The organism is Brevundimonas sp. (assembly GCF_046295595.1).
Taxonomy (GTDB): domain Bacteria; phylum Pseudomonadota; class Alphaproteobacteria; order Caulobacterales; family Caulobacteraceae; genus Brevundimonas.
The window spans coordinates 1-57,671 of sequence record NZ_JBKBMX010000008.1 but is presented as its reverse complement, the minus strand read 5'-3'; the positions used below and the strand labels follow the sequence as shown (position 1 = coordinate 57,671).

The 57,671-nt window shown below is 69.6% G+C and carries 42 protein-coding genes and 1 tRNA gene (1 of these 43 running past the window's edge); 21 read left to right on the top strand and 22 right to left on the bottom strand.

The window, feature by feature from the left end; genetic code table 11:
- The 9 genes from lpxD to ACK4JY_RS07430 form a co-directional block, all read left to right on the top strand.
- Positions 1–506, top strand: the 3' portion of a protein-coding gene (gene lpxD / locus ACK4JY_RS07470) for a UDP-3-O-(3-hydroxymyristoyl)glucosamine N-acyltransferase (protein ID WP_409604300.1). 523 nt of this gene lie to the left of the window's left edge; 506 of the gene's 1,029 nt are visible here — the last part of the coding sequence; its start codon lies beyond the left edge, outside the window; the stop codon is at positions 504–506.
- Positions 499–978 (top strand): 3-hydroxyacyl-ACP dehydratase FabZ, encoded by a 480-nt coding sequence (gene fabZ, locus ACK4JY_RS07465; RefSeq protein ID WP_409604299.1) that lies wholly within the window; start codon positions 499–501, stop codon positions 976–978. The genes lpxD and fabZ overlap by 8 nt, the downstream gene beginning before the upstream one ends.
- Positions 975–1,760 carry an acyl-ACP--UDP-N-acetylglucosamine O-acyltransferase gene (lpxA, locus tag ACK4JY_RS07460; protein WP_409604297.1) on the top strand — a complete coding sequence of 262 codons (786 nt, stop codon included), beginning with the start codon at positions 975–977 and terminating at the stop codon, positions 1,758–1,760. Before fabZ ends, lpxA begins: the two co-directional genes overlap by 4 nt.
- Before the next feature lie 13 nt (positions 1,761–1,773).
- Positions 1,774–2,604 (top strand): UDP-2,3-diacylglucosamine diphosphatase, encoded by an 831-nt coding sequence (gene lpxI / locus ACK4JY_RS07455; RefSeq protein ID WP_409604295.1) that lies wholly within the window; start codon positions 1,774–1,776, stop codon positions 2,602–2,604.
- Positions 2,601–3,779, top strand: a complete 1,179-nt coding sequence (lpxB, locus tag ACK4JY_RS07450) for a lipid-A-disaccharide synthase (RefSeq protein ID WP_409604293.1) — start codon at positions 2,601–2,603, stop codon at positions 3,777–3,779. Before lpxI ends, lpxB begins: the two co-directional genes overlap by 4 nt.
- A gap of 113 nt (positions 3,780–3,892) precedes the next feature.
- Positions 3,893–4,294 (top strand): helix-turn-helix domain-containing protein, encoded by a 402-nt coding sequence (locus ACK4JY_RS07445; protein ID WP_409604291.1) that lies wholly within the window; start codon positions 3,893–3,895, stop codon positions 4,292–4,294.
- A 49-nt stretch (positions 4,295–4,343) separates the two neighbouring features.
- Positions 4,344–4,694: a hypothetical protein gene (locus tag ACK4JY_RS07440; RefSeq protein WP_409604289.1), complete on the top strand. Its 351-nt coding sequence runs from the start codon at positions 4,344–4,346 to the stop codon at positions 4,692–4,694.
- Between the two features lie 31 nt (positions 4,695–4,725).
- Positions 4,726–5,187 (top strand): hypothetical protein, encoded by a 462-nt coding sequence (locus tag ACK4JY_RS07435; protein ID WP_409604287.1) that lies wholly within the window; start codon positions 4,726–4,728, stop codon positions 5,185–5,187.
- Positions 5,188–5,249: 62 nt separating this feature from the next.
- A complete protein-coding gene (locus ACK4JY_RS07430) occupies positions 5,250–5,537 on the top strand; it encodes a hypothetical protein (RefSeq protein WP_409604285.1) in 288 nt (95 codons plus the stop codon).
- A gap of 15 nt (positions 5,538–5,552) precedes the next feature.
- Here ACK4JY_RS07430 and gltA read toward each other — a convergent pair whose 3' ends face one another.
- Positions 5,553–6,854 carry a citrate synthase gene (gene gltA, locus ACK4JY_RS07425; RefSeq protein ID WP_409604283.1) on the bottom strand — a complete coding sequence of 434 codons (1,302 nt, stop codon included), beginning with the start codon at positions 6,852–6,854 and terminating at the stop codon, positions 5,553–5,555.
- A gap of 66 nt (positions 6,855–6,920) precedes the next feature.
- Positions 6,921–8,345: a glutamate--tRNA ligase gene (gene gltX / locus ACK4JY_RS07420; RefSeq protein WP_409604281.1), complete on the bottom strand. Its 1,425-nt coding sequence runs from the start codon at positions 8,343–8,345 to the stop codon at positions 6,921–6,923.
- 28 nt (positions 8,346–8,373) lie between these two features.
- Here gltX and ACK4JY_RS07415 point away from each other — a divergent pair, with 28 nt between their 5' ends.
- Positions 8,374–10,512: a ComEC/Rec2 family competence protein gene (locus tag ACK4JY_RS07415; RefSeq protein ID WP_409604279.1), complete on the top strand. Its 2,139-nt coding sequence runs from the start codon at positions 8,374–8,376 to the stop codon at positions 10,510–10,512.
- On the opposite strand, the gene lexA is transcribed toward ACK4JY_RS07415, so the two are convergent.
- The 4 genes from lexA to ACK4JY_RS07395 form a co-directional block, all read right to left on the bottom strand.
- The gene (gene lexA, locus ACK4JY_RS07410) at positions 10,493–11,185 is read right to left on the bottom strand and encodes a transcriptional repressor LexA (protein ID WP_409604277.1); all 693 of its coding nucleotides are present in this window, start codon (positions 11,183–11,185) and stop codon (positions 10,493–10,495) included. The genes ACK4JY_RS07415 and lexA overlap by 20 nt on opposite strands.
- A 94-nt stretch (positions 11,186–11,279) precedes the next feature.
- Positions 11,280–12,071, bottom strand: coding sequence for an indole-3-glycerol phosphate synthase TrpC (gene trpC / locus ACK4JY_RS07405; RefSeq protein ID WP_409604275.1), 792 nt, complete (start codon positions 12,069–12,071; stop codon positions 11,280–11,282).
- Entirely contained in the window at positions 12,068–13,102 is a 1,035-nt protein-coding gene (gene trpD / locus ACK4JY_RS07400; protein WP_409604273.1) for an anthranilate phosphoribosyltransferase, read from the bottom strand. The genes trpC and trpD overlap by 4 nt, the downstream gene beginning before the upstream one ends.
- 1 nt (position 13,103) lies before the next feature.
- On the bottom strand, positions 13,104–13,694 hold the full coding sequence (locus ACK4JY_RS07395) for an anthranilate synthase component II (protein ID WP_409604272.1): 591 nt from the start codon (positions 13,692–13,694) through the stop codon (positions 13,104–13,106).
- Between the two features lie 104 nt (positions 13,695–13,798).
- Between ACK4JY_RS07395 and ACK4JY_RS07390 the strand changes: the two genes are divergently transcribed.
- Complete coding sequence (locus tag ACK4JY_RS07390) at positions 13,799–13,993, top strand: peptidoglycan-binding protein (protein ID WP_409604270.1); 195 nt, start codon at positions 13,799–13,801, stop codon at positions 13,991–13,993.
- On the opposite strand, the gene trpE is transcribed toward ACK4JY_RS07390, so the two are convergent.
- Positions 13,969–15,486: an anthranilate synthase component I gene (gene trpE / locus ACK4JY_RS07385; protein ID WP_409604268.1), complete on the bottom strand. Its 1,518-nt coding sequence runs from the start codon at positions 15,484–15,486 to the stop codon at positions 13,969–13,971. The genes ACK4JY_RS07390 and trpE overlap by 25 nt on opposite strands.
- Positions 15,483–17,405, bottom strand: a complete 1,923-nt coding sequence (locus tag ACK4JY_RS07380; RefSeq protein ID WP_409604266.1) for a peptidyl-prolyl cis-trans isomerase — start codon at positions 17,403–17,405, stop codon at positions 15,483–15,485. Before ACK4JY_RS07380 ends, trpE begins: the two co-directional genes overlap by 4 nt.
- 141 nt (positions 17,406–17,546) lie before the next feature.
- On the opposite strand from ACK4JY_RS07380, the gene tpiA reads away from it, so the two are divergent.
- From tpiA to ACK4JY_RS07365, 3 genes are all read left to right on the top strand, one after another.
- Positions 17,547–18,299, top strand: coding sequence for a triose-phosphate isomerase (gene tpiA, locus ACK4JY_RS07375; protein WP_409604264.1), 753 nt, complete (start codon positions 17,547–17,549; stop codon positions 18,297–18,299).
- A gap of 104 nt (positions 18,300–18,403) precedes the next feature.
- Entirely contained in the window at positions 18,404–18,817 is a 414-nt protein-coding gene (gene secG / locus ACK4JY_RS07370; RefSeq protein ID WP_409604262.1) for a preprotein translocase subunit SecG, read from the top strand.
- 89 nt (positions 18,818–18,906) lie between these two features.
- Positions 18,907–20,559 (top strand): CTP synthase, encoded by a 1,653-nt coding sequence (locus ACK4JY_RS07365; RefSeq protein ID WP_409604260.1) that lies wholly within the window; start codon positions 18,907–18,909, stop codon positions 20,557–20,559.
- 259 nt (positions 20,560–20,818) lie between these two features.
- Here ACK4JY_RS07365 and ACK4JY_RS07360 read toward each other — a convergent pair whose 3' ends face one another.
- On the bottom strand, positions 20,819–21,718 hold the full coding sequence (locus ACK4JY_RS07360) for an ROK family protein (protein ID WP_409604258.1): 900 nt from the start codon (positions 21,716–21,718) through the stop codon (positions 20,819–20,821).
- A gap of 186 nt (positions 21,719–21,904) precedes the next feature.
- Between ACK4JY_RS07360 and ACK4JY_RS07355 the strand changes: the two genes are divergently transcribed.
- Positions 21,905–24,199, top strand: a complete 2,295-nt coding sequence (locus tag ACK4JY_RS07355) for a GH92 family glycosyl hydrolase (protein WP_409604256.1) — start codon at positions 21,905–21,907, stop codon at positions 24,197–24,199.
- Between the two features lie 41 nt (positions 24,200–24,240).
- On the opposite strand, the gene ACK4JY_RS07350 is transcribed toward ACK4JY_RS07355, so the two are convergent.
- The 4 genes from ACK4JY_RS07350 to ACK4JY_RS07335 are packed head-to-tail and all read right to left on the bottom strand — an operon-like array spanning position 24,241 to position 28,599.
- Positions 24,241–25,629: a glycoside hydrolase family 47 protein gene (locus ACK4JY_RS07350; RefSeq protein ID WP_409604254.1), complete on the bottom strand. Its 1,389-nt coding sequence runs from the start codon at positions 25,627–25,629 to the stop codon at positions 24,241–24,243.
- 50 nt (positions 25,630–25,679) lie between these two features.
- Positions 25,680–26,825 carry an N-acetylglucosamine-6-phosphate deacetylase gene (nagA, locus tag ACK4JY_RS07345; RefSeq protein ID WP_409604252.1) on the bottom strand — a complete coding sequence of 382 codons (1,146 nt, stop codon included), beginning with the start codon at positions 26,823–26,825 and terminating at the stop codon, positions 25,680–25,682.
- Complete coding sequence (locus ACK4JY_RS07340) at positions 26,825–27,856, bottom strand: SIS domain-containing protein (RefSeq protein WP_409604250.1); 1,032 nt, start codon at positions 27,854–27,856, stop codon at positions 26,825–26,827. The genes nagA and ACK4JY_RS07340 overlap by 1 nt, the downstream gene beginning before the upstream one ends.
- A complete protein-coding gene (locus ACK4JY_RS07335; protein WP_409604248.1) occupies positions 27,856–28,599 on the bottom strand; it encodes a GntR family transcriptional regulator in 744 nt (247 codons plus the stop codon). Before ACK4JY_RS07335 ends, ACK4JY_RS07340 begins: the two co-directional genes overlap by 1 nt.
- Before the next feature lie 264 nt (positions 28,600–28,863).
- Between ACK4JY_RS07335 and ACK4JY_RS07330 the strand changes: the two genes are divergently transcribed.
- The 5 genes from ACK4JY_RS07330 to ACK4JY_RS07310 all read left to right on the top strand — a co-directional run bounded on the left by ACK4JY_RS07330 (position 28,864) and on the right by ACK4JY_RS07310 (position 39,551).
- Positions 28,864–31,620, top strand: a complete 2,757-nt coding sequence (locus tag ACK4JY_RS07330; RefSeq protein ID WP_409604246.1) for a TonB-dependent receptor — start codon at positions 28,864–28,866, stop codon at positions 31,618–31,620.
- A 182-nt stretch (positions 31,621–31,802) separates the two neighbouring features.
- On the top strand, positions 31,803–33,923 hold the full coding sequence (locus tag ACK4JY_RS07325) for a family 20 glycosylhydrolase (RefSeq protein ID WP_409604244.1): 2,121 nt from the start codon (positions 31,803–31,805) through the stop codon (positions 33,921–33,923).
- Positions 33,920–36,448, top strand: coding sequence for a phosphoenolpyruvate--protein phosphotransferase (gene ptsP, locus ACK4JY_RS07320; protein ID WP_409604242.1), 2,529 nt, complete (start codon positions 33,920–33,922; stop codon positions 36,446–36,448). The genes ACK4JY_RS07325 and ptsP overlap by 4 nt, the downstream gene beginning before the upstream one ends.
- Entirely contained in the window at positions 36,445–38,130 is a 1,686-nt protein-coding gene (nagE, locus tag ACK4JY_RS07315) for an N-acetylglucosamine-specific PTS transporter subunit IIBC (protein ID WP_409604240.1), read from the top strand. Before ptsP ends, nagE begins: the two co-directional genes overlap by 4 nt.
- 53 nt (positions 38,131–38,183) lie before the next feature.
- Entirely contained in the window at positions 38,184–39,551 is a 1,368-nt protein-coding gene (locus tag ACK4JY_RS07310; RefSeq protein WP_409604238.1) for a DUF6880 family protein, read from the top strand.
- 21 nt (positions 39,552–39,572) lie between these two features.
- Here the strand turns inward: ACK4JY_RS07310 and glgX are convergent, their stop codons facing one another.
- The 9 genes from glgX to ACK4JY_RS07265 form a co-directional block, all read right to left on the bottom strand.
- The gene (gene glgX, locus ACK4JY_RS07305; RefSeq protein WP_409604236.1) at positions 39,573–41,693 is read right to left on the bottom strand and encodes a glycogen debranching protein GlgX; all 2,121 of its coding nucleotides are present in this window, start codon (positions 41,691–41,693) and stop codon (positions 39,573–39,575) included.
- 80 nt (positions 41,694–41,773) lie between these two features.
- The gene (locus ACK4JY_RS07300) at positions 41,774–42,046 is read right to left on the bottom strand and encodes a hypothetical protein (protein WP_409604234.1); all 273 of its coding nucleotides are present in this window, start codon (positions 42,044–42,046) and stop codon (positions 41,774–41,776) included.
- Positions 42,047–42,076: 30 nt separating this feature from the next.
- Complete coding sequence (gene treY / locus ACK4JY_RS07295; protein ID WP_409604232.1) at positions 42,077–44,632, bottom strand: malto-oligosyltrehalose synthase; 2,556 nt, start codon at positions 44,630–44,632, stop codon at positions 42,077–42,079.
- Entirely contained in the window at positions 44,629–46,602 is a 1,974-nt protein-coding gene (gene malQ, locus ACK4JY_RS07290) for a 4-alpha-glucanotransferase (protein WP_409604230.1), read from the bottom strand. The genes treY and malQ overlap by 4 nt, the downstream gene beginning before the upstream one ends.
- The gene (gene treZ / locus ACK4JY_RS07285) at positions 46,599–48,344 is read right to left on the bottom strand and encodes a malto-oligosyltrehalose trehalohydrolase (RefSeq protein WP_409604228.1); all 1,746 of its coding nucleotides are present in this window, start codon (positions 48,342–48,344) and stop codon (positions 46,599–46,601) included. Before treZ ends, malQ begins: the two co-directional genes overlap by 4 nt.
- 2 nt (positions 48,345–48,346) lie before the next feature.
- Positions 48,347–50,590 (bottom strand): 1,4-alpha-glucan branching protein GlgB, encoded by a 2,244-nt coding sequence (gene glgB / locus ACK4JY_RS07280; protein ID WP_409604226.1) that lies wholly within the window; start codon positions 50,588–50,590, stop codon positions 48,347–48,349.
- Entirely contained in the window at positions 50,590–53,853 is a 3,264-nt protein-coding gene (gene treS, locus ACK4JY_RS07275) for a maltose alpha-D-glucosyltransferase (RefSeq protein ID WP_409604224.1), read from the bottom strand. The genes glgB and treS overlap by 1 nt, the downstream gene beginning before the upstream one ends.
- An 11-nt stretch (positions 53,854–53,864) precedes the next feature.
- The gene (locus tag ACK4JY_RS07270; RefSeq protein ID WP_409604222.1) at positions 53,865–56,771 is read right to left on the bottom strand and encodes an alpha-1,4-glucan--maltose-1-phosphate maltosyltransferase; all 2,907 of its coding nucleotides are present in this window, start codon (positions 56,769–56,771) and stop codon (positions 53,865–53,867) included.
- Between the two features lie 103 nt (positions 56,772–56,874).
- A tRNA-Ser gene (locus ACK4JY_RS07265) sits at positions 56,875–56,964 on the bottom strand.
- A gap of 97 nt (positions 56,965–57,061) precedes the next feature.
- Here ACK4JY_RS07265 and ACK4JY_RS07260 point away from each other — a divergent pair.
- The coding region (locus ACK4JY_RS07260) for a septal ring lytic transglycosylase RlpA family protein (protein ID WP_409604220.1) at positions 57,062–57,671 on the top strand (610 nt) is incomplete at its 3' end.

The window sequence follows — 57,671 nt, the reverse complement described above, 5'->3', positions numbered from 1 at the left end:
GCGACCGGGTCCGGCTGCTGGCGGGCGCGCGCATCGGCGAGCCCGGTTTCGGAGCGGCGGGGTCGCGTACGGGTCCCATTGACGTGCCCCAGCTGGGACGGGTCATCCTGCAGGACGGCGTCAGTGTCGGAGCCAACTCCTGTATTGACCGCGGGGCCTATGCCGACACGGTGATCGGCGAGAACACCAAGATCGATAATCTGGTCATGATCGGCCACAATTGCGTGATCGGTCGCAACTGTCTGATGGCGGCCAACACCGGCATTTCCGGTTCGGTGACCGTGGGCGACAACGTCATCTTCGGCGGCAAGGCCGGGGTCGGCGATCACCTGAAGATCGGCGAGGGCGCGCGTGTCGCCGCCGGCGCCGGGGTACTGCAGGACATTCCGGGCGGCGAAACCTGGTCGGGCTATCCGGCCAAACCTCTGCGACAGTTCTTGCGTGAAACGATCTGGCTCGCCAAACAGGCTTCCGGAAAGGCGCGCAGGGAAAGCCGGAATGACTGACGAGACGGACGCCGGGGTCAAGATTGACTATGCGGAGATCATGCGACGCCTGCCGCACCGCTATCCGTTCCTGCTGATCGACAAGGCTGAGGATTTCGTCTCCGGGGTCTCGATCACCGGCATCAAGAACGTGACCCACAACGAGCCTTTTTTTCCGGGCCATTTCCCGATCGACCCGGTCATGCCCGGCGTGATGATCGTCGAGGCCATGGCCCAGACCGGGGCTCTGATGATGTCCAAGACCCTCGACGTCTCGGTCGAGGGCAAGATCATCATGTTCATGTCGATCGACGGCGTCCGCTTTCGCAAGCCGGCTCGCCCGGGCGACCAGTTGCGCATGAAGGTCGTGATCACGCGCCAGCGCGGCGACATCTTCAAATTCCGCGGTGAAACCTTCATCGACGGCAAGCTGGCGGCCGAGGCCGACTTCGCCGCCATGATGGTCACCGTCGACCCGCCGGTCGCGCCGTGAGCATCCACCCCACGGCTCTTGTCGACGCCGGCGCGCGCGTCGCGGACGGGGTGCGGATCGGACCATGGTGCATTGTCGGGCCGGGTGTTGTCCTGCATCAGGACGTCCAGTTGCTGAGCCATGTGGTGATCCAGCAGGACACGACGGTCGGCGCCCGCACCGTCATCCACCCGTTCGCCGTCATCGGCGGCGATCCCCAGCACACCGGCTATCGAGGTGAGACCGTCACGCTCGAGATCGGCGACGACAACCTGATACGCGAGCATTCGACCTTCAACCGGGGCACGCCGCAAGGCGCTGGGGTCACCCGGGTCGGCTCGAACGGCCTGTTCATGACGGGCGCCCACGTCGGGCACGACGCCATCGTTGGCGACCATGTCGTCATGGCCAACAACGCCACCCTCGGCGGCCATGCCCGGATCGGCTCGAAGGTGTTCCTTGGCGGACTGGCCGCCGTGCACCAGAACGGACGGGTCGGGCAGGGCGCGATCGTCGGCGGTCTGGCGGCGGTGACGCGCGACGTCATCCCCTATGGGTCGGCCTGGGGCAATCACGCTCAACTGCATGGCCTCAATCTGATCGGGCTGAAGCGGAAGGGTTATGGCAAGGACGCCATCCGTCGGCTGCTGGCCGCCTTCCGCGACCTGTTCGAGGGGCAGGGGAACTTCGCCGAGCGTGTGGACCGGGTCGCGACCGACTACGCCGACCTGCCCGAGATCATGGAAATGGTCGCCTTCATCCGTGAGGACGGCAAACGCCCGCTTTGCCTGCCGGGCGCGTGAGAGGGCCCGGCGAATGAGCAGGCTGGGCCTCATCGCCGGTGGCGGGGCGCTGCCGCTGTCTGTCGCGGCGCGCTGCGAGGCCGAGGGGCGGCCCGTGTTCGTGGTGCGGCTGGCCGGCTTCGCCGATCCGCATCTGTCCCGCTACCCGGGCATCGACGCCGGCCTTGCCGAGATCGGTCGGGTTCTGTCCGCTCTCAAGAAGGCGGGATGTGGCGCGGTCTGCTTCGCCGGCACGGTCAGCCGCCCCGACTTCAAAAGCCTGAAGCCCGACTTCAAGGGGATGACCCTGCTGCCCGGCATCATCGCCGAGGCCGCCAAGGGCGACGACGCCCTGCTGCGGAAGATCCTCTCGATCTTCGAAGCCGAGGGGTACGCCATCGAGGGGGCCGACGACATCCTCGGCGGCGAGACCCTCCCGGCCGGGGCCTTGGGCGTAATCACACCGACAGCTGACCAGCTGTCTGACCTGAAGAAGGCGATCCATGTCGCTGAAAAGGCCGGTGAACTCGATATCGGTCAGGGGGCGGTTGTCTGTGACGGACTCGTGCTGGCCGTTGAGGCGCAGGAGGGTACGGACGCCATGCTGGCGCGTGTCGCCGGCCTCCCAGCCGATCTTCGCGGCTCGCCGGCCGGGCGCAAGGGCGCGCTGGGCAAGGCGCCCAAGCCGATCCAGGATCTTCGGGTCGATATGCCGGTGATGGGCCCGCGGACTGTCGAACTGGCCGCCGCGGCCGGTCTGGCGGGGGTTGGCGGTGTCGCCGGCAAGCTGATCCTGATCGACCATCCGGCCATCGTCGAGGCCGCCGACCGGCTGGGTCTGTTCGTCTGGGGAGAGGCCGGGTGAGTCGACCGCTGAAGATCATGCTGGTCGCCGCCGAGGCTTCGGGGGACGCTCTCGGGGCGGCGCTGGCCGAGGCCCTCAAGGCCCGGCTGGGTGACGATGTCGTCTTCGTCGGGGTCGGCGGGGCGCGGATGGCGGAGGCCGGCGTCGCCAGTCCGTTCGACATCGGCGACCTGTCGGTGCTCGGATGGCTCGAGGGGTTGAAGGCGTATGGCGTGGTCAAGCGCCGGGTCGCGGACACCGCTGCCTTGGCGGCGGCCGAACGCCCGGACGCCGTCGTCCTGATCGATAGCTGGGGCTTCACCATCCGGGTGGCCAAGGCGATCCGGGCCGCCCTGCCGGACACGCCCCTGATCAAATACGTGGGGCCGCAGGTCTGGGCCTCGCGCCCCGGCCGGGCGAAAACCCTGGCGGCCTCGGTCGACCACCTGCTGGCCCTCTATGCCTTCGATGCGCCCTGGTTTGAGCGGGAGGGGCTGCCGACCACAGTTGTCGGCTCCCAGGCCCTGCACGTGGACATGAGCGCGGCTGATCCGGCGGCGTTCCGGGCCTCACGCGGTATTGCCGCCGACGCGCCCCTTTTGCTGGTTCTGCCCGGCAGCCGCCGGTCCGAGATCAGCTTGATGACCCCGGTCTATGAGGCCGCGGTCGCTCGCCTCAAGCAGGCCGACCCAGGGCTCGAGGTCGCCGTCATCGCGGCGGGGCCTGTGGCGGATCTCGTCACCGCCGAAGTCGCCACCTGGCCGTTCCGCGCCCACCTCGTGCCGGAGGGCGACAAATACCCCGCCATGAAGGCCGCGACGGTGGCGCTGGCGACCAGCGGCACGGTCTCGACGGAACTGGCGCTGGCCGGCGCGCCGATGGTCATCAGCTACCGCTTCCAGCCGCTCAGCTATGCGATCATGAGGCCGTTCTTCACCGGCAAGTACGCAACCCTGTTCAATCATGCGGCGGATGAGGAGATCGCGAAGGAGCTGATCCAGGCCGACGCCACGGCGGAGAACCTGGCCGCCGAGGTCGGACGACTGTTGGCCGATCCGGAGGCCCGGGCCAGTCAGGCGGCGCGGCAGACCGCCGCCCTGGATCTGATGGGGCGGGAGGGCCGCGACCCCTCCGAAATTGCAGCGGAGGCGGTGCTCAGGGTCATCGCCGCGAAGTCGGGCGGCCAGGTCGGGTAAGTGGCTGCGCGGCGCCGGCTCGGGCCCGCTTGCGCGAGATTTCACGGCAAGACGGTTAACCCTCTGGACCTTAACCCCAATCCGGTGAAAGTTTCGGTCGTTGGGGGTGCGACATGACTGACCGGCTTACGGTGCGCGAGGTGAGTTGTCTGCGATTGCTGGAGGGCGGTCGCAAGAACAAGGAGATCGCATCCCGGCTGGGCATCGCCGAACGGACCGTGAGCAACACCCTTCAGTCGGCCTACCGCAAGCTCGGCGTCACCCGCCGCCAGGACGCTCTGGCCGAGTTCAGGCGAAATTGGTCAGAAACCGGTCATCGTTTGAGCATGTCGCCGGCGGGGGAAACCAGCTCTTCTGGCGGTGTTTCCGGACCTGGCCCGCAGCCGCCTTCGTTCTACCGCCCCACTCCGCCCGGGCTCGTCAATACGAGCGTCATCGTAGCGGTGTTCGCGGTGATCGGCGTCCTCGCCGTGCTGGCGCTGGTGACCTCCCGGGCCTTCCACGGCCTGGGCTGAACGACCGCAACCATCCGAGTGGCCCGCCCTGGCGGAGGAGCGCACACCCATGTCTGACCGCAACGAGCTGGGCCGCCAGATGGCCGAAAAGCTTTACGCCGCTGAACGAGCCCTGGACGCCGCCCTGGCGGAGATCGGCGACCTGTCGGCGCTGATGACGCGGGGTCGTATGGATCACGGCATTGCCGTCGTCGTCGGCCAGGAGGCGCTTGAGCATGTCGCTGAATGCGGCGGCGCTCTGACCAGGGCCCGCCGCGCCCTTGTCGAGGGCCACAAGCAGCTGGCCCGCGACGCCCGGCTCATGCGGATCGCCTGGACCGGCCTTGGAGGCCCGCTGGAAGCCAAGCCCGAGGACGGTCCGCGCCTGGTTCCGGCCGGACGTCTGCGCCAGGCCGCTTGAACCTCAATCCCAAACCCTTGATCGTCGGGAGATGGATATTGCTGGACTTCTCGCCCTCATCGGCTCCCCCGTGCAGCAGGTCTTCCTGCTGGCGACGCTCGCGGTCATGGCGATCGGACTGGTCTTTGGCGACCGGTCGGTCCGAATCGGCATCGGCCTCGTCCTCGCCAATTTCGTCCTCACCGCCTTTGTCGATCACTGGGTCTGGCTCACCATTCGGGCGGCGGTCGCCGTGCTGGACGGGGGGCTGTTCGGACTGCTCGTCATTCTGGCCTGGCGAAGCCGGCGCTGGTGGGCGCACGCGGCGGCGGCCTTCGCCCTGCTTGGTTTCTTCGCCCATTTCATCGCCCTGTTTGACCAGAGCATATGGTGGCGGGCCTATGTCGGACTCCGCTGGATCTTCAGCGCCGCCGTGGTCCTCGCCCTTCTCGCCGGGGTCGCCGAGACGCCCTTCGCGCGGAGCTATGAGCGCTGGGCCGCGCGTCAGGGCTGAGCTGCGGGCTCGGGTCCGTTACGCCGCCGCATCCATCCATCTGACCACCAAGGGAGGCTTCCATGGCGCACGCCTGGACCTATGACACCGCCGCGTCCTTCTGGACCCGCAGCCGGCAGAATCCGGAGGGGGTGTGGGACGCGTGGGTTTCCGCTGAAGTCTATCTGCTGGACCACCGGCCGCGCACACCCGCCGAAGCGGCCCAAATTCTTGCGGTCCTGATCGACCAGGGCGGCGATCGCCGCAGTGACGGCCGCGACGTCGAGGCGCTCGCGCGGGTGCGACGCTATCTCAGCCAGCTGGCCCGGCATGAGACCGATCAGGCGACGCCCACGCGGGCGGTCGCCTGATCAATCGGGCCTGTCTCAGCCGCGGTTCTGGATCGGCACGAAGTCGCGCTCGGTCGGGCCGGTGTAGAGCTGACGCGGACGGCCGATCTTCTGGGTCGGGTCCCCGATCATTTCCTGCCACTGGGCGATCCAGCCGACGGTGCGGGCCAGCGAGAACAGCACGGTGAACATCGACGTCGGGAAGCCCATGGCCGACAAGGTGATGCCCGAATAGAAGTCGACGTTCGGGAACAGCTTGCGCTCGATGAAATACTCGTCGTTCAACGCCACGCGCTCCAGCTCGCGGGCCACCTGCAGCAGGGGATCGTTGGGGTCGCCGACCGCTTCAAGCACCTCGTGGGCGCTTTCCTGCATCACCCTGGCGCGCGGGTCGTAGTTTTTGTACACCCGGTGGCCGAAGCCCATCAGCTTGTATTTTTTCGCCTTCACGCCCTCGATGAACTCGGGAATCTTGTCGGGGGTGCCGATCTCCTTGAGCATGTTCAGCGCCTCTTCATTGGCGCCGCCGTGCGACGGGCCCCACAGGCAGGCGATGCCGGCGGCGATACAGGCGAACGGATTGGCGCCCGAAGAACCGGCCAGGCGGACGGTCGAGGTCGAGGCGTTCTGCTCGTGGTCTGCGTGCAGGATGAAGATGCGGTCCATGGCCTTGGCCAGCACCGGATTGACCTCATAGTCCTCGGCCGGAACGGCGAAGCACATGCGCAGGAAATTCTCGGAATAGCTCAGGTCGTTGCGCGGCGACACGAACGGCTGGCCGATATGATATTTGTACGCCCGCGCCGCGATGGTCGGCATCTTGGCGATCAGGCGGATGGCCGAGATGTTGCGCTGGACCGGATCATGGATGTCTAGGCTGTCGTGATAGAAGGCCGACAGGGCCCCGACCGTACCGACCATGATGGCCATCGGGTGGGCGTCGCGGCGGAAGCCCTCGAAGAAGCGGTCGAACTGCGAATGCAGCATGGTGTGCATGGTGATGCTGCGCTCGAAGGCCTCGTACTGGGAGGCCGTCGGCAGCTCGCCGTGCAGCAGCAGGTGGCAAACCTCGACGAAGTTCGACTGCGAGGCCAGCTGGTCGATCGGGTAGCCGCGGTGCAGCAGGGTTCCCTTGTCGCCGTCGATGAAGGTCAGCGCGCTTTCGCAGGACGCCGTCGAGGTGAAGCCCGGATCGTAGGTGAAGGCGTCGGTGGCGCCGTACAGCTTGCGGATATCGATCACGTCAGGACCGGTCGACCCCGCCAGCACCGGCAATTCCACGGACTTGTCGCCATAGGTGAGGGTGGCGGTTCCGGCGGGTTTGGCGAGTTCGGTCATGAAAGCCCCTTGGTCAGACGGCGGCCTCACGCGACGGAGGCGGCGGATCGAGTTTCGGTGTGGACGTCAGATAGTCTGTTGCAGCGCATCATTCAAACGCCCGAGGCTTTCTTCCCGCCCCAGAGCCGCCAAAGTCTTCGCAATATCCGGTGAGGCCGAGCCTCCGGTCAGGGCCGCCCGCGCCGGCGGGCCGATCTTGCCGAAGCCGACGGCCTCTTCCTCGGCGAAGGCCTTGAGCTCCGCCTCCAGCGCGAAGACGTCCCAGCTTTCGAACAGGGCGAGGCGGTCGCGCAGCCGGCCGATACGCTCGCCCGCCTCGCCGGCCAGCAGATCGCGGCCCTTGGGCTCGATCCCGATCGGTCGGGTCTTGAGGACGAAGGCGGTCTGGTCGGCCAGTTCGAGCGTGGTTTTCGCCCGGTCCTTCACGAACGGCATGGCTTGGGTCAGCCGGGCCTCGTCATCCGGCCCGAGGACGTGTCCGCAGCCGAGGTGGACGTCCAGCGTCAGTTTCGCCAGCCGGTCGTCATCGGCCAGCCGCATCCAGTGGGCGTTGACGTGGGCCAGCTTGTCGAAGTCGAGCCGCGCCGGGGCCTTGCCCACCCCCGACAGGTCGAACCAGGCCATGGCCTGGGCGTCGGAGAATAGTTCCTCGTCGCCATGGGCCCAGCCCAGCCGGGTCAGATAGTTGCGCATGGCCTCGGGCAGATAGCCCATTTCGGCGTACTCATGCACCGCCTGCGCCCCGTGCCGCTTGGACAGCTTGGCCCCGTCGGGACCGTGGATCAGCGGGATGTGGGCGAAGGTCGGCCGTGGCCAGCCAAGCGCGTCATAGATCAGGCTCTGTCGCGCCGCGTTGTTGAGATGGTCGTCGCCGCGGATGACGTGCGTCACCCCCATGTCGTGGTCGTCGACCACCACGGCGAGATTGTAGGTCGGCGCGCCATCCGAGCGCAGGATCACCAGATCGTCGAGCAAGGCCGACTCCCAGCGCACCGGGCCCTGGACCGCGTCCTCGACCAGCACGGCGCTGTCGGCGGGGCGGCGGAAGCGCACCGTATGCGGCTTGGCCAGATCGTCCACCGTCGGCGCGCGGTCGCGCCACGGCGACTCGAAGGTGCGGCCCTCGGCCTTGGCGGCGTCGCGCAGGGCACCGGTCTCCTCGGCGCTGAGGAAGTCGCGATAGGCGTGGCCGGTCTCCAGCAGGATGTCAGCCACCTCGCGGTGCCGGTCAGCGCGGGCGTGCTGGAACACCGGCTCGCCGTCGGGGAACAGGCCGAGCCAGCTCAGACCGTCGAAAATCGCCTCGACCGCCGCGTCGGTCGAGCGCTCCCGGTCGGTGTCCTCGACCCGCACGAGGAACCTGCCGTTGTGCCGCTTCGCATACAAATAGTTGAAAAGCGCCGTGCGGGCGCCCCCTATGTGCAGAAAGCCGGTGGGCGAGGGGGCGAAGCGGGTGACGACTTCGGGGGCGGAGGTGGACGGGGAGGTCATGGCGGGGGTTATACCGCCCGCTCCGGCAATGCCCAGCCTCACCGCGCGTGTCGCCGGATTTCTGCGCACCCAGGTTATCCGCCAGTCGTTGCGCTGGCGGCTGTGGGCGCCGGTGGCCCTGGGCGGCGGCTGCGCGGTCTATTTCTCGCTCAAGTCAGAGCCCGCGGCGTGGCCGTTGCTGCTGGCGGCGGCCCTGAGTGGCGGTGCCTGGCTGGCGGGGAGGCGGGCAAGGCTGTCGCGCCTTCGGACCTTGCCGTTGATGCTGCTGGCCTGTTTCGCCCTCGGCATGACGCTCGCCAAACTACGAACCGACGCCGTCGCCGCCCCGATCGCTCGGGCCCTGGCCGAACCCACCGTGGTCGAGGGGTGGGTCATGGATGTCGACAGCCCCGGCGCCGCCGGGCCGCGCGTGGTCATCGCCCCGGTGCGAATCCGCGGCGTCGCGCCGGAGGATACCCCGGTACGGTTGCGCGCCACGGTGCGGGGCGCCGCGCCGGAGCCGGGCGAGGCGGTGCGGCTGTTCGCCCTTCTCAACCCGCCGCCGGCGCCGGCCAGTCCGGGGGCTTATGACTTCGGCCGCAATGCGTATTTCCAGTCGATGGGCGGCGTCGCCTTCGGGCTCGGCGAGGCCAGGCCGACGACGCTGCCAGAGCCGCCGTGGCGTGTGCGCGCGGCGATGGCGGTCAACGGCCTGCGTTATGATCTGGCCAAACGGATCGTGGCGCGGCAGGGCGAGCGAGCCGGCGGCATCGCCGCGGCCATGACGACGGGGCACGAGGCCTGGCTCGACCCGGCCGATGTCGAGGTGATGCGCGACTCGGGCCTGGCCCACATCCTGTCGATCTCGGGCCTGCATATGGCGGTCGTCGGCGGGTTCGCCTTCTTTCTCGTGCGCCTCCTGGTCGCCGCCTGGCCGTGGCTGGCGCTGCGCGTGTCCGGCAAGAAGGTGGCGGCCTGGGGCGGCCTGCTGGCGGTCGGGACCTATCTGGTCATTTCCGGCGCGCCGCCGCCGGCCGAGCGGGCGGCGATCACCGCCTCGATCGCCTTCCTCGCCATCCTGCTGGACCGCCAGGCGATCACCATGCACGCCCTCTCCGTCGCCGCCTTCGTCGTCCTGCTGCTGCAGCCCGAGGCCATCGTCACGCCGGGCTTCCAGATGTCATTCGCGGCCACGGCGGCGCTGGTCGCCCTGGTCGAGGCCTGGCCGGTGCGACCGCGCGAGATATCGGCCCCCCTGCCGATCCTACTGGTCCAGCGCGCCGGGGCCTGGATCGGGGCGGCCGTCCTCGCCAGCCTCGTGGCCGGGGCGGCCACGGGGCCGTTCGCGATGCAACATTTCAACCGCACCGCCGTCTATGGGCTCGCCGCCAATCTGGCGACCGCGCCGGTGTCGGACTTCCTCATCATGCCGGCGCTGGCGCTGGGCGCCTTGCTGGAGCCGCTGGGGCTCGGGGCGCCCTTCCTGTGGCTGGCGGCGCGCGGCATCGAGCTGATGCTGGCCATCGGAACCTGGACCGCGAGCCTGCCCGGCGCGGTGCGGACGGTGGCCAGCGCGCCGGACTATGTGCTGCCGATCGCCTTTCTCGGCGTGCTGTTCTGCTGCCTGTGGCGAGGGCCGTTGCGCTGGCTGGGCCTGCCGTTCGCGGCGGCGGTCATGCTGTGGCCGCGCGCGCCGACACCGGACCTGTGGATCGGTGACGGCGGGACCCAGGCCGTTTGGGTCGAGGCGGGGGAGGCGGTCGTGGCCCGGCCCGGCGTGCGCCAGTTCGCGGTCGATGTCTGGTCGCGGCGTCGCGGCGTCAGCCCGGTGGAGCCGCCGACCGGGTCGTGGACCTGCACCCGCGTGTCCTGCGCGCCGGCGACGGCCGGCGCCGGTCCCCTGGCCCTGTGGTGGGGTCGGCGGGCGCCGTCGGTCGAGCAGATCGACGCCCTGTGCCGCGCCGCGCCCGTCGTCAGCCTGAGGGCGATGGCGCCTGTCCTGCCGGCGTCATGCGAAGGCCGGCTGGTGCTGGACGGCCTCGACCATGCCGGCGGCGGCGCGGTCGAACTGTGGCGCGAGGGTCCGCCGGCGGCGAACCGCTGGCGCGCCGTCTGGTCGGCGCAGGTTCGCGGCGACCGGCCGTGGAGCCGCTTCGCAGAGCCCAATCTCAGTGATAGCGGCGGATGAGCCCGACCAGCTTGCCCTGCACCTCGACCTGGTCCGGTCCGAAGATGCGGGTCTCATAGTTGCGGTTGGCGGGCTCCAGGGCGATCGAGCCGCCCTTTTTCCGCAACCGCTTGAGGGTCGCTTCCTCACCCTCCACCAGAGCCACGACGATCTCGCCGGAATTAGCGGTGTCGACCGATTTGATGATCACCATGTCGCCGTTGAGAATGCCGGCCTCGATCATCGAGTCGCCCTCGATCTCGAGCAGATAGTGTTCGCCCGCGCCCAGCATGGCTTCCGGCACCGGATAGCGGGCGGTCTCGTGTTCGATGGCGGCGATCGGCGTGCCAGCGGCGATCTTGCCCATCAGCGACAGCTCGCGCGTGTCATTGGCCGGTTCGGCGGCCATCGGCCGTCCGCCGCCCTCGATCACGCCGGGGGTGAAGCCGGCGCGGCCGCGTGGCGCGCCCGCCGTGGCCTGGTCCGGCAGCTTGACCACCTCCAGCGCCCGCGCCCGGTGCGCCAGCCGGCGGATGAAGCCGCGCTCCTCCAGCGCAGTGATCAGCCGGTGGATGCCCGATTTGGACGCCAGATCCAGCGCCTCCTTCATCTCGTCGAACGAGGGAGACACGCCGGTCTCCTTGATCCGTTCGTGGATGAACATCAGCAGTTCGTGCTGTTTGCGCGTGAGCATGGCGACCTCGAGGCGAATCCCGTTCCGGGAACGCTAGCGGAACAAACCGCAAACGTCCACAAGGTGTTCCTGTGCTGTTCCGGTTAAGGTCCGGTTACCGGAGCAGCGCCCGCGTCGCCGCCTCCACGTCCGCCTGCCGCATCAGGCTCTCGCCGACCAGCACCGCCTGGGCATGCGCCGCCGACACCCGCGCCACGTCTTCCGGGGTGAAGATGCCGCTCTCCGCCACCAGCAGGGCCCGCACCGGGCTGAGCATGGCCAGCCGCTCGGTGATCTCCAGATCGACCTCGAAGGTCCGCAGCGAACGGTTGTTGATGCCCACCAGATCGCCGCCCAGCTTGCAGGCGCGGGCCATCTCGGCCTCGTCATGGGTCTCGATCAGGGCGTCCATGCCGTACCGCCGCGCCTCCGCCAGCAGGTCGGCGGCGAGGGCGTCGTCGATCATGGCGAGGATGATCAGGATGCAGTCGGCGCCGAGGGCCCGGCTTTCGGCCACCTGCCACGGATCGACGACGAAATCCTTGCGCAGACAGGGCAGGGCGGTCGCCGCGCGCGCCTGCCCCAGGAAGGCGTCGTCTCCCTGGAAGCTGGGTCCGTCGGTCAGCACCGACAGACAGGAGGCGCCGCCGCGCTCATAGGCCTTTGCCAGCGCCGGCGGATCGAAATCCGCGCGAATCAGCCCCTTGGACGGGCTGGCCTTCTTGATCTCGGCGATCAGCGCCGGACGGCCGGTCTCCTCGACGTGGCGTTCCAGCGCGGCGCGGAAACCGCGCGGGGCCGAGGCCTGTCGCGCCCGCGCCTCGATCGCGTCCTGCGACAGCCCGGCCTTGCGCGCCGCGACCTCGTCGCGCTTGTAGGCGGCGATCCGGGTCAGAACATCGGTCACGCGGGTTCTTCCTCGATCGCTGTGTTGGTGGCCTCGACCAGATCGGCCAGCGCCTGGGCCGCCCGGCCGTCGTCGACGACCGCCGCCGCCAGCGCCGCGCCCTCGGCCAGGTCCGCCGCCTTGTCGCCGACGACCAGCGCCGCCGCCGCATTCAGCAGCACGATGTCGCGATAGGCCCCCGGCGCCCCGTCCAGCAGGGCCCGCAAGGCCGCGGCGTTCCCTTCGGCGTCGCCGCCGCGCAGGTCGGCGAGGTCGGCGCGCGGCAAGCCGGCGTCCTCGGGCGTGACGGTGAAGCGGCGCACCGCCCCGTCCTTCCACTCCGCCACCTCGGTCGCGCCCGTGGTGGTCAGCTCGTCCAGCCCCTGCCCATGGACGGTCCAGGCGCGCTCGGCGCCGAGCCGGCCCAGCACCTCCGCCAGCGGCTCCAGCAGGCGCGGATCATAGACCCCCATCACCTGCCGCTTCGCCTTCGCCGGGTTCGAAAGCGGTCCCAGAAGATTGAAAACCGTACGGAAACCGATCTCGGCGCGGACCGGCCCGACGTGGCGCATGGCTCCGTGGTAGGTGGGGGCGAACAGGAAGGCGATGCCGGCCTGATCCAGAGATCGCCGCTGCTGCGCCGGCGTCGCCGCGAGATTGACGCCCAGCACGGACAAGACGTCCGACGACCCCGACTTCGAGCTCAGCGCGCGATTGCCGTGCTTGGCCACCTTGAGCCCCGCCCCGGCGAGGACCAGCGCCGCCGCCGTCGAGATGTTGAAGGTGTGCTGGCCGTCGCCGCCGGTGCCGCAGGTGTCGATGACCTCGTACGGGTGCTCCAGCGTCATCGCCGCGTCGCGCATGGCCGTGGCGAAGGCGGCGATCTCGCCCACCGTCTCGCCGCGGATGCGCAGGGCGGTGACGGCGGCGGCGACCTGGGCCGGGGTCGGCTCGCCCCTCAGACAGGCGGCGAAGAAGGCGTGCGCCTCCGCGTCCGACAGCACCTGGCCGTCGACCAGCCGGGCCAGCAGGGGCTTGAACCCGTCGGCCACCTCAGACCATCGCCGTGCGCTTGATGTTCGCCAGGTCGAGGAAATTGGCCAGCAGATCGTGGCCATGCTCGGTGGCGATCGACTCCGGGTGGAACTGCACGCCGTGGATCGGCCGCGTCCGGTGCGCCAGCCCCATGATCTCGCCGTCGGCGGTCCAGGCGGTGACCTCCAGCACGTCCGGCAGGGTCTCCCGCTTCACCGCCAGCGAATGGTAGCGCGTCGCCGTGAACGGGGCCGGCAGGCCGGCGAAGACGCTCTTGCCGGCATGTTCGATCGGCGAGGTCTTGCCGTGCATCAGCGTCTTGGCCCGGATGACGTCGCCGCCGAACGCCTGACCCATGGCCTGATGGCCGAGGCAGACGCCGAAGATCGGCATCTCGAGCGGGGCGGTGTCGATCAAGGCCAGGCAGATGCCGGCTTCGTTGGGCGTGCAGGGGCCCGGCGACAGGAGCAGGGCCTCAGGCTTCAGGGCGAAGGCTTCGGCCGCCGTCAGGTCGTCGTTGCGGACCACGCGCGTCTCCGCGCCCAGTTCCGCGAGGTAGTGGACGAGGTTCCAGGTAAAGCTGTCGTAGTTGTCGACGACGAGGATCATGCTTCGGCTTCTAGGCGGTGCGGGAGGCCGCGCCAAGCAGGCGCGCGGGTAAGTCTTCGTTAACCACGATCGGGCGAACTGGGCGCTTGAGCGGAGGGGCGCGCATGGCCGACACCAGTATCGACAGGGCCCGCGGCCTGCTGACCGCGCCGGTCCGTCGGGCGAGCCCATGGGCGACCTTCGGCGCGGCCGCCCTCGCGGCGACGGCGGCGGTGATGATGGCCGGCGTCATGGTGCTGGGCCCCGGCGTCCGCTTCGAGGAACCGCCCTTGGCTCAGCCCCTGTTGCCGAACGGATAGCGCCAGGCGTCTTCGGCCGCGCCGATCGGAGCCCGCGCCTTGGCCCGGGTCTCGGCGTATTCGGCGGCCGGATCGCTGTCGGCGACCACGCCCGCCCCGGCCTGGACATGGATCTTGCCGTCGGCGAACAGGGCGGTCCTGAGCACGATGCAGATATCGGCCTCGCCGCCGGCCGAGATATAGCCGACGCCGCCGCCGTAGCCGACGCCGCGCTTCTCGCCCTCCAGCTCGTCGATGATCTCCATGGCCCGCACCTTGGGCGCCCCGGACAGGGTCCCGGCGGGCAGGGCGGCCAGTAGCGTATCCACGGCGTCGAGACGCGGATCGGCCTGCCCCTGCACTTCGGAAACAATATGCATGACAGAGCTGTAGCGCTCCACCTTGAAGCTCTCCATCACCTCGACCGTACCCGGGGCGGCGACCCGGCCGACGTCGTTGCGGCCCAGATCCAGCAGCATCAGATGCTCGGCCCGCTCCTTCGGATCGGCCAGCAGTTCGACCTCCAGCGCTCGGTCTTGCTCGGGCGTCTCGCCGCGGGCGCGCGTTCCGGCCAGCGGGCGGATGGTGACCCGGCCGTCCTTCAGACGCACCAGAATCTCCGGGCTGGAGCCGGCCAGCTGGAAGTCGCCGAAGTCGAGGAAGAACAGATAGGGCGACGGATTGCGCCGCCGCAGCGAGCGGTAGAAGGCGAACGGATCGCCGGCCCACGGCGCGGCGAAGCGGTGGCTCAGCACCACCTGGAAGATGTCGCCGGCGGCGATGTAGTCCTTGGCCCGGGCCACCATGGCGCCGAACGCGGGCTCGTCGACCGGCGAGCGGAACGGAGGGGCGTCCGCCCGAACCGGCGCGGGCAGGGCGGGCAGGGGCGCGCGCAGCTCCGCCTCGAACACGTCCAGCCGCGTCACGGCGGCGTCGAACGCCGCGTCGGCCGACAGGCCGCTGTCGGGATAGGCGGCCGAGACCAGCACGATCTCGTGCTTCACCGAATCGAAGATGGCGACCAGCGCCGGCCGGGTGAGGACGGCGTCGGGCAGGTCCAGCGGATCGGGATTGGGCGCGCCCAGCGGCTCCAGCAGCCGCACCATGTCATAGCCGAAAACCCCGAACAGGCCGGCGGCCATCGGCGGCAGGTCCGCCGGCAGGTCGAAGCGGGACGCGGCGATCAGGCGGCGAAGCGAGGTCAACGGGTCGTCCGCTTCCGCCTCCCAGGTTCCGGCATCCACGCCGGCGCCCCGCGCCAGTTCGGCCCGGCCGTCGCGACAGCGCCAGACCACGTCCGGCTCGCGGGTGATGATCGAATAGCGGCCGTTGACAGCGCCGCCCTCGACCGACTCCAGCAGGAAGGCGTGGGCGCGGCCGTGCCCGACCTTCAGAAAGGCCGAGACCGGAGTCTCGAGGTCGTCCACGAGGCGGCGGACGACGACCTGCGGACGGCCGTCGGACCAACCGCGCCCGAAGGCGGCGCGGGAGGGCGCGCCGTCCGCTGCGCTCATCGCCCTGCCGGCGTCGCCGGGGTCGCCGGGGCCGCGGTCGCCGGAAGGCCGAGCGCCAGCCGGGCCGTCTCCTCGTTGTAGGTCGCCTTGGTGCGCTCGGCGGCGGCCGTCACGGCGGCGGCGAACAGCGGGTCGCCCGTGGCCTCGCCGAGACGCGTCCGCCACTCCTGGGCCTCTTCCGCGGCCAGAGCCGGCGTTGGCGGGGTGATCCGGTCGACGCGCCCGATGGCGATGCCGGTTTCGGACTGGGGTTGCGAGAACGGCTTGCCGAGCTCGCTGTTGAACAGGCCGCTCATCACACCCTGACCGAGTTCGGCAGCCGAGGCTTCGTCCTGACGGACGCCGGTCCGGCGCACAACGGTCGCGCCGGTCGAGGCGGCCACGGCGGCGAAGTCCTCGCCGGCGCGCAGACGGGCCATCAGCGCGTCCGAACGGGCCGACAACAGACGCACGTTCTCGCGCGCCGTCCAGGCCCGGGTCACCGTCTCGCGCACCGAGTCCAGCGACGGCATGGCGGCGGGCGTGATGTCATCGACGCGAACCACGAAATACTGGCCTTCGCCGAGGCCGGTGGGCTCGCTGGCGCGTCCCTCGGTCAGCTTCCACAGGCCTTCCAGCACCGGGGCCGGAACATTGAGCTGCTGGCCCTCCCGATTGCGGCCTTCCTTGGTGACGGCGGGGATCTGGACGATCCGGGCGCCGACCTCGCGGACGGCGTCGTCGACGCTCTTGCCCTCCCGGCGCGCGGCTTCGAAGGCCTCGACGCGGCGGGCGATGGCGCCGCGGGCTTCCTGGCCGCGCAGTTCCTCGACGATCTGTTCGCGCACATCGGCGAGGGTGACTTCACGCCCCGGGGTCACGCCGGTCACCTTGGCGACGACGAAGCCGACCCGGGCCTGCACCGGGGCGGAGACCTGATCGACGCCGAGGCCGAACACGGCGGCGGCGACGGCCGGATCGCCGATCGCGCTGCGCGGCGTGTCGGCGTATTCGGCCGGCTGCAGGTCATTGGCCTGGCCGACGGCGGCCGGAGACTGGCCGGCGCGCAGGGCGGCGGCGATGCGGTCGGCGGCGGCCTGGGTCGGCGCCGTCAGGGTGGCGAAGGTGCGGCGCTCGGGCAGGGACAGGGCGTCCTTGCGGAATTCGAAGCGGCGCTGGATCGCCTCGTCGTCGATGGCGATGGTCTGGTCGGCCGGGCTGCTGAAGATGACCAGCGAGCCGGACCGCAGCTCGGGGGTGCGCAGGCTGGCGGCGTTCTGGCTGATGAAGGAATTCAGCTGGGCGTCGGTCGGCGCCGGGGCTGTCCCGGCCATCTCCTGGGTCAGGATGAACCAGCTGCCGTCGCGGGTCTGCTGGTTCAGGTTGGCGTACATGGCGCCATAGATGCGCGGCAGGCGCAGGCCGGTGACGAGGGCTGAGCCATAGTGGGCCCGGCTGTACTGGTCGCGGGCTTCCCGCTCCAGCAGTTCGGGCGTCATGTTCGCCTCGGCGAGGCGGGTCTTGTAAAGATTCTCGTCGAACTGGTTGGTCACCGGATCGAAGAAGGCCGGAATGGCCCGGATCTGGCGCAGGATCAGCTCGTTCCCCGGACGGATGCCCGCCTTCCAGGCCCAGGCGAAGAAGCCCAGCTGGTCCGCCTGGCTCTTCAGCAGGGCGGTCAGATCGGCCTGGGCGAGCAGTTCCTCATAGGTGACGGCGCGGCCCTGCTGCTGCTGGATCTGCTCCAGCTGGCGGTCCATCTGCGCCCGGAACTCCGTCGGGCTGACGCTGCGTTCGCCGGCCGAGATGACCTTGGGCGCCTGCAGGCTGCCCAGCAGGTCGGTCTGGGTGCCGCCGGTGATCAACAGCCCCAGGGCGGTGAGCACCAGCAGGCCGATCGCCCACTTCGACTTCGCGAAATTGCGGAACATGGAGATCATGGAAGCGGTCCTGGGCGGATGGCGGCGACGACAGTCGCTCCGGCCTATAGGGGGTGACGGGCCAGCACGGCAAGACAATGGCGACGGACAGACCCCGACCGACGGCTTGGCTTGGCGAGATCCTCCGCCTAGACAGGCGCGATGAAACAATCCGTGAAGTTGATCGCCGGCAACTGGAAAATGAACGGCCTCGCCGCCGATCTCGACGCCGTCATCGGTGAGCTGACGCTCGCCCTCCAGGCCGAACCGCCGTCCTGCCGGGTCGCCGTCTGCCCGCCCTCGACCCTGATCAGCCGCCTCGCCGGCGCGGTCCGGGGCTGCCCGATCGAGGTCGGCGGCCAGGATTGCCGGGCCGAGGCCCACGGCGCCTATACGGGGGGCGTCTCGGCCGAAATGCTGAAGGACGCCGGCGCGGGCCTGGTCATCGTCGGCCATTCCGAACGCCGACAGGAGTTCGGCGAAACCGATCTGCTGGTGTCCGCCAAGGCCGAGGCTGCGATCCGCGCCGGACTGGCCCCCATCGTCTGCGTCGGCGAGACGGTTGAACAGCGCGAGGCGGGCCGGGCGGTCGAAGTGGTCCGCGACCAGGTGATGAATTCCCTGCCCAAGGCCGTGGTCGGCCGGGATTTCGCCGTTGCCTACGAACCCGTCTGGGCCATCGGCACCGGCCTGACCCCGACGCTGGCGCAGATCGAGGAGGTCCACCGGGCGGTCCGGGCAGCCATGATCGAACGGCTCGGCCTGGCCAGCGCGCCGGCGCCGATCCTGTATGGCGGCTCGGTCAAGCCGGACAACGCCCGCGCCATCCTCGCCGTGCCCGAGGTCGGCGGCGCGCTGGTCGGCGGCGCCTCGCTCAAGGCGGCTGATTTCCTCGGCATCATCCGGGCGGCGTGAGCGGGGCCACGGCCACTTCGCACTCCTGCCTTTCCCCCGCCCGCCATCAATGTTAGACGCCGCCGCTTGATCGGCGCCGCTTCGCGCCACACATATCGGCCGCCATGCTCCAGACCATTCTCCTCGTCGCCATGATTCTCATCTCGGTCGCGCTCGCCGGCGTGATCCTGCTTCAGCGCTCCGAAGGCGGCGCCTTGGGCATGGGCGGCGGCCCGTCGGGCTTCATGACCGCCCGCGGCGCCGGCAATCTGCTGACGGTGACGACATGGTGGCTGGCGGGCGCCTTCTTCGCCTGCGCCATCGGCCTGACCATCGTCGGCAATATCAGCCGTTCGAACCAGTCGATCGTCGATCCGGACGCCGTCGGCGCCCTGGCCACGCCGCCCGCCGGCGCCGCGACCGCCCCGGCCGATCCCGCCGCGGCCCCGGCCCAGCCGGCCGGCCCGTCGCTGGACGACTTCCTCAGCTCGGCGCCCGCCGCCGAACCGGCCCCCGCCCAACCCGCACCGGCGCAGTAGGGATGAGCGGGGACCTTATCCCCGCCTTCCGCTCCCGCCCTCATAGTCTCCGCAATACGCCGCTCGAATCAGCGGTAGAGTGATCTCCCATGGCCCGTTACGTGTTCATCACCGGCGGCGTGGTTTCCTCGTTGGGAAAAGGCCTCGCTTCCGCCGCTCTTGGCGCGCTCCTGCAAGCGCGCGGCTACAAGGTGCGTCTGCGCAAGCTTGACCCCTATCTGAACGTCGATCCGGGCACGATGAGCCCGTATCAGCACGGCGAGGTGTTCGTTACCGACGACGGGGCAGAGACCGACCTCGACCTCGGCCACTACGAGCGGTTCACCGGCGTCTCGGCGGCCAAGTCGGACAATATCACCACCGGCCGCATCTATTCGACCATCCTCGAGAAGGAGCGGCGCGGCGACTATCTGGGCGCGACGGTGCAGGTGATTCCGCACGTCACCGACCAGATCAAACAGTTCTGCCTGACCCCGGCGCTGACCGACGACGGCGACGATGTCGACTTCGTGCTGGTCGAGATCGGCGGAACGGTCGGCGACATCGAGGGCCTGCCGTTCTTCGAGGCCATCCGTCAGTTGGGCCAGGACCTGCCGCGCGGCCAGTCCTGCTTCGTCCACCTGACGCTGCTGCCCTTCATCAAGACCGCCGGCGAGATGAAGACCAAGCCGACGCAGCATTCGGTCAAGGAGCTGCGCTCGATCGGCATCCAGCCCGATATCCTGCTGTGCCGCTGCGAATATCCGATCCCGCCCGAGGAAAAGCGCAAGATCGGCCTGTTCTGCAACGTGCGCGAAAGCGGCGTCATCCAGGCCATGGACTCGGCCGACATCTACGCCGTGCCGCTGGACTACCACCAGGAAGGCCTCGACGCCGAGGTCCTGGCCCATTTCGGCATCACCGACGCCCCGGCGCCCGACCTGTCGCGCTGGACCGAGATCGCCCGCCGCCGTCTGCACCCGGACGGCGAGGTCACCGTGGCCGTGGTCGGCAAATACACCGTCCTCAAGGACGCCTACAAATCCCTGATCGAGGCGCTGCACCACGGCGGCGTGGCCAACAACGTCAAGGTCAACATCGACTGGGTCGAGGCCGGGACGTTCGAGGGCGACCGCGAGGCCTGCGACGCCCGCCTGCAGGGCGCCCACGCCATCCTCGTGCCCGGCGGCTTCGGCTCTCGCGGGGCGGAGGGCAAGATCCAGGCGGCGCGCTTCGCCCGCGAGCGCAACATCCCCTATTTCGGCATCTGTTTCGGCATGCAGATGGCGGTGATCGAGGCGGCCCGGAACCTCGCCGGCTTCCCCGAAGCCTCTTCCACCGAATTCGGTCCCACTTCTGAGCCGGTGGTCGGCCTGATGACCGAATGGACCCAGGGCAATGAGCGGGTGAAGCGCCAGTCAGGCGGCGACCTCGGCGGCACCATGCGGCTCGGCGCCTATGACTCGACCCTCAAGCCCGGATCGAAGATCGCCGGCATGTATGGCTCTACGACCATCAGCGAACGCCACCGCCACCGCTACGAGGTCAACATCAACTACCGCGAGGCGGTCGAGCAGAAGGCCGGTCTGGTCTTCGCCGGCCTGTCGCCCGACGGCGTCCTGCCCGAAACAGTCGAGCGCGAGGATCATCCGTGGTTCATCGGCGTGCAATACCACCCGGAACTGAAGAGCCGCCCGTTCGCGCCGCACCCGCTATTCGCCGGCTTCATCGAGGCCGCGGTGGTTCAGAGCCGGCTGGTCTGAGAGCCGCCAGACCGCAGGGTTGTCAGACGCTCCCGGGATCCTCGCGGTCTTTGGGCGTGTGAATCAAGCCTTCAAACTGCCGCCGCTGGTGGCATCGGACACAGACCTGCGTGCCCGGTTGACTTCGGCTGTCCACGAAAACGTGGCCTTTGCGGGCGCAGCGTAGAGCCTCGAACATCGGATCCGGTCCCAAGGGGGCGTCTACCGTAGGCCGCTGATTGGTCAGCGACAATAGGAGTCCGGTCGCCCGCCGGTCAGGTCACGGGGTCTTGGCTCCAATGGCGACGGCGCCCAGCGGACCCGCCATGGTGCCGAGCCCTGGCGGAGTGACGAAGTCGTCGATCATCCCGGCGATCCGCTGCGCCGTCGCATAGCCGGCGAGACTGCGAAGCAGGGCCTGACGCAGACGCGGAAACAGATGCTCCTGTCCCGCAAATATGCCGCCGCCGATCAGGATGCGCTCCGGCGCGGTCGTCAGAACCAGGGTATGCAGCAGCCCGCCGAGGGCCTGCACCACCATCTCCCAGGCCGGATCGTCGGCGGCCAGTGTTTCGCCCCGCCGGCCCGTCCTGGCCTCCAGCGCCGGGCCGGCGGCCAGTCCTTCGACGCAGTCGCCATGATAGGGGCAACTGCCCGGCCAGTTGTCGCTGACGATCCGGCCGACGCGGACATGCCCCGCCTCGCCATGTCCCAGACCGTGGACGGACTGCCCGTTGACGATTGAGCCTACCCCGATCCCCGTGCCGACCGTGACATAGGCGAATGATCGGAGGCCTTGGGCCGCCCCCCAGCGCCCCTCGGCGAGGGCCGCGCCGTTGACGTCGGTGTTGATCCCGACGGGCCCGTCGAACCCCTCAGCGAGGCAAGTCAGGTCCGTATTGTTCCAGCCTGGCTTCGGCGTCGTCACGATGGAGCCGAAATCCGGCCGCCGCCGGTCCAGTTCCAGCGGCCCGAAACTGCCGACGCCGAGGGCCGAAAAGCCGGGCCCCTGATACCAGCGGGCCAGCACCTTCCGGATTTCCCCCAGCGTCTCCTCCGGCGTCGTCGTGGCGATCTGCACCTGGTCGCGAACGTCGTCCGGGCCGGTGGCCAACAGACATACGCATTTGGTGCCGCCCAGCTCTACTCCGGCGATGACTGGCCTCCCGTCGTCCGGCATACGCGTTCTCCGATCTCGTTCCGGGCCCGTCAGCCGCCGCGATCATCTCCGGCGAACCGGAGAGGAGGTGACGGCGAGGCGATATCGGACCATCCTGCGCCGATTCCGGCCGCGAGAAATGGGTGCGGCGCGACGGTCATACAGGGGCGAGCGATGCGGGGATTCGGTCGGGCGGTGACGATAGCCGTGGCATGTTTGGCTGGAGCGGTCCAGGCGCAGACCCCAACGGAGCCGTCAGCCTTTGAATCGGTCGATCCCTTCATCGGCACCCTTGGCAAGGGGCATGTTTTCCCGGGCGCCGTCGCTCCGTTCGGCATGGTCCAGCTCAGCCCCGACACCGACTACAAGCCCTTTCGCCAGTCCTATGACTGGGCCTCCGGCTATCGCTCGGACGACCAGACCATCATGGGCTTCTCGCACACCCACTTTTCAGGCACCGGCCATTCCGATCTCGGCGATGTGCTGATCACGCCCCTTTCGGGCGAGATCAAATGGGATGTCGGCGACCCGGCCCAGCCGGGCTCCGGCTATCGCTCGCGCTATGACAAGGCCTCCGAACAGGCCGAGCCCGGCTATTACACCGTCGACCTGACCGACAGCGGCGTGCGCGCCGAACTGACGGCCGGAGTGCGCACCGGGGTGCATCGCTACAGTTTCCCTGCCGGCCGGCCGGCCCGCATCCTGCTGGACCTGCGGTACTCCATCTACGACTACCCGGGCAAGGTGCTGTGGTCGCGCATCCGGGTGCATCCGGACGGCACGGTCACCGGCTTCCGCGAGACCCGCGGCTGGGCCCCCGGCCGCCAGCTCTATTTCGCCATGCGGTTCTCCCAGCCTGTCGTCGGCTACGAGGTCCGCAATCGCGAGGAGGCCATTCCCTACAACGGCTTCCGTCAGCCGGGCCGGGCCGCCGACGACCGCGCGCAGATCCAGGGCCGGGCGCTGCAGGCCGCCTTTGACTTCGGCGAACTGTCCGGGCCGCTGCTGGTCAAGGTCGCCATCTCCTCGGTCGACGAGGCCGGCGCCATCGGCAATCTCGACTCGGAAGGGCAGGGGTTCGATTTCGACGCCCGCCGCGCCGCGACCCGCGCCTCATGGGAAGAGGCGCTCGGGGCCGTCGAGATCGAGGCCGCGCCGGAGATGCGCACCAGCCTCTACACCGCCCTCTATCACACCCTGATCGCCCCCTCGGTTCACGGCGACGCCGACGGCCGCTGGCGCGGGCCGGACCAGCAGGTCCACGACGCCGACTTCACCGTCCACTCGACCTTCAGCCTGTGGGACACCTTCCGCGCCCAGCATCCGCTGCTGACCCTGGTCGCGCCGCCGTCGCGCAACGCCGACATGGTCAACTCCCTGATCGCGGCCCAGCGGGTCAGCCCGTACGGCATCCTGCCGGTCTGGGCCTTCCACGGTCAGGAGACCTGGACGATGATCGGCTATCACGCCGTCCCGGTCATCGCCGATGCGTACCTGAAGGGCATCCCGGGCATCGACGGCGAGGCCGCGCTGGAGGCCATGATCGCCAGCGCCACCTACCGGCCCTACGGCGGGCTCGGCGACTATATGGACCTCGGCTACGTCCCCATCGACCGCGAGCCCGAAGCGGCGTCCAAGACCGTCGAATACGCCTATGACGACTGGACCATCGCCCGCATGGCCGAGCGGCTGGGCCGGGCCGACGTGGTCACCGAATTCGATCGCCGCGCCGGCTTCTGGAAGAACACCTTCGACGGCGAGACCCGTTTCGTCCGCGCCCGCCTCGCCGACGGGTCGTTCCGCGAGCCCTTCGACGCCACCGCGATCAACTACGGATCCGACTACACCGAGGGCAACGCGTGGCAGTATTCGTGGTTCGTGCCGCACGACCCGGCCGGCCTGATCACCGCCATGGGCGGCGACGCGGCGACGGTGACCAAGCTCGACGCCATGTTCGAATACGACAACACCGGCCTCGACTATTCCCACGCCGAGGACATCGCCGGCCTGATCGGCCAGTACATCCACGGCAACGAACCCAGCCACCACGCCGCCTATATGTACGCCTGGGCCGGCGCCCCGTGGCGCACCCAGGCGCGGCTGAAGCAGATCGTCGACAGCCAGTACCGCGCCACGCGCGACGGCCTCAGCGGCAATGACGACGTCGGCCAGATGTCGGCGTGGCTGATGTTCACGGCCATGGGCTTCTATCCGGTGGCTCCGGGCTCCGGCCAGTACGTCATCGGCCGCCCCTTCACCGACCGCACGGTGCTGAACCTGCCCGACGGCAAGCGCTTCGTGATCTCGACCGAGGGGCTGGCCGACGAGAACCTCTACGTCCAGTCGGTCACCCTGAATGGCCGCCCGCTGACGCGGACGTGGATCGGCCATGACGAGATCGTCGCCGGCGGCGAACTGCGCTTCGTCATGGGGGCGGAGCCGAACACGACGTGGGGCGTGGGCGCGGAGGCGCGGCCGTATTCGCTGAGCACGGGGAACTGAGGTTCACCGCCCCATCCGCGAGGCGAATGGGGCGGCGCCGTCTAGGTCTTCACAAATCCCCTGAGCACATTCGCCTCCGTGCTCAGCACCATCCGGTTCAGATCGATCCGCTTCGGCTCGGCGAACATGAGGAAATAGTATTTCATCTGTTCCGACCACCAGTAGCCGGGGCAGTTGTCGCCCTGGGCCATCGGCCGCGTGGTGATGTCGGTCAGCGAGGTGTAGCCGTACGCCGCCTTCGAGGTCGCCTTCATGTTGCGGTAGTGCACCGCGGTCAGGGCCCGGTAGCGCTCGTCGCGGTCGCCCTGCCACAGGTTCAGACAGGCGTCGGCGAACTCGGGCCGCAGACCGGTGCGCACCCCGCGCGGTGTCCCCGTGCGGACGTCGATCGACTCCGGGATGATGGTGTACCGCGCCTGCATGTCCTCATAGCTGCGCAGGACGTCGTCCCCTTCGGCCTTGAATCCCGCCTGTCCCAGCAGCCCGGCCAGATAGCCGCCCAGCACCGTCTGCGACGTCCCCGTCACCTCCGCCGTCTCATAGTCGACCATCGGAAACCACAGACGGCCATCGTAGCGCCGGCCCTGATGCGCGACCATGGCGCCGAGGCATTCCTCGGCCCAGCGCTTCATGTCCGTGTCGCCGAACAGCTCCCAGCTGTCCCACAGATATTCGTAGAAGCTGTCGGCATAGACGTCGATCGAGGCGTTGCGGCTGATGAACCGCCCCGTCTCGGCGTGGATGTTGGCCGCCATCAGTCCCTTGTCGGATCGCAGGTCGAGCGCGTGCTTCATCGCCCGTTTGGCCGCCGCATAGTATTTGTCGTCGCCCACGAGCTGGCCCAGCACCCCGAACTCGGTCGCATAGGTGCCGATCTCGGCCAGATTGGTTTCCGGGTCGCGCACGGCCCCGGTTCTCAGGTTCACATAGCGGTACGGCAGGCCGTGCGGCGAGGCGTCGAACGCCTTCATCAGCCGGTCGGCCAGATCCTTCGCCTTGGCCAGCAGCACCGGATCACCGCACGCCAGATGCGCCGACAGCAGGCCGCCGACCAGCCGGATATTGGTCTCGAACGTCTGCGCCTCGCCGTCGACGTCGAAGTCCAGACTGGTCTTGACCCAGTCGACTCCGGCCTGGAACTCCTCGTCCAGCTCCATGATCCACAGGGTGTCGAGCGCCTCGACCAGCGACAGGCCCAAGTCGTGTCCCTCGATGAAGAAGGATTGCGATGTCCCGCTGACCGGATTGATCTCGTCCTTGCCCCAGGCCCGCTCGACATAGTGTCGCCAGGCCCACTGGAACTCGGACTTCACGTCCTTCCCGAGGGCGGCCCAGTCTTCTGATCGGGCGGCAACGGGCCGGGCGAAACCCGCGCTGGCGCCGGCGGCCATCATCGAAAGGGCCGTGCGGCGGCTGAGTGACGTGGTCATCGAATCCCCTCGAGTGTCGGCCGGTCATCCCGCCCCACGGGACACTGCACTCAGACCGGTTCGTTCACCAGCCGTTGCCCGCCGATCCAGGTCTCGGTCACCGTCAGGGCCTCGTCGAGAATCACGAGGTCGGCGGCCAGTCCCGGTTCGATCCGGCCGCGGACGCCGCCGAGGCCCAGGAATTCGGCCGGATTGGCCGTGGCCAGGGCGATGGCCGTGGCCAGGTCGAGGTCCATCAGGGCGTGGGCGTTGCGGACCGCCGCGGCCATGTTGAGATCAGAGCCCGCCAGCACCCCGTTCGGGTCGAGGCAGACGCCGTCCCGCACCGTGATCCGGCGGCCCTGAAGCATGAAATGGTCCTCGGTCGCGCCAACGCTGGGCATGGCGTCGGTGACCAGCATGAAACGGTTTCGCGGCCGGCAGCGCAGCGCCAGCTTCAGCACCACGGGATCGACGTGATGGCCGTCGACGATCAGGCCGCACCAGCTGTTGATGTCTTCCAGCGCCGCGCCGACGGCTCCGGGCTCGCGGCTGGTCAGCGGCGACATGGCGTTGAACAGATGGGTGAAGCCGGTCATGCCGGCGCCGAGCGCGGCCCGGGTGGTGGGATAGTCGGCGTCGGTGTGGCCGGCGGCGACGACCGCCCCGGCCTCGACCAGACGCGTGATCATCGCCGGCGTCGTCGTCTCCGGGGCGAGGGTGACCAGGGTCCGCCCCCGCTTCAGCCGCGTCAGCAGAGACAGGGCGCCGTCGTCGAGCGTGCGAAATTTGGAGGCGTCGTGAACGCCCTTGCGCGAGGCGTTGAGGAAGGGCCCCTCGATGTGGATGCCGAGCACGCCGGGTACGCCCCGCGCCATGGCCGTCTCCACCGCTGTGATGGCGGTGTCGATCACCGACAGGTCGTCGCTGATCAGGGTCGGCAGGAAGCCGGTCGTGCCGAACCGGCGGTGGGCCCGGCCGATGGCGTCGATACAGTCGGCCGTCGGGCAGTCGTTGAACAGGATGCCGCCGCCGCCATTCACCTGGGTATCGATAAAGCCGGGGACCAGCCGGGCGCCGCGCAGGTCATGGACCTCGCCTGCGGGGACGGGGCCGGGTGCGACCCGGACGATCCGCTCTCCTTCGATCGTCACGGACACATCGGTCCGGAATGTCTCTCCGGTCAGGACCCGTCCATTGGTGAAGGTGATCGTCATCAGAGGGTCTCGGTGACCTTGTTCAGGAAGGGCGGACGGTCCGGGTCATAGCCACGCGCGACCGAGGCCATCGCCGCCAGACGGTAGAAGGACTGGATCAACAGAATCGGCTGGATGGCCGGATGGGCATCGATGGCGCGCAGGGCTGTGACCGACGGCCCGCCCTGCGCGCCTGCAAGCATCACCCTCGCGTCCCGATCAGCGAATTCCGCCGCGAGCGCCGCCATATCGGCTCGTGTCTCGTCGTCCTGGGCGAGCATGAGCACCGGGAAGCCGGTCTTCACCAGCGCCATCGGCCCATGCCGGATCTCGGCGGCGCTGAACGCCTCGGCGTGCAGGCCGCAGGTCTCCTTCAGTTTCAGCGCCGCTTCGCGGGCCACGGCATAGCCCGGCCCGCGTCCGACGACATAGAGGCTCTGCGCCTCGACCAGGGTCTCCAGCGCCGGGCTCCAGTCCTGACGGAAGGCCGCATCCAGCTGGTCCGGCAGGGCGTCCAGCGCCTCCAACAGCGCGTCGTCGCCGGTCCAGCATCCGATCAGCTGCGCCAGGGCCGACAGGCTGGCGATGAAGGATTTGGTCGCCGCGACCGAGGTCTCCGCCCCGGCGTGCAGGGGGACCGTGACATCGGCGACCGCGGCCAGCCGCGAGTCCGGCGCATTGACCAGGGCGATGACGAAGGCGCCGCCCGCGCGGGCCGCCGACACCGAGGCGACAAGGTCCGGGCTCTGGCCCGACTGGGAGATGGCGATGCAGACGGCGCCTTTCAGGCGCGGCTCGACGTCGTAGACCGAGCTGGCCGACAGGGCGGCCGGGCTGGTCGGGACGCCGGTGCCGGTCTCGATCAGATAGCGGGCGTAGACCCCGGCGTTGTCGGAACTGCCCCGGCCGCTGATCAGGGCGATGGTCGGCGACAGATGACGCAGGCGATCGCCCAGCTCCGCCATCACCTGCGCGTTGCGCGCCAGCTGGGTCGCGACCACTTCACCGGCGGCGGCGGCCTCATGGAACATCCGGGTGTCTTCGGCCCGCATCAGGCGGGTCCGTCGTTCAGTTCGGCGACGAAGTCGTAGGCGTCGCCGCGATAGAAGGATTGCGTCACCTCGACCGCCTGGCCGTCGCGGGCGAAGGCGCGCCGTTCGATCAGCAGACCGGCGGCTCCCGGAGCGACGCCGAGAAGTTCGGCCTGTTCTTCGGTGAACAGCACCGCCCGCAGCCGCTGCAGCGCGCGTACGGGGCGCTGACCGTGGGCGTCGAGGGCCCGATACAGCGAAACATCGACGGTCTCGAGCGACGGCAGGCTGGAGGCCGGCACGGTGGAGTATTCCAGCGCCATCGGCGCGCCGTCGGCATAGCGGATGCGGTGGTAGCGATAGACTGGCGTGCCGGGGCTGAGACCCAGGGTCAGGGATTCCTCGGGCGTCACCGCCCCCTCGGTGCGGCTGATCCACGAACTGGTCGCCTTGCGGCCGCGCGCCGCCATATCCTCGGAGAAGGAAGTCAGCTTCGAGAAGCTCTTCTCCACCCGTGCGGCGACGAAGGTTCCCGCGCCCTGGCGACGCGACAGCAGACCCTCGGCGACCAGGCCGTCGAACGCCTTGCGCACGGTGATGCGCGACACCGACAGCGACTCGGCCAGGTCGCGTTCCGCCGGCAGGGCTTCATCAGCCTTCAGCACGCGACGCTGGATGGCCTCGCGGACAGCCTGTTGCAGCTGCTGGTACAGCGGCGTGGGCCGCCCGGCGTCCAGCTTTCCTATGACTTCAGCGAATGACATTCCAACCCCGGTCGATGGCGGCTGCTTTCGCCCATCGTTGGCCGCATCACAACCCATCTGACCAAACCAATCAAGAACCAATCTGCAAAAACATAGGTCCAATGTGTCGATTTGGGCTTGCTTGTCGTAAACGTTTGGTGACACCTTCCCGTCTGCGCTCACCAGATAGCCGTGGTGGCGAATGGGGGAGGGCCTTTATTGGTCTTCTAATGGACTGGTCGGTATTCGCGGGGGAGCGGGTCGACCTCTGGAGGGACAGGCGTCATGCGTATTCAACGGGCGATCATGATCGGTTCGGTCAGCGCGCTGGCGCTGCTCGGAGCCAGCGCGGCCGCGGCCCAGGACGGTCGGGCGGAACCGACGACGGTTGACGAGGTCATCGTCACCGGCATCCGCGCCTCGCTGCAGCAGTCCCTCGAGACCAAGCGCGAGGCCAACGCCATCATCGATGTCGTCACCGCCGAGGACGTCGGCAAATTTCCCAGCTCGAACGTCGCCGAGGCCATCACCATCATTCCCGGCGTTACCGTCGACCGCCAGTTCGGCCAAGGCGAGAAGGTCAGCATCCTCGGCACCGACCCGGCCCTGAACCGCACCCTGCTGAATGGCCAGACCGTGGCCTCGGCCGACTGGTTCATCCTCGACCAGCCCGGCCGGACCTTCAACTACGCCCTGCTCGCGCCGCAGATCGTCGGCCGCGTCGAGGTCTACAAGTCGCCGGAGGCCCGTATCGACGAGGGCAGCATCGGCGGCACCGTCGACGTCATCACCCGCCGTCCGCTGGACCTGGAATCCGGAACCCTCTCGGGGGCCGCCAGCTATCTGTACAACGACCGCTCCGAAGAGGGCGATCTGCAGCTCTCCGTCCTCGGCAGCTGGCGCAACGACGCCCGGACCTTCGGTGTGCTGATCTCGGCGCAGCGGGCCAACGACGCCCTGCGCCGCGACGGCCTCGAATCCTACGGCACCATCCCCGCCAGCTACTATATGGGCGGCAGCCCCGAGAACCCGGGCGCCAACTCCATCACCAACGGCAACTGTTCGGGGACCTGCGCCACGACCTTGGCGGCCAATCCCGACGCCCGCGGCATGAACGCCTTCGGCACCCACTTCTTCGAGCAACAGCGCGAGCGGGACAGCCTGACGGTCGCCGTGCAGTTCCGCCCGACAGAGGCGCTGGACATCAATTTTGACTGGCTGCGCATCGACGCCAGCTATGACAACACCAACCAGTCGCTGTTCGCCTTCCAGGGCAACACCTGGAACAGCCTCGGCGCCCTGACCGACATCCAGATCGATGACGGCGTGATCACCAAGGCCTCCTTCACCAATGCCCTGAGCGTGCTGGACGTCCAGTACCGTGAGGCGGCCATGACCTCGGACAGCTACCATCTGGACGCCAAATATCTCGGCGACGGCTGGGATCTGGCCGGCGACATCGGCTTCACCAAGGCGGAGGGCGGCACCCAGCGCCAGCTGTTCGGAGAGTTCCTCAACTGGGCCGACTACACCGTCGATTTCACGGGCGCGCCGGGTTCGCCCGGCACGCTGACCTATACCGATCCGGCCGACGGGAATGTGCTCGGCGACGCCTCGCTGTTCTCGTTCGATGGCGGCTGGGGGGCCGGCGATCCGTCGGTTGGGCCGGCCGGCTACAACGCCGGCTGGGGCGGCAATATCGTCAGCAAGCCGACCACGGACGAGGAGAGCTACGCCCAGCTTGACCTCGGCATCGACCGGGACGGCTTCTTCGAACGCCTGCAGTTCGGCTACAAATATCGCCAGCACGAGACCGACCAGCGGATGTCGGGCGTCACGGTCCAGATCTACGGCGCGCCGGACAACGCCGGCATGTTCAATCCGGGTCAGGTGCCGGACAACTATCTGGACGGCTTCGACGGTGTGAACGACCAGATGGGCAATCGCTTCCGCATCGATGGCGAGGCGCTGGCGGACTACATCGAGAACGGCGAATACCTGCGGCCGTGGCAGGCCGCGCCAGTGCCGACCGTCTTCGGCAACGCCGAGTTCACGGCCCAGAACTGGAACGTTCAGGAGACCATCCACGCCCTCTACGGCCAGGCCAATTTCGACAACGGCGTGGTGCGCGGCAACGTCGGCCTGCGTTACGTCCGCACCGAGTCCGACAGCGGCGGCTTCGTCTGCGTCAACCAGACGGCGACCGGCTGCGGCGTGACCGAGGCCGACTGGGCCTGGGAGGTCCGGTCCAAGGAGTATGACGATTTCCTGCCCAGCCTGAACGTCGCCGTCGACGTGGCGGAGGATGTGATCGTCCGCCTCGCCGCCGCCAAGGTGATCGCGCGGCCGAACTACGCCGACATGTCGAACTATTTCTGGCTGTCCGACCAGATCCTGACCGGCGGCGGCGGCAACCCCGACCTCGACCCCTATGAGTCGACCAACCTCAACGCCGCGGTCGAGTGGTATTTCTCACCCGATGCGATCCTGTCGGGCGAGGTCTTCTACAAGGACATCAGCAACTACATCCTGCAGGCCACGGCGCCGGAGCAGCATTTCAACCAGGCCCAGAACGCCGTCACCACCTACCAGATCAGCCGACCGACCAATGCGGGCTCCGCCGAGCTGAAGGGCGCCTCCTTCGCATACCAGCAGACCTTCGCCTACGGCTTCGGCCTGCTGGCCAACTACACTTACGTCGACGGTAGCGCGGACAACGGGGCCGACCTGCCGTTCAACTCGCGCCACCAGGTCAATATCAGCCCCTTCTACGAGAGCGGTCCGTTCTCGGCGCGGGTGACCTACAACTGGCGTTCGAAATATTTCACCGGCGTCGATCGGGGCGACCAGATGTACGTCCGCGCCTACACCGGTCTCGACGCCACGGCGGGCTACGCCTTCAGCGATCGCGTCAGCCTGAGTGTCTCGGCGCAGAACCTGCTGGACAGCGAGTACTACGCCTACGCCAATACCGTCGCCCTGCCGCGCGGCGTGTACAGGACGGGCCGCAAGCTGATGGCGACCGTCAGCGTCGACTTCTAGCACGACCCCGGGGGCGGCGCCCGCCGCCCCCGCCATTGCGCCCCGCGGAAGACGAACCGAGGATGCCGAATGCCCAGGTCCGCCCGTGACATCTCCATCGTTCCCCTGAGCGACAACTCCGGGCGGGGCTACCTCGCCCCGCCCGTTTCTCTGTTCGCCAGGTCGCCAGCGTGAGCTACGCCATGAGTCTGCCTGTCCGGTCCGCCGCCCTTCTCGTCGCACTCGTCCTGTGCCTGCCGGTCAGCGCCGTCGCCCAGCACTCCATCTCGCCCCCGGTCATCCCGGCGCCGTTGTCGGCTACGGCCGGAGCCGGCGCGTTCCGGCTGGACCCGACGACCGTGCTGGTCGCCCCGCCCGCCGACCCGGAGGCCGTGGCGGCGGCCAACTATCTCGCCGACCTGCTGGGCCGGAGCCGGGGCCTCTCCCTCAGTGTGGCGGATGAGGCCCGCGCCGGGTTCCCGGCCATCGTCTTCCGGCGCGGCGAGGCGGACCCGGACGGCTATACGCTGGAGATCGCGCCCGACGGCGTCACCGTGACGGCCGCCGACGCCGGCGGCTTTCTCTACGGGGCGGTCACCCTGTGGCAGCTCGCCACGGCCGGGGACGGGCAGGGACCGGCCGACCTCGCCGCCCTGCGCATCGTCGATGCCCCGCGCTTCGGCTGGCGCGGCCTGATGCTGGACTCCGCCCGTCATTACCAGTCGCCGGAGTTCATCAAGGGCTTCATCGACTGGATGGCGCTGCACAAGCTCAACGTCTTCCACTGGCACCTGACCGACGACCAGGGCTGGCGGCTCGAGATCAAGGCCTTCCCGCGTCTGACCGAAGTCGGCGCGTATCGGGTCCCGGCGGGCGCGGCGGCGGCTCAAGACATCGATCCGGCGACCGGCCGGCCCCGATTGCACGGCGGCTTCTACACCCAGGACGAGGTGCGCGAGATCGTCGCCTGGGCCGCCGCCCGCAACATCGTCATCGTGCCCGAGATCGACGTGCCCGGCCACGCCAGCGCGGCGATCGCCGCCTATCCTGAGCTCGGCGTCAGCGATGCGCCCGAGGCCACCGTTCCCGCCGTCCCGGCCGACTGGGGCGTCTACCACACCCTGTTCAACACCGAGGAGAGCACCATAGCCTTCTTCGAGCAGGTGCTGGCCGAGGTCGTGGACCTGTTCCCCGGGACCTATGTACACCTCGGCGGCGACGAGGCGGTCAAGGATCAGTGGAAGGCCTCACCCCGGACGCAGGCGCGGATGCGCGAGCTCGGCGTCGCCGACGAAGCCGCGCTGCAAAGCTGGTTCATCGGCCGCATGGAGCAGTATCTGAACCAGCGCGGCCGTCGCCTGATCGGCTGGGACGAAATCCTCGAGGGCGGTCTCGCTCCGAACGCCACGGTCATGTCGTGGCGCGGGGTCGAGGGGGCGGTCGAGGCGGCCCGACTCGGCCATGACACGGTGCTGTCGCCGGCCCCGATCCTCTACCTCGACAACCGCCAGAGCGCCGCCGACGGCTCGCCCGGCCGCGGTTTCGTCGTTCCGATCGAGGACATCTACCGCTTCGATCCGACACCCGAGGCCCTGACGACTGATCAGGCCCGGCATGTGCTCGGCGTCCAGGCCAATATCTGGACCGAGCATATGCGCGACGAGGACCGGGTTGAGTACATGGCCTTTCCGCGGGTCGCAGCCCTGGCCGAACTGGCGTGGTCGGCTCCGGCGCGGATGGACTGGGACGACTTCACCGCCCGCCTGACGCCGCAACTGGCCCGCTACCGGTCGCTCGGCATCGACTACGCCGAGCTTGCCCTGTCGCCCGAAGCGGCGCCCCTCCCGCCGCAGGGCGAGCGCCGCTACGATCACCAGATGACGCTGTGCAGCGAGGCGATCGCCCTGTCGTTGATCGACGACGCGCCCCTGCATGGCGACCGTCCGTCCTTCCTCCTCGACCTGTTCAACCCGTGCTGGATCTACCGGGCCGCCGACCTGACCGAAGCGGTCGCGTTCGAGGCGGCGGTGGGCCAGGTGCCATTCAACTTCCAGATCGGCGCCGACATCAAGAACGTCCGCCTGCGCGCCCCCCGCACCCCGGCTGGCGAGCTGGAGGTCCGCGTCGGCGGCTGCGAAGCCGAACCCGCCCTTGTCATCCCGTTGGCGGAGGCGGCGCGGAACGACGGTGTCACCATCGTGCGCGGACGACTGCCGGCCGCGCCGGGCGTGCACGACCTGTGCATGACCTTCACCCAGGCCGGCGTCGATCCGATCTGGGCCCTCGACTGGGTCCGCCTCACCGCGGCGGAGGGCCGGCCGTGACCGACCTTGTGGTGCGTTCGCCGGTCGACGGCTGGGCCCTCTCGCTGGACGAGGTGCCCGACGACGTCTTCTCCGGCCGGCTGCTTGGCGACGGCATCGCCGTGGAGCCGCTCGGCGCCGCCATCCACGCCCCGTTCGACGGCGTCGTCGGCGCCTTGGCCCGCGCCCGTCACGCCGTCAGCATCCGCTCCGACAGCGGCGTCGAGGTGCTGATCCATGTCGGACTCGAGACGGTGAAACTGGAGGGCGATGGCTTCACCGCTCATGTCGCCGAAGGCGACCGCGTCGCGGCCGGCGACCTGTTGCTGACCCTCGATCTCGACCGCATCGCCCGCGGCGCCGTCAGCCTGATCACGCCGATCGTCGTCACCGGAGAGGGCTTCGCCCTGCACGGACAGGCTCTCGACCGGCGCGTCCGCGTCGGCGATCCCTTGATGACGGTGTCAGGGGCCGCCGGTGTCCGGGACGACGTCGGACCCGTGTCCGATGTGATCACCCGAGAGGTCGGAACCGCCCTGCCACACGGCCTGCACGCCCGGCCGGCAGGCCGGATCGCCGCCCGGGCGAAGGCCTTCGACGCCCGCGTCCTTGTCCACCTTCGCGACCGGCAAGCTTCCGCCGCGAGCGCCGTCCAGCTGATGGCGCTCGGCCTGCGCGAGGGCGACAGCCTGACTCTCTCGGCCACCGGCGCCGACGCCCGCGCCGCCGTCGACACACTCGCCGACCTGATTGCGGGGGGGCTGGGGGATGGCACCCGGACAACCCCGCCGCAGCCGATCCTGGCGCCTTCGCCCGACCCCATCCAAAGCGTCGACGGAGAGCTGATTCTCGCCGGCGTGGCCGCCGCCCCCGGTCTGGCCGTGGGTCAGGCCGTGCGCTTCGCCCTCCCGGCCATAGAGGTCCCGGTCGCCGGTCTCGGCGAGGCTGTTGAGAGCCCAGCGCTCGAACGGGCCGTCGCCGCCGTGCGCCAACGGCTCGAGACCGCCTCGACATCCGGCGATGTCCAGCGCCGCAGCATTCTCGCGGCCCATCTGGCCTTCCTCGACGACCCCGAACTGCTCGCCGCCGCCCGCCAGTCGATCGCGGCGGGTCACAGCGCCGGCCACGGCTGGCGCGAGGCGACCCGCGTCGCCGTCGACCTGCTCCGCTCGATCGGCGATACCCGCATGGCCGAACGGGCCGACGACCTGCTCGATCTCGAGCGTCAGGTCCTGCTGCAGCTGACCGGCGTCGAGCCTCAGCCCCTCGCGCTGGGCCCCGGCTCGATCGTCCTCGCCGACGACCTGCTGCCGTCCCAGCTGATGGCGCTCGACGCCGGACAGTTGGCCGGGATCTGCACCAACCGGGGCGGGCCGACCTCGCACGTCGCCATTCTCGCCGCCGCCATGGGCGTGCCGGCGCTGGTCGCTGTCGGGCCCGGCCTGTCCCGCGTCGCCGACGGATCGCTGGTGGTGCTCGACGCCGACGGCCGCCGCCTGGTCGCCTCGCCCTCGGCCGCCACCCAGGCCCGGGCCCAGAGCGCCATGGCCGCCCGCGGCCGTCGCCGCGCCGAGGCCCGCGCCGCCGCCACCGACGACTGCCGCACCGCCGACGGCGTCCGCATCGAGGTCTTCGCCAACCTTGGCGCCGCCTCCGAGGCCGCCCCCGCCGTCGCCGATGGCGCCGAGGGCTGCGGCCTGCTGCGCACCGAATTCCTGTTCCTCGAGCGTGAGACCGCCCCCGACGAAGACGAGCAGCTGGATCAGTATCAGTCCATCGCCGACGCCCTCGACGGCCGCACCCTCGTTATCCGCACCCTCGACGCCGGAGGCGACAAGCCGCTGCCGTATCTGCCGATGCCGGCCGAGGACAACCCGGCCCTCGGCCTGCGCGGCGTCCGCTCCGGCCTGTACCGTCCCGACCTGCTGTTGGCCCAACTGCGCGCCATCTGTCGCGTACGGTCGCCGGGCGTCGTCGCCGTCATGCTGCCGATGGTCGCCTCGGCAGCTGAGGTGCGTCAGGTGCGGGCCCTGCTGGATCGGGCCGTGCGCGAAACCGGCGCCGAAGCGCCGCTGCTGGGGGTGATGGTCGAGACCCCCGCCGCCGCCATGACCACGGCCCGGCTGAGCGAGGTCGTCGACTTCATCTCCGTCGGCACCAATGACCTGACCCAGTACACCCTCGCCATGGACCGCCAGAACCCGCATCTGGCGCCGCAGCTGGACGCCCTGCATCCCGCCGTCCTGCGGCTGATCCAGCAGGCTGTGGCCGGGGCGACGGACGCGCGCTGGATCGGCGTCTGCGGCGGCCTGGCCTCCGAGATCGAGGCCGCGCCCATCCTCGTCGGTCTCGGCGTAACCGAACTGTCGGCCGCGCCGGCCATGATCGCCGAGATCAAGGCCGTGGTCCGCCGCTTCACGCTCGCCGAATGCCAGGCCCTGGCGCGCGAGGCGCTGGAGATGGACGGTCCCGAGGCGGTGCGGGCCCTGGCCGGCGAGGCGGTCCGCGACGCAATCCCATCCCGCAAGGTCGGAGCCCGGGCATGAAAATCGGTCTGTCCAGCCTGCAGCCTCTTGGCCGGGCCTTGATGCTGCCGATCGCCGTCCTGCCGGTGGCGGGCCTGCTGCTGCGCCTCGGTCAGCCGGACCTGCTCGACATCGCCTTCGTCGCCTCGGCCGGGCAGGCGGTGTTCGCCAACCTCGGCCTGCTGTTCGCCATCGGCGTCGCGGTCGGCTTCGCGAAGGACAACAACGGAGCCGCCGGCCTCGCCGGCGTGGTCTGTTTCCTGATCGCCACCGAGGGGGCGAAGGCCCTGATCGCCGTCCCGCCCGAGGTCCTCGCCGGCGTGCCCGCGGCCTCGACCGCCATGGCCGAAAAGGCCTTTCGGGACGGGGCGCTGGCCCGGCTCGGCGTGCCGATCGGCATCCTGTCCGGCCTGATCGCCGGCGACTTCTACAATCGGTTCTCGACCCTCAAACTGCCCGAGTATCTCGCCTTCTTCAGCGGCCGCCGCTTCGTGCCCATCGTGGCCGGGTTCGCCGGCCTCGGCCTGGCCTTGGCGGTCGGGCTCAGCTTCACCGGGCTCAACCACGGCATCGACCTGTTCAGCCGCGCCGTCGTCGGCTCGGGCGAGATCGGCCTGTTCGTCTTCGGCGTGCTGAACCGGCTGCTGATCGTCACCGGTCTGCACCACATCCTCAACAACGTCGCCTGGTTCATCGTCGGCGATTACGGCGGCGCCACCGGCGATCTGAATCGCTTCTTCGCCGGCGATCCGACCGCCGGAGCGTTTATGAGCGGCTTCTTCCCGGTCATGATGTTCGGCCTGCCCGCAGCCTGCCTGGCCATGTATCACGCGGCCCGGCCCGACCGGCGCAAGGCCGTCGGCGGCATGCTCGCCTCGCTCGCCCTGACCGCCTTCCTGACCGGCGTCACCGAGCCGATCGAGTTCACCTTCATGTTCCTCGCGCCGGTGCTCTACGCCCTGCATGCGGTGCTGACGGGCGTGGCCATGGTGGTGATGAGCCTGCTGGACGTGCGGCTCGGCTTCACCTTTTCAGCCGGTCTGTTCGACTATGTGATCAACTACGGCCAGGCCACCCGCCCGTGGCTGCTGGTCCCGGTCGGCCTGGTTTACGGCGCCCTCTACTATGGCCTGTTCCGCTTCTTCATCGCGCATTTCAACCTCAAGACCCCGGGCCGCGAGGATGTCGAAGAGACGCTGTCGGCGCCTGCCACCGATCGCGGCGATCGCGCCGAACAGTTCGTTCACGCCCTCGGCGGCGCCGCCAACCTCAAGGCCGTCAGCGCCTGCACCACCCGTCTGCGGCTCGTCGTCGGCTCGCGGCAGGCGATCGACGAGCCGGCGCTGAAACGCCTCGGCGCGCGCGGTGTCATCTCGCCGACGCCGACCGATCTGCAGGTCGTGCTGGGCCCGATCGCCGACGCCGTCGCCGACGAGATACGCGCCTGTCTGCGGGACGGCGGCGGCGCTGCGCCGGCTGTCAACGCCGACGCTCTCCGCCGCGCCCTCGGGTCCGCCGCCAACATCCGCGAGGCGACCGTTCGCGCCGGCCGCCTCTGCGTCCGCGTCGCCGACGCTGCGGCGGTCGATCCGGCTGCCCTGGACCGGGCCGCGCCGAGGGGCGGGATCATGACCGGCCCTGACACCTGGCAGGTGATCGTCGGGCCGGATGCCGAAGCCTTGGCGGAGCAGCTCTCGGGCTGATCCGGACTGCCCAAGGCTTGCGCAGGTCCACGCCCCTGCGGTCTACGGGTCCTATGGCCAGGCGAGTCCCCACCCCAAAAAAGACGGTCAACGCTGCGAATCTGCTCGCGCTTGGCGCGGAGCGGCTGTCGGCCCTGCTGTTCGAGGCGGCCTCCATTGATCCGGCCCTCAAACGACGGCTCCGCATGGAGCTGGCGGCCGAGATCAGCGCGGCGGACCTGTCGCTGGAAATCGACAAACGTCTGAACACCCTGGCGACCAGCCGGGCCCGTGTGTCGTGGCGCAAGCGTCCGGCGCTGCTCAACGATCTCCAGTCGCTCCGCCGCGTCATCGTCGACCGTCTCGCCCCGCTGGACGCGAGGCTGGCGCTCGACCGGCTGGTCGGCTGGTTCGATCTCTACCCGGCGCTCGGCGCCCGGGTCAGCGACGCCAAGGGCGAGCTGCCGCTGTTGTTCGATGCGGCGACGGCCGATCTTGGCGCCGTCACCTCGGCGGCCGGCCTCGACAACGCCGCGCCGGTCCTCGGCGAGGCCCTGTCGACGCGTTTGAACCCATGGGCGTCATGGGTGGGGCGCGGGGCGCAAGGTCTGAGCCCCGAGCTGGCGCAGCGACTGCTCGTCGACCTGACACAGGGGCGGCCCAAGCCGACCGGTCGGCTGGCCCTGGTCGTGCGCAAGCTGGCCGACCGCAGCGGCGATCTGGATGCGTGGATCCAGTCGATCGCCGAAGACGACGGTCGCAAGCCCGACATCGGCGCTGAGATCGCCCGCCGTCTGGCCGAAGCCGGTCGACCCGCCGAGGCGCGGGCCGCCCTCGAAGCGGCCCGCCCGGTCAATACCCCCGCCCGGCCGGGCCGCGGCAGCGCCGAGCCGCCCCCGCCTCCGGACGCGTGGCTGGCCGCCGAGATCGCCGTGCTCGAGGCGGAAGGCCGGGACGAAGAGGCGGACGCCGCGAGATGGCGGGCATTCGAGCGCACCCTGTCGGCCGACCAGCTGCGCGCGCTGATCGCGAAGCTCGCCGACTTTGAGGACGTCGTCGCGCTCGACCGGGCCTTCGCCCTCGCCGCCGGCCACCCGGACGCGATGAAGGGATTGGCCTTCCTGATGACCTGGCCGGCGCTGCGGGAAGCGGCGGACCTCGTCGAGCGTCGACGGGGCGAGCTGCGCGGCGGGCACGACGACATGCCGCTCTGGGCGGCGCGGCTGGCTGGTCGCTTCCCGCTGGCGGCCCTGCTGCTGACCCGCTCGCGGGCGAGGGCGCTCGTCGCCCTCGGCGGCGCGATCACCGAAGAGGTCGAAGGCCTGATCGCCGAGGCCGAGGCGTTGGCGACCGCTCTCGACGATGACCAAGACATCGACGACCACGCGACCTTCGTCGCCGAGCTCCGCGCGCTGGCGGCGCCGCGATCCCGCCGCTGGTGAGCGGCGCCGGGCGTCGTATCGTCAGCCTTGCGCTGGCGCGGTTCCGCAGCTGAACAACACCATCGACCGCCCGGCCACGCCGTAGGCGTCGCCTTGCTCCAAGGCGTCCGTCGCCCCGGTCCGGTCGTCGCTGGTGTCGAGAACCCGGGTCCAGCCACCGCCGCCGGGGGCCGCCGGCAGGCTGAACGGCGTCAGCTGGTGATCGCCGTTCAGCACGATCATCACCGTATCCCGGCCTCCGTCAGCGCCAGCGGCGTTGATCAGCATTCCGAAGAAGCGGGCGTCCCCGTCCTGCCAGTCTGCCTCGCTCATCTCCTCGCCGTTCGCCCTCAGCCAGATCAGGTCGCGCTCCTCCCGCGACTGGCCGAAGCGTCCGAGGAAATGCCGGCTCCGCAGGGCCGGGTGCCCGGCGCGCAAGGTGGTGAGCAGCCGGACGAAGTCCATGATCTCGCGCCCGCGGTCGCCGATGTCCCAGTCCAGCCAGCTGATCTCATTGTCCTGGCAATAGGCGTTGCTGTTGCCCTGCTGGGTGCGGCCGAACTCGTCGCCGGCGAGTATCATCGGCACCCCTTGGGCCAGCAGCAGGGAGGCCAGCATGTTGCGCATCTGTTGCAGGCGCAGGGCGTTGATCGCCGCATCGTCGGTCGGCCCTTCGTGGCCGCAGTTCCATGACCGGTCATGGTCTGAGCCGTCCCGGTTGCCCTCGCCATTGGCCTCATTGTGCTTGTCGTTATAGGTGACGAGGTCGTTGAGGGTCATGCCGTCGTGGGCGGTGACGAAGTTGACGCTGGCCCACGGCCGGCGGCCTTCGTGGTCGAAAAGGTCCCCCGACCCCTGCAGCCGGCGCGCCATCTCCCCGATCGGGGCGTGCCCGCGCCAGAAGTCCCGCGTGGTGTCGCGGAATTTGTCGTTCCATTCGGACCAGCCGGGCGGGAAGCCGCCGACCTGATAGCCGCCGGGGCCGCAGTCCCACGGCTCGGCGATCAGCTTGACCGTCGCCAGCACCGGGTCCTGACTGCAGGCCTTGAGGAAGCCGCTGCGGTTGTCGAAGCCGTTCGGTTCGCGCGCCAGAATGGTGCCGAGGTCAAAGCGGAAGCCGTCGACATGGGTCTCCTGCACCCAGTAGCGCAGGCTGTCCGTCACCATCTGCAGCACCCGCGGATGGCTTAGATTGACGGTGTTCCCGGTGCCCGTGTCGTTGATGTAATAGCGCCGCTCGTCGGGCATGGTGCGGTAGTAGCTGAAGTTGTCGATGCCCTTGAACGACAGGGTCGGGCCCAGCTCATTGCCCTCCGCCGTGTGGTTGTAGACCACGTCGAGGATCACCTCGAGGCCGGCGTCGTGGAAGCGGGCGACCATCTCCTTGAACTCGCGCAGGGTCTGGGCGCGGTCGGAGGCGTAGCGCGGATCCGGGGCGAAGAAGCCGATCGAGTTGTAGCCCCAGTAGTTGCGCAGCCCCTTGTCCAGCAGATGGCTGTCGTCGAGGAAGGTGTGCACCGGCAGCAGTTCGACGGAGGTCACGCCCAGCGACCGGATGTGTTTGATGACCTCGGGCGAGCCGAGTCCGGCGTATGTGCCGCGCAGGTGTTCCGGCACGTCGGGGTGGCGTTGGGTGAAACCCTTGACGTGGGTCTCATAGACGATCGTCCGGTCCCACGGGGTGAAGATCCGGCCCGGCTCGCCCTGCCAGTCGAAGTCGGGATCGACCACCACGCATTTGGGCACATAGGGGGCGCTGTCCCGGGTGTCGAAGCTGAGGTCGGCGTCGGGATGGCCGATGGTGTAGCCGAAACAGGCGTCGTTCCACCGGATCTCGCCCATGTGCGCCCGGGCATAGGGATCGAGCAGCAGCTTGTTGGGATTGAACCGGTGGCCCTCGTGCGGCTCATAGGGGCCGTACACCCGGTAGCCATAGACCTGGTTCGGGCCGAGGCCCGGTATATAGCCGTGGAAAATCTGGTCGGTGTACTCGGGCAGGGTCACGCGGTGCGTCTCGACCTCGCCGCTGGGGTCGAAGAAGCAGACCTCAACCCGGGTCGCATGGGCCGAGAAGATCGAGAAATTGACACCCTCGCCATCCCAGGTGGCGCCGCGGGGCGTCGGCGATCCGGGGGTGACCGGGAAGGTCTCATAGGTTGTCATGGGCGGCTCATGGTCCGAACGATCCGGGTCGGATCCGTCCGGCGGTTAACGGGGAGGGCGGGCGCCGGAGGAATCCGGCGTCAGGAGGCGATCGAATAGTGGTTGTCGGGCATCGGCGGCGACCGGGGCAGGGCGGACTCCGTCGACCCGTCCGCGGCCCGTCGGGCTTTTTCGGCTGCGTGGGCGGACCGGCCGGCGGCGGTGACCATGCCGTCAGCGGTGCACAGACCGGCGCGGGCGAGCCGATCCTGCGCGCTCGCCAGCCCCAGAACATACACCCCCGCCTCAGCCACCAGCAGGCCGGACAGCGCGCTATAGTCTGGATCTGAAAGCGGGCGAAAAATCTGGGACACTCGGTTGTTCGGGCAGGGTATGTCCAACGTTCATGCCGCGCCTTCGTTGCCCGCATTCCCCGGAAAGCGATGAAATGCGATGCTCTGTCCGATCAGCGAGTCCGCCGCGAGAACCGAGCGGCCGTTTACGCTGTAGCGGGTATCGCCCCACCAGGCCCTGCCTGGCGCGGCGCCGTTCTCAAGGGCGTTGGCGATCCGAAGCGGGACCGCGGCGGTGAAGCCGCGACCGGCGAAGCTGCGGCGGAAGGCCAGCAGATGGGCGGCTCTTTCCCCCTCCACCGCCACCGGCTCCAGCGACCCGCGGGCGAAAAGCTCCGGATCGGCCGCGCGGGCCGACAGCAGCCGCGCCACCGTCCGCAGCTTCATCGCGCCGGGCGCGTCGGTCGCCTCGTCCGCCAGCAGCCGGGCGACTCGCTCATAGTCGACCGGCCGCCGGTTGTCGGGGTCGACCAGACTCAGGTCTTCCAGCTCGGCGCCTTGATAGAGATCGGGCACGCCCGGCCACAGGCAGCGGATCGCCGCCTGGACCACGCCGTTGATCGCGCCGGCCGGGGCGATCCGGGCCACGAAAGCCGTCAGGTCGGCGAGGAAGGCCGCCGACCGTCGCGGGTCCAGCAGCGCCCGGATGAAGTCGCGGCTGGCCGCTTCGTAGTCCGCGTCCGGGCGGGCCCAGGACGATCTCAGCTTGGCCTCGCGCAGCGACTTCTCGCGCCACGCCTCGATCCGCCCCGCGAAGGCCCCCAGACCGGCGGCGTCGTCGGCCGGCAGCCCTGTCGGCCAGGCCCCGACCAGCGTCTGATACAGCTGGTACTCGTCATCCGGCGCGAGCCCCGCCGGGCGGACGCCGGCGTTCATCGCGAACCATGACCGAACCGCCGTGGCCCAGGCGTCCGGGGCCTCGCTGAGCACGGCCAGGCGCGCGCGCACGTCCTCGCCGCGTTTGTGGTCGTGGGTCGCCGTGGCCAGCATCGCGTGCGGCCAATCGGCCGCGCGGTCGACGCCGGACTGGATGAATTCTTCCGGCGTCATCGACAGGCGGGCCGGTTCGAAACCGACGTCGTTGCGCGAGAGCAGCCGTCCGTAGCGATAGAAGGCCGTGTCCTCGACCGCCTTGGCCGTGACCGGCGCCGTCAGCTGGTTCAAACGGCGAACCGTATCCGCCGCCGCGTCCGCCTCGCCGTGCGCCCCGTTCAGAAGACCCGCGATGAAATCGACCGCGGCGGTCTCGGCCGGCGCCTCGGCGCGGGCCAGGTCCAGCGCCCGGTCCACTGCCTCGCCTGGAGCCGGGCTATCGGCGTGGCCCGTGGCGTAGCTGCGATAGACCCGCAGATGGGTGATCCAGCGGATCAGCGCCCGCCGGAACGCCGCCGTCGTCAGATCGCGCGTTTCCGTCCGCGCGGCGGCCAGCTGGCGCAGGGCGCGCGCGGCCGCGGTCAGCTGGCCATCGAAGCCGCCGGTCAGAATCTCCACCCGGGCGGCGGTCTCCTCCGCCTCGAACTCCGCGGCGCGGCCGCTGATCTCGGTCCACAGCGCCGTCAGGGGGGCGGCCCCGTCCGGGTCGTGCTGCAGCGCCGAGACCTGGTTCATGAAGTCGTAGCCGCTGGTGCCCTCAACGCCCCAGTCTTCCGGCAGCGGTTCGCCGGCGGCGAGGATCTTTTCGACCACGATATAGGCCGGACCGTCCGCCGCCGACGCCGGCCGGTCTCCGGCGAGGCCATTGAGGCGGGACCGCAGGGTCCGGCAATAGGCGGCCGGATCGGACAGGCCGTCGACATGGTCGACCCGAACGCCGTCAATCAGCCCTTCCGCATACAGGCCGAAGATCACCGCATGGACGGCGTCGAAGGTCGCCGGGTTTTCCATCCGCAGCCCGGCCAGTTCGCTGATGTCGAAGAAGCGGCGCCAGTTGATGATGTCGCCTGCGACGCTCCACAGGGCGAGGCGGAAATTCTGCCGTTCGAGCAGGGCGTGCAGCCGGTCGGGGTCGTTCCACGCGTTCAGGTCGGCAGCGGCCGGATCGGACCCGCCGACCTCGGCGTAGTCCTCGGGCCGCAACGGGAAGCGGTGTGGCCCATAGGCGAACGCCAGCTTCTTCAGGTCTTCGTCCCAGATCAGCCGCAGCGATCCGTCGGCCAGCGCTTCGGCGTAGGTGGAGCCGAGGAAGGGGGCGAGAACCTTGCCCTGCAACTCGGGCTCGGGTCCGTCGAAATCGATGTCGAACCAGTCGGCGAAGGCGCTGTCGCGGCCCTTCTCCAGCACGTCCAGCCACCAGCGGTTGTCGGCCCCGCCGACCGCCATATGGTTGGGCACGATGTCGACGATCACCCCGAGGCCGCGGGCGGCGAGGGCGGCGCACAGCCGGCGGAAACCCGCCTCGCCGCCCAGCTCCGGATTGATGGCCGTCGGATCGACCCCGTCATAGCCGTGCATCGACCCCGCCCGCGCCGTCAGGATCGGCGAGGCGTAGACATGGCTGATTCCCAGATCGGCCAGATAGGGGACGATGGCGACGGCGTCGTCGAAGGTGAATTCCTTGTGGAACTGCAGCCGGTAGGTGGCGCGCGGCAGGCTGGATCTGAGGGTCAACGGCGGGTCCTTCTTGCGTCGACGGCGGCCAGCCGGGCGGCGACTTCGGGCTGGTCCAGCCCCTCGCCGCGGGGCAGGCGTCGTCGCCAGTTCGGGTGTTCGGTGGTGGTGCCGGGCAGGTTCGGCTGTTCGACCTCGCCGAGGGCGTCCTCGATCGGCAGGATGGCCAGGTCGCAGGCGCTGCTTGCGACATGGAGCAGGGCGGGCAGGACGGCGTCGGCCGCCTGGGCCACGCCGGGCTCGGGCCCCTCCGCCGCGCCGGACTGCACCATGGCCCGCCACAGCCGGCCCCGGTCGGTCGCCCGCTCCGCTCGCGCGCCGGCCTCGTCGCCCTCGGGATGGATCTGCGCGCGCCAGTCGATGTCGCGACCGCGCCACCAGCCGTCGACGGTCGGCAGGTCGTGGGTGGTGGTCATGGCCACCGCGTCCCGGCCCCAGGTGCGGGGCGAACTGAAGCCGCCGTCGCGGCTGCGTTCGAACCACAGCACCCGCATGCCGGCCATGCCCGCGGCGGTGCTGGCCTCGCGGAAGCCCTCCGGCACCGTGCCGAGGTCCTCGCCGATCACCACGGCCCCATGTCGGTGCGACTCGAGGGCGATCAGGTTCAGGAGGTCGTCGCGCGGATAGGCCAGATAGGCGCCGTCCGAGGCCGGTCGCCCCTCCGGCGTCACCCACAGCCGCTGCAGCCCGATGGCGTGGTCGATGCGAACCCCGCCGGCCCGCCGCATCGAGGCGCGCAGGGTGGCGAGGAAGGGCGCATAGCCGGTGCGGCGCAGCGCCGTCGGCGAGAAGGTGGTCAGGCCCCAGCTCTGGCCATCCGGCCCGAGAAGATCGGGCGGCGCGCCGACGCTGACGCCGACCAGAACGTCGTCGGGCCGGCTCCAGGCGTGGCTGCCCCAGCCGTCCATGCCGACCGCCATGTCGGCGATCAGGCCGATAGCCATGCCCGCGTCCCGCGCCGCCGCCTGGGCCGCGCCCAGATCAGCGTCGGCCCGCCACTGGGCGTAGAGGTGGAATTCGACCTCGGGGTCGTCGGGCGACAGGGCCTGGACCGCCGGACTGGCGGCGTCGGCGTAGCCGCCCGGCCAGTCGCGCCAGATGTACAGACCCTGCGGCCGGAAGCGGGCGTCGAGCGCTTCGAACCGTGCGTGGGCCAGCAGCAGGTCGCCGCCCGCGCGCACGAAGGCGTCGAAGTCCGCCCGGCCTTCGCCGGAACCGCGGAAGGCGTCATAGCCCCGGCGGAGCGCCGCCAGCCTCGCCGCGGCCGCCGGGGGCCAGTCGATCAGCTCTTCCTCAGGGGCCTCGCCAAGCGCTTCGGCGCGCGCGTAGAGGGGATTCAGAAACAGCCGCGTCGAGGGCCCATAGGGGCCGTAGCGGCCCGGGTCGGCGGCGAACAGGGCGTGCACCGGGCTGACCGCCACAGCATCGGCGCCGAGTCCGGCGGCCGTGGCCGAGAATCGGCCGAGGTCGCCGAAATCGCCGAACGGGCCGCCGCCATTCAGGGCGTAGATCTGCACGGCGAGCCCCCAGAGCCGGCGACCCCCGGCCACGTCGCCCACCCGCAGCGCCCGCGGCGGGCAGATCGCGAGTGTCACGGCCGCGCCGTCCAGCTCGAGACGGTGGTAGCCGAGCTGTCGCGGGACCCGGAACGATATCCGGTCACCCTCGTGGCGGAGCTTCAGCGTCTGGCTGCCGCCTGTCTCAAAATGCAGTTCGGCGGGCCCGCGACCGGCGAGCTCGATCCGCTGTCCCGCCCGCGCCACGATCATCGCCGGCGGCTCCGCCGCCTCGCGCTCGAGTCGTTCCAGGGCGGCGAGCCGGGCCGCTTCACTGCCGGCGTCGATCCCCATGGCCGCCAACAGGGCCGTCAGAACCTCGTCGGAAACCGTCTGCGGCTGACCACGGTAATCGCTCCACCCGGCCGACAGCCCGGCCCGTGAGGCGAGCGCCAGAAGCGAGGCATTGCTCATGACTCGATCCAGGCGCGGGTCTCGAAGGCGGCCAGCTTGTCGGCCGCGCCCTCGCCGTAGACCGGCGCCGCCGTGGGCAGGTCGGCGGCGACCGCGGTGTCGCCGAGGTTGACGGCGAGGGTCAGCCGCGACCCGTCGCCCAGCCGCCACCGCGCCATCACGCAGCGGTCGGCCAGGACGTCGGCCCCGAGCGACCGGACGTCGTTCAGATGCGGCGTGATCCGCCGGACCCGCAGATCCAGCAGCGCCTTGTAGAGCGCCCGCCAGTTGGCGGCGTCCGGGGCCGTGTCGGTCCACCGCGACGCCTCGAAGGTGGTCATGGCGTTCGGATCAGGGATGGTCTTGCGGCGCTCGGGGTCGGCAAACTCGGGGGCCCTGGCGAACTCCCGGCGACGGCCCTCGCGGACGGCGTCGGCGAGGTCGTCGTGGAAGTCGGTGAAGAACAGGAACGGCTCGCGCGCCCCGACTTCCTCGCCCATGAACAGCATCGGGATTTGCGGCGACAGCAGCATCAGGGCGACCGCGGCCTTCAGGGCTTCGGGGTGGGCGAGGGCGATCAGCCGTTCGCCCATGGCCCGGTTGCCGGTCTGGTCATGGTTCTGCAGGAAGCTGACGAAGGCGGTCGGCCGCAGGTGGCCGCTGGGCGCGCCGCGCGGATGGCCCCCGGGCGGTGTCTCGCCCTGATAGATGAACCCCTCCGCCAGACAGCGGGCGAGCTTTTCGGTCGGCGATTGGGCGAAGCCTTCGTAATAGCCGTGCGTCTCGCCGGTCAGCAGCACATGCAGGACATTGTGGAAGTCGTCGTTCCACTGGGCGTCGAACCCGGCTTCCAGCGGCCCCGGCGAATTGGCCTCGTTCTCGAGCATCAGGTGGACGTGGCGGTCGGCCGGCAGACTGGCCCGCACCTCGGCCGCCATCTCGGTCAGCCAGCTCTGGTCGAGGATGGCGTGGACCGCGTCGAACCTGAGGCCGTCGAACCGGAAGGCGTGCAGCCAGTACAGGACGTTCTCGGTGAAGAAGCGCCGCACATCCGGATTGCGGAAGTCGATCGCCGCCCCCCACGGCGTCTGTTCCCCGGCGTCAAAGAAAGCCGGGGCGTAGGTCGGCAGCCAGTTCCCTTCCGGCCCGAAGTGATTGTAGACCACGTCCAGAAAGACCATCAGGCCCAGATCGTGGGCCCGGTCGATCAGGCCGCGGAGCTCGTCCGGCGAGCCATAGGCGCTGTCCGGCGCGAACGGCAGCACCCCGTCGTAGCCCCAGTTCCGCGTGCCGGAAAAGTCGTTGATCGGCATCAGCTCGATGGCGGTCACGCCCAGCTCCGCCAGCCCCGGCAGCGCCGCCGCAATCCCCGCATAGCCGCCCATGACTCCCGCATGCAGCTCGTAGATGACCGTCTCGGCCCACGGCCGACCGGTCCACGCATCGTTCCGCCAAGCATAGGCGTCGATCGGCTCAACGACGCTGGGCCCGTCGACATCCTCGGCCTGTCGGCGTGATGCGGGGTCGGGGACCCGATGGCCGTCGGCGGTGACGAACCGGTAGCGCGTCCCCGCACCGCCCGGCGCTGTCGCCTCGACAAACCCGTCCTCCGCGGGCTTCAGCGGCACGGTCGGCCCGCCCTCGATCTCGACGGTCAGACCCTCCGCGCCCGGCGCCCACAGCCGAAAGCGCACCCCGTCCGCCTCGATGCGCGGTCCGAAGCGGTAGTGGACGTTCCGGGCGGCGCCCGCCTGCGGCGTCATGCTCAGGACTCCAGCCGGAACACCAGCGCCGCCAGCGGCGGCAGGGTGACCTCGATCGAGCAGGGTCGCCCATGGGCCGGTTCCGGCCGGGTCCAGACCTCGCCGGCGTTGCCGATGTCGCCCCCGCCATACAGACCCGAGTCGGTGTTGAGGATCTCGGCCCAGCGGCCTTCGGCTGGCGCGCCCACGCGATAGCCCTCGCGCACGACCGGGGTCATGTTCAGCACGATCATCAGCGGCGGCGCGCCCTCCGTCCGGCGCACCCAGGCGAAGACGCTGTCGGCCGCGGCGTCGCCGATCAGCCAGTCGAACCCGGCCGGATCGGAGTCGGTGCGGTGCAGGGCGGGCTCGTCGCGGTACAGCCGGTTCAGATCGGCCACCAGCTGCTGCAACCCGGCATGCCCCGGCTGCTCCAGCAGGTCCCAGTCGATCTGCGCATCGTGGTTCCACTCGCGCTGCTGGCCGATCTCCAGCCCCATGAACATCAGCTTCTTGCCCGGATGGGTCCACATGAAGCTGTAGTAGGCGCGCAGATTGGCCAGCTTGCGCCACGGGTCGCCTGGCGCCCGCTCGAACAGCGAGCCCTTGCCGTGCACGACCTCGTCATGGCTGAGCGGCAGCACAAAATGCTCCGAGAAGGCGTAGACCAGCCCGAAGGTCATGTCGTGGTGGTTGTAGGATCGATAGATCGGATCCTGGCCCAGATAGGTCAGGGTGTCGTGCATCCAGCCCATGTTCCATTTGAAGTCGAAGCCGAGCCCGCCCTGTTCGACCGGCCGCGACACGCCCGGCCAGGCGGTGGACTCTTCGGCCAGGGTGATCGCCCCCGGGGCCCGTTCCTTGACCAGGGTGTTCAGCCGCTTGAGGAAGGCGATCGACTCGAGGTTCTCGCGCCCGCCGTGGACGTTGGGCACCCACTGGTCGTGCGCGCGGCTGTAGTCGCGGTACAGCATCGAGGCCACGGCATCGACGCGCAGGCCGTCGATGTGGAAGGTCTCCAGCCAGTACAGCGCCGAGGCCAGCAGATAGCCTGACACCTCGCGCCGCCCGAGGTTGAAGATCAGGGTGTTCCAGTCCTGGTGGAAGCCTTCGCGCGGGTCGGCGTGCTCGTACAGATGGGTGCCGTCGAACTCGGCCATGCCGTGAACGTCGGTCGGGAAGTGGGCTGGAACCCAGTCGAGGATCACCCCCAGGCCGGCCGCGTGGCAGGCGTCGACGAAGCCGGCGAACTCGGCCGGCGAGCCGTAGCGGGCCGAGGGGGCGAACTGCGACAGCGGCTGATACCCCCATGAGCCGCCGAACGGATGCTCCATGATCGGCAGCAGCTCGATATGGGTGAAGCCCAGCCGCACCGCATAGGGGATCAGCCGGTCGCTCAGCCCCTGCCAGTCCAGGGTGCTGTCATTGCCGTCGGGCCGCAGCCAGGAGGCGGCGTGGACCTCATAGATCGAGATCGGTGATGTCGCCGACTGGCGCCCGGCGCGGTCGGCCATCCAGCGCTGGTCGGTCCAGACGAAGGCGTCGGGCGAGGCGACCACCGAGGCGGTCGCCGGCGGCAGCTCGGTCTGCCGCGCCAGCGGGTCCGCTTTCTGCGGCAGGATGTGTCCGTGCGGCCCGACGATCTCGTATTTGTAGGTCGCGCCGGCGGTCAGCCGCGGCAGGAACAGCTCCCAGACGCCGGACTCGCCACGCCGCCGCATCGGGTGCCGACGGCCGTCCCACATGTTGAAGTCGCCGACGACCGAGACCCGTCTCGCATTCGGCGCCCAGACGGCGAACCGCACCCCGGCGACGCCTTCGCACACGGTCTCGGCCGAACCGAGCTTCTGGGCCAGATCCCAGTGCGACCCCTCGGAAAACAGATGCAGGTCCAGCTCGCCGAGGATCGGCCCGAAGCTGTAGGGGTCCTCCGTTTCCTGCACCGCGCCCGGCCACTGGATACGCAGCAGATAGGGGACGTCGTCCGACCGCGCGCCGGTCCACAGGTCGGAGTCGCCTTCGCGCTCCAACCGGCCCAGCGAGGCGCCGTCGTCACGCGCGACCAGCTCGACGCCTTCCGCGCCCGGCAGGAAGGCGCGCACCACGAAGCGCTCGCCGACCCGGTGCGGGCCCAGCACCGCGAACGGGTCGGACAGCCCGCCGCCCGACAGGGCCTCGGCGGCGATCGGGTCGGTCAGAGGCGCGGCGACGCCTTCGCTCGCGGTTTCAGGCGTGTTCTTGCGCAGCTTGGTGAGAGTCCGGGCCATTACAGACCTTCCTTGATCTGTTGGGTCAGGTCGGCGAGGCCCTGCAGCGGCACGCCGATCCAGTCCGGCCGGTTGGCGGCCTCATAGGCGATCTCGTACGCCGCCTTCTCGAGGGTGAAGACCGCGAGCAGGCCTTCGTTCACCGGCGGCACGGCGTCGCCGCCGCCCTCGGCATAGCCTTCCAGCAGGGCCGCCCGCGCCTCCTGCCGGAAGCGCTGCAACAGGCCCTGGGCCCGCACCTCGGCATCGCCGCCGCCGGCGACGAGACTGGTGCGCGACGCGAGGGCCGCGGCGTAGTCGAACGAGCGCAGCACGCCGGCGAGGTCGCGCAGCGGACTGGCCTTGGCCGTCCTCTGGGCGATGGTCTTGCGCGGCTCGCCCTCGAAATCGATGATCTGCACATCGGCCCCCGCGACCAGCACCTGGCCGAGGTGGAGGTCGCCGTGCACCCGCGTGCTGGGCGCGCCGACGGCGTCCTTGAGCAGCCGGTCGACCGAAGCCGTCAGCAGGTCGCGTTCGGCGATGACCGCGTCAGCCAGCGTCCGGTTTTCGTGCGACAGCTCGGTCCGGGCCAGCAGGTCCAGCGCCTCGCCGATCTCCGTTCTCGCCTGATCGGCCCAGGCGGCGGTCAACGCCTTGTCGGCGGTCTCCGGCGCGAAGGCCGGATCCTCGTCGGGGGAGGCCAGCGCCGCATGCATCTGGCCGATCCGCAGTCCCAGCGTCCGGGCGAAGGCGGCATAGGGTTCGAAGGTGCTGGCGTCGTCGCGCCCGAACGGGGTCGCCCCCTCATCGATGACGCGGCGCAACTGGTCGAGCGTCCAGGCCCACCCGTCGCCCTGGTTCTGCACATAGGCCTGTATGATGGCCACGGTCCAGGCCGTTCCGTCGGCCTCATAGCGGATCACCTCGCCCAGCAGGGCCGGCGATCCGCTGAAGCCGCGCTCGGTCAGCGCCCGGTTCATCTCCGCCTCCGGATGCACCCCGGGCGTCAGGCGCCGGAACAGTTTGATCACGGCCTGGCGGCCGACGATCATGGTCGAATTGGTCTGCTCCGCCGCCGGCCATTCGATCTCGGCGTCCTCGGGCAGTTCGAGGTCGGTGACCGCCGCCGTTGGCCGGCAGACCAGCCGGCCCCCGTCGGCCAGGGCGCTCTCGGCCCCGGTCTTCAGGCCCCGGACGAGGGCGTGAGCCAGCATCGGCGAGGCGAAGGCGTCGGTCAGCAATCCGACCCGTCGTCCACGGCGCACCCGCGCAAGCGCCAGCGGCGCCTCGAACGGATGGTTCGGCTCGTCCTCCCAGGCGACGGCGAGCGGCAGGGCGTAGCGGTCGACCGTGTCTCCGGCGTTGACGTCCAGCTCGACGAACAGCGCCTCGCCGTCCGAGCCGGGCAGGGCGTCGATGGCGTTGATCCGGATATCCGCGATCTCGTGGTCCTTGCTCTGGAACCAGCGGCGCTGGGCGATGTACTCCGGCAGGATTTCCTTCTGCAGCGTGTCGCGCGATCCGCCCCCGACCACGTCCATCAGGCCCGAACGCAGGACGAAGGTGTGATGTTCGACGCCCAGACCCGGGGTGGCGCTGCTCCACGCGGGGGCATCGGCCTCCTCGCTCAGCAGGAACCACAGGAAGCCATAGGGCGGCAGGGTCAGCAGGTAGGTCAGCCGGCCGATGGCCGGGAAGGGGGTGCCCGCCGACAGTTCGACCGGGATGCGGCCGGCGAACTCGGACAGGTCCAGCTCGACCGCCTGGGCCGAGCGGGAGACATTGGCGACGCACAGGATCACCTCGCCCTCATGCTCGCGATAATAGGCCAGGATCTTGCGGTTCTGAGGCCGCAGGAAGCGCTGCTGACCGCGCCCGAAGGCCTGGTGCTGGGCGCGCACGGCCAGCATCCGGCGGGTCCAGTTCAGCTGCGAATGCGGGTCGCGCCACTGGGCTTCGACATTGACCGCCTGATAGCCGTACAGCGGGTCCTGAATGGCCGGCAGAACCAGCGAGGCCGGGTCGGCCCGGCTGAAGCCGCCGTTGCGGTCCGACGACCACTGCATCGGCGTGCGCACGCCGTCGCGGTCGCCGAGGTGGATGTTGTCGCCCATGCCGATCTCGTCGCCGTAATAGAGCACCGGCGTGCCGGGCATGGTCAGCAGCAGGCAGTTCATCAGCTCGACGCGGCGACGGTCACGCTCCAGCAGGGGGGCCAGCCGGCGCCGGATGCCGAGGTTGATCCGCGCCCGGCGATCCGAGGCATAGGTCTCCCACAGATAGTCCCGCTCCTTGTCGGTCACCATCTCCAGCGTCAGCTCGTCGTGGTTGCGCAGGAATATGGCCCACTGGCAATTCTCCGGAATCTCCGGAGTCTGGCGCATGATGTCGGTGATCGGGAAGCGATCTTCCTGGGCGATGGCCATGTACATCCGCGGCATCAGCGGGAAGTGGAACGCCATGTGGCATTCGTCGCCGTCGCGACCGAAATAGGCCTGGGTGTCTTCGGGCCACATATTGGCCTCGGCCAGCAGCATGCGGTCCGGATAGGTCGCGTCCAGCTCCGTCCGGATGGCCCGCAGCACGTCGTGGGTTTCGTCGAGGTTCTCGTTCGAGGTGCCCTCGCGCTCGATCAGATAGGGGATGGCGTCCAGCCGCAGCCCGTCGATGCCGAGATCGAGCCAGAACCGCATCACCGACAGCACCGCCTTCAGCACCTGCGGATTGTCGAAATTCAGATCCGGCTGGTGGCTGTAGAACCGGTGCCAGAAATAGGCCTGCGCCTCCTCGTCCCAGGTCCAGTTCGACTTCTCGGTGTCGCAGAAGATGATCCGCGTGCCGGCATAGGCCTTGTCGGTGTCGGACCAGACGTAGAAGTCCCGATGGGCCGAGCCCTTCTTCGCCTTGCGCGCCCGCTGGAACCACGGGTGCTGGTCCGAGGTGTGGTTGATGACCAGCTCGGTGATGACCCGGATGCCGCGCGCGTGGGCCTCCTGAATCAGCCGGCGCACATCGGCCATCTTGCCGTATTCCGGGTGCACATCCCGGTACTCGGCGATGTCATAGCCGTCGTCCCGTCGCGGCGACGGATAGAAGGGCAGCAACCAGATGCAGTTGACCCCCATGTCGACGATGTAGTCGAGCTTGGAGATCAGCCCCGGGAAGTCGCCGACGCCGTCATTGTCGCTGTCGAAGAACGACTTGACGTGCAGTTGGTAGATGACGGCGTCCTTGTACCACAGGGGGTCCTTGTCGAACGCGGCGGGTTTGGCTTTGACCATGGAAACTCAGTTCAGGACTTGGAGATGCGCCAGATGGCGTAGGGACGCTCGGGCGTCAGGCGGAGATGCTGGGTCTTGCCGGTCCAGCGGAAGGCATGGCCCTCCAGCAGATCCTCGACCGCGACGCTGTCGCCGTCGCCGAGACCGAACTCCCACAGCGGGACCTCGAAATCGGCTTCCTGCGGATGGTGGGGGTCGAGGTTGACCGCCACCAGAATGCGGTCTTCGTGGCCGGGCGCAGTCTTGGAGAAGTAGAGGATCTGGTCGTTGAAGGCGTTGTGGAAGGTCACCCCGAGGTGGCTCTGCAGATGCGGATGGTCGCGGCGCAGGGCGTTCAGCTGGGTGATCTCGTCGACGATGTCGCCCGGCCGGCGATCAGGGCGGACGCGGACCTCGTATTTCTCGCTGTCCAGATATTCCTCGCGGCCCGGCAGAGCCTCGAACTCGCACAGTTCGAACCCGGCATAGACGCCGAACAGACCGGACAGCGTGGCCCCCAGGGCGGCCCGGATCAGGAAGGCGGCGCGGGTCCCGGACTGCAGGAAATACGGATTGATGTCGGGGGTGTTGACGAAGAAATGGGGCCGGAAGAACTCCCGCACCGGCCCGTTAAGCTGGGTCAGATATTCGGTCAGTTCGGCCTTGGTGTTGCGCCAGGTGAAGTAGGTGTACGACTGCGAGAACCCGACCTTGGCCAGCTGATACATCGGCTTGGGCCGGGTGAAGGCCTCCGACAGGAACAGCACATCGGGATAGGCTGCCTTCACCTCGGCGATCATCCAGCGCCAGAACGGCAGCGGCTTGGTGTGCGGATTGTCGACGCGGAACACGCGCACGCCCTCGCCGGCCCAGAACAGCACCACGTCGCGCAGCGCCAGCCACAGGCCCGGGACCGCGTCGCCGGTGTAGAAGTCGACGTTGACGATGTCCTGATATTTCTTCGGCGGGTTCTCGGCGTATTTCATCGACCCGTCGGGTCGCCAGGCGAACCAGCCGGGGTGTTCCGTCAGCCACGGGTGGTCGGGGGCGCACTGGATGGCGAAGTCGAGCGCGATCTCCAGCCCGTGCTCCGCTGCCGCGGCCACCAGGGTGCGGAAGTCCTCCAGCGTGCCGAGCTCGGGGTGGATGTCGGCATGACCGCCCTCCGCCGCGCCGATGGCGTAGGGGCTGCCCACGTCGTCCGGCCCGGGCGTCAGGGTGTTGTTCGGCCCCTTGCGGTTGCGTCGGCCGATCGGATGGATCGGGGTGAAGTACAGGGTGTCAAAGCCCATGGCCTGAACCCGGGGCAGGGCGCCGATGACGTCCAGCAGCTTGCCGGGGCGGGCCTTGTCATCCGTCTGCGAGCGGGGGAACAACTCGTACCAGCTGGAGAACCGCGCCGCCTCCCGCTCGACCTCGACAGGCTGCACATGGCTGCGGGTCAGGAAGCGCGGCGTCACCGCCGCCTCCATCGCCGCGTGCAGATCGTCGCGCAGCATCAGCATCGCGCGGGCATCCGCCTCATCGGTCGCGTCCAGCTCGGTGACGAAAGACTTCAGCGCGGACCCGGCGGCCTCGATCAGGGCGCGGCCCTCGCGCACCTCCAGCGACAGGTCCAGACCGGCGTCAAGCTTCTTGCGGAAGTCGCGGACGAAGCCGCCCCATTCGTCGATCCAGGCCTCGACGACATAGGCGTGACGGCCCAGCCGCAGCAGCGGCGCCGAGCCGGCGAACCGGTCGTTCGGCAGCGCCTCCATCGGATACCGCCGCCAGTCGGCCTCATCGTCGGCCTTGACCAGCAGGGCGGCGGCCAGTTGTTCGTGACCGTCGGTGACGACATCCGCCTCGACCTCGAGTCGGTCTCCGACGACGCGTTTGACGGCATAGGTCCCCTGGTCAACCGACGGGTCGAGGTTGTCGACGACGACCCGCGCCGCCGCGGCCGTGGCCGCCTTCAGGTCCTGGCTCGCCCGCGCCCGCTTTGGCCGGACGGATGCGGATGGTCGCGCCGCGAACAGCCGCACGCCATGAGGCCCGATGCTGTCAGGCTGGTCGCCGTCGAAGCCCGGAACCGGAGTCAGTCCCGTCAGCCCGGCGGCCGGCAAGGTCTCGGCGGTGCAGGCCAGGCTCTCGCCTGTGCGGTTGCGGACCAGCAGCAGGCCTTCCCCGCCGCGTCGCGTCAGGCGGACATCCAGATCGGCGGCGGGCCCGGTCAGCCGCCGCACCGGGTCGCCGGCGCCGGCGCGGCGGAGCAGGGCGTTGGTCGCCCGCACCGCGTCGGCGACCCCGTCCCCGTAGCCCGCCTCCATGATCCAGCCTCGACCCTCCAGCGCGATGGCGGCCAGCGCGGCCCGCCGATCCTCGACCGACAGCGTCCCGCCGTTCAGGCCAATCCGGGGCGCGGTTTCGATTCCGGCCGACGCGTTCCCCTCACCCTGCAGCGTCGACAGTAGCCGGCCCAGCGCGACTTCCCCCGGGGGCGGCAGGACCAGGTCGAATTGTTCGGCGAGCGGGGCGAGCAGGCCCGCAAGCCAGTCGGCCACGGCCGAGCCGGGTTCGGCGCGCGCCAGCCTCAGACGGCCGTCGTGCAGGGTCTCCGGTCGGCGCGGATCGGTCGCACCGAGACTGCCGGTCGCCGGATTGGGCAGAAAGGCGCGCGGCTCGGCCCGGGCTATCGGATGGTCGGCGTCCAGCAGCAACGGCGGCAGTTCCGCGGCCAGCGCCTGCCCGGCCCGCTGCGCTGCCTCCTTCAGCCCATCCGGCAAGATATCCTCGTCCGGACGAGGGCCGCCGTAGAAGCCCGGATTCAGTCGAACCACCAGAAGGTCGAAACCGAGGCCGGCGATCTCGCCCGGACGAACGTCGGGGCTTCCGGCCTGCAGAGAGACGGCGTCGATTATGCAGGCGCGCATAGGCGCGCCGGTGGCGTTCAGGGGCATGAGCTTCCAGAGCAGGCGCGAGGGGTGTGATCTAAGAACGACGCCCGGCTCCGCCTGTTCCCCGAAAGACGGGGTTGTCGACTTGCGGAAGGAAACGAGAGCGTGGCGGACAGGGTGGGATTCGAACCCACGGTAGGCTCACACCTACGGCGGTTTTCAAGACCGCTGCCTTAAACCACTCGGCCACCTGTCCGTGTCCCGCGAGCGGACCCGCCGCATAGCGCCAAACACCCCGTTAACCAAAGCGGAAATCTCTGGCGCCATCCTCGCGGCCCTCAAGGGACGGAACCATGGCCGCGAAACTTCTCAGGGGACTCCTCGCCGCCGGCCTGCTTTCGCTGCTGGCCGCCTGCGCCGGCGGGGCGAAGCCGGGCGTCGGCGGCCTGCCGGTCGTCACCGATCCGGCCCCCATCGTCTCCGGGACGATGCGGCCCTACCAGATCCGCGGCCGCTGGTACCGGCCCGAGGAACAGCCCCGCTACGACGAGACCGGCCTGGCCTCGTGGTACGGCGACCAGTTCCACGGCCGCCCCACGGCCACCGGCGAGCGATTCGACATGAACGCCCTGACCGCGGCCCACAAGACCCTGCCGCTGCCCGGTCTGGTCGAGGTCACCAACCTCGCCAACGGCCGCCGCGTCGTGCTGCGCGTCAACGATCGCGGCCCGTTCGTCGACAGCCGCATCATCGACCTGTCGCGCGGCGCCGCCGACGCCCTCGACCTGCGCCGCGCCGGGGTGGGGGAGGTGAGGGTGCGCTATCTGGGCCGCGCTCCGCGTCAGGGCGGCGGCTCGACCCTGCAGTACGCCGCCGCGCCGGCTCCGGCTCCGGCCCCGGCGCCGCCCGCGCCGGCGATCGGCCCGGTCCCCTACCAACGGCTCGCCGCCTTGCCGCCGCCGC

What these genes read in the sequence shown, in the direction of transcription:
- secG (WP_409604262.1), top strand. Translation starts at nt 18,404, where the DNA reads ATGCTCCAGACCATTCTCCTCGTCGCCATGATTCTCATCTCGGTCGCG.
- ACK4JY_RS07395 (WP_409604272.1), bottom strand. Translation starts at nt 13,694, where the DNA reads ATGATCCTCGTCGTCGACAACTACGACAGCTTTACCTGGAACCTCGTC.
- ACK4JY_RS07430 (WP_409604285.1), top strand. Translation starts at nt 5,250, where the DNA reads ATGGCGCACGCCTGGACCTATGACACCGCCGCGTCCTTCTGGACCCGC.
- gltX (WP_409604281.1), bottom strand. Translation starts at nt 8,345, where the DNA reads ATGACCTCCCCGTCCACCTCCGCCCCCGAAGTCGTCACCCGCTTCGCC.
- glgB (WP_409604226.1), bottom strand. Translation starts at nt 50,590, where the DNA reads ATGGCCCGGACTCTCACCAAGCTGCGCAAGAACACGCCTGAAACCGCG.
- treS (WP_409604224.1), bottom strand. Translation starts at nt 53,853, where the DNA reads ATGGTCAAAGCCAAACCCGCCGCGTTCGACAAGGACCCCCTGTGGTAC.
- trpE (WP_409604268.1), bottom strand. Translation starts at nt 15,486, where the DNA reads ATGAGCGCAGCGGACGGCGCGCCCTCCCGCGCCGCCTTCGGGCGCGGT.
- ACK4JY_RS07350 (WP_409604254.1), bottom strand. Translation starts at nt 25,629, where the DNA reads ATGACCACGTCACTCAGCCGCCGCACGGCCCTTTCGATGATGGCCGCC.
- ACK4JY_RS07440 (WP_409604289.1), top strand. Translation starts at nt 4,344, where the DNA reads ATGTCTGACCGCAACGAGCTGGGCCGCCAGATGGCCGAAAAGCTTTAC.
- gltA (WP_409604283.1), bottom strand. Translation starts at nt 6,854, where the DNA reads ATGACCGAACTCGCCAAACCCGCCGGAACCGCCACCCTCACCTATGGC.
- malQ (WP_409604230.1), bottom strand. Translation starts at nt 46,602, where the DNA reads ATGAGCAATGCCTCGCTTCTGGCGCTCGCCTCACGGGCCGGGCTGTCG.
- ACK4JY_RS07270 (WP_409604222.1), bottom strand. Translation starts at nt 56,771, where the DNA reads ATGCCCCTGAACGCCACCGGCGCGCCTATGCGCGCCTGCATAATCGAC.
- ACK4JY_RS07390 (WP_409604270.1), top strand. Translation starts at nt 13,799, where the DNA reads ATGGCCGACACCAGTATCGACAGGGCCCGCGGCCTGCTGACCGCGCCG.
- glgX (WP_409604236.1), bottom strand. Translation starts at nt 41,693, where the DNA reads ATGACAACCTATGAGACCTTCCCGGTCACCCCCGGATCGCCGACGCCC.
- ACK4JY_RS07360 (WP_409604258.1), bottom strand. Translation starts at nt 21,718, where the DNA reads ATGCCGGACGACGGGAGGCCAGTCATCGCCGGAGTAGAGCTGGGCGGC.
- ACK4JY_RS07435 (WP_409604287.1), top strand. Translation starts at nt 4,726, where the DNA reads ATGGATATTGCTGGACTTCTCGCCCTCATCGGCTCCCCCGTGCAGCAG.
- fabZ (WP_409604299.1), top strand. Translation starts at nt 499, where the DNA reads ATGACTGACGAGACGGACGCCGGGGTCAAGATTGACTATGCGGAGATC.
- ACK4JY_RS07330 (WP_409604246.1), top strand. Translation starts at nt 28,864, where the DNA reads ATGCGTATTCAACGGGCGATCATGATCGGTTCGGTCAGCGCGCTGGCG.
- ACK4JY_RS07310 (WP_409604238.1), top strand. Translation starts at nt 38,184, where the DNA reads ATGGCCAGGCGAGTCCCCACCCCAAAAAAGACGGTCAACGCTGCGAAT.
- ACK4JY_RS07365 (WP_409604260.1), top strand. Translation starts at nt 18,907, where the DNA reads ATGGCCCGTTACGTGTTCATCACCGGCGGCGTGGTTTCCTCGTTGGGA.
- ACK4JY_RS07380 (WP_409604266.1), bottom strand. Translation starts at nt 17,405, where the DNA reads ATGATCTCCATGTTCCGCAATTTCGCGAAGTCGAAGTGGGCGATCGGC.
- ACK4JY_RS07415 (WP_409604279.1), top strand. Translation starts at nt 8,374, where the DNA reads ATGCCCAGCCTCACCGCGCGTGTCGCCGGATTTCTGCGCACCCAGGTT.
- nagE (WP_409604240.1), top strand. Translation starts at nt 36,445, where the DNA reads ATGAAAATCGGTCTGTCCAGCCTGCAGCCTCTTGGCCGGGCCTTGATG.
- nagA (WP_409604252.1), bottom strand. Translation starts at nt 26,825, where the DNA reads ATGACGATCACCTTCACCAATGGACGGGTCCTGACCGGAGAGACATTC.
- tpiA (WP_409604264.1), top strand. Translation starts at nt 17,547, where the DNA reads ATGAAACAATCCGTGAAGTTGATCGCCGGCAACTGGAAAATGAACGGC.
- ACK4JY_RS07340 (WP_409604250.1), bottom strand. Translation starts at nt 27,856, where the DNA reads ATGCGGGCCGAAGACACCCGGATGTTCCATGAGGCCGCCGCCGCCGGT.
- treZ (WP_409604228.1), bottom strand. Translation starts at nt 48,344, where the DNA reads ATGACGCCGCAGGCGGGCGCCGCCCGGAACGTCCACTACCGCTTCGGA.
- ACK4JY_RS07335 (WP_409604248.1), bottom strand. Translation starts at nt 28,599, where the DNA reads ATGTCATTCGCTGAAGTCATAGGAAAGCTGGACGCCGGGCGGCCCACG.
- lexA (WP_409604277.1), bottom strand. Translation starts at nt 11,185, where the DNA reads ATGCTCACGCGCAAACAGCACGAACTGCTGATGTTCATCCACGAACGG.
- ACK4JY_RS07445 (WP_409604291.1), top strand. Translation starts at nt 3,893, where the DNA reads ATGACTGACCGGCTTACGGTGCGCGAGGTGAGTTGTCTGCGATTGCTG.
- ACK4JY_RS07325 (WP_409604244.1), top strand. Translation starts at nt 31,803, where the DNA reads ATGAGTCTGCCTGTCCGGTCCGCCGCCCTTCTCGTCGCACTCGTCCTG.
- lpxI (WP_409604295.1), top strand. Translation starts at nt 1,774, where the DNA reads ATGAGCAGGCTGGGCCTCATCGCCGGTGGCGGGGCGCTGCCGCTGTCT.